We start from the raw sequence: 52,103 nt of genomic DNA, 5'->3' as shown, positions 1-52,103 counted from the left end.
GGCTGCGCCCGTTCCCCCGCCGCCTCCGGCCCCGCTGCCTCCGCCGCCACCCCCGGCTCCGGCCGAACCGATGGCCGCACCGATGCCTCCGCCGCCACCGGCCCCGCTACCTCCGGCCCCGCCGGCACCCCCCATGCAAGCGATGGCCGCAGCCGCGATCAATGGGGCCGCCCCGCCGATCGCGCCGCCGCCTCCTCCGCCCCCGCCGGCCCCTGCGCCCGTGCCGTTCGACGCGATGGCCGCACCGCTGCCTGAGGCGCCACCGGCCCCGCTGCCGCCCGCCGCGCCGCCCATCGACGCATTGGCCGCCCCGGTTCCTCCGCCACCGCCGGTGGTGCAGCCCGTGGCGAACTGGGACGTCGCACCCGGTTCAGAGGGTGTGGCCGACGAGCACCAAGCAGTTTGGGCGTTGCATACCGATGCGCCGCTCCAGCCCGCCCCGCTGCTACCGCCGGCTCCTCCGGCGCCGCCCGCACCCGCGCCTGCGCCCCTCGCGGCGCCTGCGCCCGACCCGCTGGCCCCGATCAACAACCTCGACGTCCCGCAACCGGCATTCGACGCGGCCAACCAGGCCGTGTCCGGTGAGCTCCCCGTGCCCGCCGAGGTTCCGCACCTGTCGAGCCCGGAGAATCTGAATCCGGGGACGACGACCGACCGCGTTGAGGCCGTCCCGGGCGAAAGCCCGAACGTCACGTACCTCAAGGAGATCTGGCACGCGATCCAGACCCAGGATGTGTCCGGCAAGGATGCGCTGCTGGCGTTGACCCAGCGGCCGCTCACGACACCGGATGCGCGCTCGGGTGGCCAGGTGCCGAACGTGCCGGGGCAGCTCCCGCCGGATCCGGCGCTCGCGCCTCCTCCGCCTCCGGCTCCCGCTCCTGGACTGCCCGGCGTTCCCCCGCCGCCGCCTCCGGCGCCCCTGCCGCCGGCCTGACCGAAGTCGCCTTAAGCGGACCCGACCCACTCCTCGGAGCCGTCTGAAAAGAATTGGTGCTTCCACACCGGTAACCGGGCTTTGACGGTGTCCACCAGACGCTGGCATGTTTCGAACGCCGCGCCTCGGTGGTCTGCGGCCACGGCGGCGACAAGCGCGGCGTCACCGATGTTCAGCACGCCGATGCGGTGGCTGACGGCGATGGCCCGCACTCCGTGACTATCGGCCGCGATCTCGGCGGCGACATCTGCCAATGTCTGCGCTGCCGTGGGGTGTGCCGAGTACTCGAGCCTCGTCACCGTGCGACCGCCGTCGTGGTCGCGGACGACGCCGGCGAAGCCCACCACGGCACCGGCAGCTTCGTGCGCGACGAGGGCTTCGTGCTCGGTCAGCGCGATGAGCTCCTCGGTGAGCTGTGCCCGCAGCACCACCGTCATTGCGTGTGGTCCCCGCCCGCGAGCTGATCCAGCGCATGCTCGAGCACGCGGTCGAGCACGGCGAGGCCGTCCTTCACGCCTCCGGTCGACCCGGGCAGGTTCACGATCAGCGTGCGGCCCCTCACACCGCAGACTCCACGCGAGAGCGCCGAGGTGGGCACCTTGTCCTCGCCCGCGCGACGGATGGCGTCGGCCAGTCCTGGGATCTGATAGTCGACGAAGTCCGCCGTCGCATCCGCTGTGCCGTCCGTCGGCGATATGCCCGTGCCACCCGAGGTGATCAGGACGTCGACGTTGTCGCCCGCAGCGGCGAACAGCGCCGCGACGACTCCGCGCCCGTCGGCCACGACGACCGGCGCGGCTGTGGCGATTCCCCGCGCATTGAGCCAGTCCACGATGATCGGCCCGGTGCGATCCTCGTAGACGCCGGCGGCGGCCCGCGTAGAGGCGATGACCACCCGGGCCCTGCGCGTCACGTCCGCTCCCAGAGTCCGGTCTTGCCGCCTTCTTTGCGCAGCACCCGGATGTCGTCGATTCGTGCGGCGGGGTCGACCGCCTTGATCATGTCGTAGAGCGTCAGCGCGGCGATGCTGACCGCCGTCAACGCCTCCATCTCCACGCCGGTGCGGTCAGTGCTGCGCACGGCCGCAGTGATAACCACCTGCGCCTCACCGATTTCGAAGTCGACGTCGACTCCCGTCAGAGCCAGCTGGTGGCACAGCGGAATGAGATCGCTGGTGCGCTTGGCCGCGAGAATCCCGGCCACCCGCGCGGTGGCCAGAGCGTCGCCCTTGGGTAGCCCGCCGGATGCGATCATCGCGACGACCTCGGTGGTGGTGTGGACTGCACCGGCCGCGACGGCGGTGCGCCTGGTGGCGTCCTTGGCGGTGACGTCGACCATGTGCGCCGCGCCCGTTTCGTCGAGGTGCGAGAGTTGGCGCGGTTCGGTCACTACTTGTTGACGACCGTCACCGGGTGGACGTACGGGACGTCATCGTTCGGCAACGGGAAGGTGAGGTCGCCGAACGGGGACAGCGCGCCGGTGCGGTCGGCGGCGAGCTCACTGACTGCGTGATCGTCGTCGCCGTCGGTCGCGGGCCAGCCCGGGTCGACATATTGCTTCTTCTGCCGTTTGTTGTCAGCCACGTCTGACATTGTGGCAGGCACCGTGAGCAGTGGCGACACCGACGGGCTGCCTTACCCTGGTCAGCAATGACCGAAAACGCGCCGGGCCTCCCTCTGGGCGCCTGGCTGGCCGAACTCGGCGATGAGCGGCTGATCCGGCTGCTGGAGTTGCGGCCCGATCTGACGCAGCCCCCGCCGGGCACCATCGCGGCGCTTGCGGCGCGGGCCCAGGCACGGCAATCGGTCAAGGCTGCCACCGATGACCTGGACTTTCTTCATCTCGCGGTGATCGACGCCCTGCTGGTCCTGCATGCCGACGCGAACGCAGTGCCGCTGTCCAAGCTGCTCGAGCTGATCGGTGATTCCGCCGCCGAGGCGGTCGTCACGGCGGCCGTCGACGATCTTCGTGAGCGCGTGCTGGTGTGGGGCGACGACTCCGTGCGGGTCGCCGCCGAGGCCGCGACGGGACTGCCCTGGTATGTCGGTCAGGCCACGGTCGAGGACAGCGATGCCACCGATATCGCCGAGCGCCTCGCGGGGCTCGACGAGGCGCAGTCAGACCTGCTGCAGAAGCTGTTGGAGGGTTCACCGGTGGGACGCACCCGCGACGCCGCTGCGGGTACCCCGCCGGACCGCCCGGTACAGCGGTTGCTGGCGGCCGGGCTGCTGCGACAGGTGGACCCCGAGACGGTGATCCTGCCGAGACTCATCGGCCAGGCGATGCGCGGTGAACTACCCGGACCCGTCGGGCTGACGGCACCCGACCCCGTCGTGTCGACCACGACCGCCGCCGATGTGGACGCGGTGGCTGCCGGCGCGGTGATCGACTTTCTACGCGAGGTCGAGGTCGTACTCGAAACGCTCTCTGCCACACCTGTTCCCGAGCTCCGCAGCGGAGGGCTCGGGGTGCGCGACGTCAAACGGCTGACGAAGGTGACCGGGATCGACGAAAGCCGGCTCGGGCTGATTCTCGAGGTGACGGCGGCGGCCGGGCTGATCGCGACGGGTATGCCCGAACCGGGACCGCATGACGGCGCGGGCCCGTACTGGGCCCCGACGGTGGCCGCCGACCGGTTCCTCGAATCGCCGACGGCCAACAGGTGGCACCTGCTGGCATCGACGTGGCTGGACCTGCCGGGACGACCGAGCCTGGTCGGGAGCCGCGGCCCCGACGGTAAACCCTATGCGGCACTTTCCGATTCGCTGTTCTCCACCGCCGCTCCGCTGGACCGGCGACTGCTCCTCGAGATGCTCGCCGACCTGAAACCCGGCGCAGGCGTGGATGCGACGCAAGCGTCGCGCGCCATGATCTGGCGACGGCCTCGCTGGGCGGTTCGGCTGCAGCCAGGGCCGGTGGGCGCCCTGCTGACAGAGGCGCACACCGTCGGCATGGTCGGCCGCGGGGGAATCGCCACGGCGGCCAGGGCGATGCTGGCGGGCGACCCACCTGACGACGTCGTCAAGGCGATGGACAAGGTGTTACCGCGGCCGATCGACCATTTTCTGCTGCAGGCCGACTTGACGGTGGTGGTGCCGGGCCCGCTGGAACGTGAGCTGGCCGAGCAGTTGGGAGCCGTGGCGAGCGTCGAGTCGGCGGGTGCCGCGATGGTGTACCGCATCAGCGAGGGGTCCATCCGGCGGGCTCTCGATACCGGGCGCACTGCCGTGGAACTGCACGCCTTTTTCTCGCGGCACTCGAAAACGCCTGTGCCGCAGGGACTCACCTATTTGATCGACGATGTGGCGCGGCGGCACGGGCAGTTGCGGGTCGGGATGGCCAACTCGTTCGTGCGGTGCGAGGACGCGGCACTTTTGGCGCAGGCGATCACGGCACCCGCGGCAGAACAGCTGGAGATGCGGCTGCTCGCTCCGACGGTCGCGGTGTCACAGTCACCGATCTCCGAGGTGCTCGCCGGCCTGCGCGACGCCGGATTCGCGCCCGCCGCCGAGGACTCGACCGGCGCCATCGTCGACCTCCGGGTGCGGGGCGCCAGGGTTGCGGCACCGCCGCGCCGCCGCGCCCACCGGACGCCAAGCCCCACGAGCCAGACGCTGGGCGCGATCGTCGCGGTGCTGCGCAAGGTGGCATCCGCACCATCCAGCGCCATGCGACTGGACCCGACCGTCGCGATCACGCAACTCCAGGAGGCCGCCCACCTGCAGTCATCCGTGGTGATCGGTTACGTCGATCCGGCCGGTGTGGCAACCCAGCGGGTGGTGGCACCCATCAACGTGCGCGGCGGGCAGCTGACCGCCTACGATCCCGCGTCCGGCCGGGTTCGCGAGTTCGCCATCCATCGCGTCACCTCGGTGGTGTCGGCCGACTCTGCCTGATTTCGCGGCGGGCGGTACACACTGTCATCGTGCAGATCAATGGATGCGTCGCCTTTGTCACCGGAGCCAACCGAGGCCTCGGACGTCACTTCGCCGAGCAACTGGTCGCCCGCGGCGCCTCCAAGGTGTACGCGGCGGCCCGCAGACCGGAGACCATCACGGTGCAGAACGTGGTACCGGTCCGCATCGACATCACCGATCCCGAATCGGTTTCTGCCGCGGCCGAAATCGCAGGCGACACGACCCTGCTGGTCAACAACGCGGGGATCGCGTCCTTCAACTCCCTGCTCGAAGCGCCGATGGACGATGTCCGGGCACAGATGGAGACGCACTTCTTCGGGACGCTGTCGGTCACGCGGGAGTTCGCGCCCCATCTGATCGCCAATGCGCCGGCCGCGATCCTGAACGTCCTGTCGGTACTGGCGTGGGTGCATCCGCCCAGCGCGGGTACATACAGCGCGGCGAAGGCCGCGCTGTGGGCACAGACGGACACCGTCCGCGACGAGCTCGCACCACGCGGAGTGGCCGTCACGGCGCTCCACGTCGGCTTCATGGAGACCGACATGGTTGCGGATGTCGATGCGCCCAAGAACGACCCCGCCGAGATTGCCGCCGCCGCGCTCGACGGCGTCGAGGCCGGCCTGATCGAGGTCCTCGGCGACGAGCTCACGCGCAGAGTCAAGGCTGGTCTTTCGGCCGATCGCGGCGCTGCCAACGTCCGCTGAAACAACCGGTGTCGGCCGAGTCTGGATAATGGACGGGATGACCAGCGAGCGAGAAGCCGTGGGGGCACTCCCCACGCAAGCGGTGGGCCCACCCGCGCGTAGCGCAGGGGTACGGGATCGCGCATGACCGACGGCCCCCTGATCGTGCAGTCCGACAAGACGGTGCTGCTCGAAGTCGACCATGAGCAGGCAGGCGCGGCGCGAGCCGCGATCGCCCCGTTCGCCGAACTGGAGCGTGCCCCCGAGCACATCCACACCTACCGCATCACCCCACTGGCGCTGTGGAACGCCCGCGCCGCGGGCCACGACGCCGAGCAGGTCGTCGACGCGCTGGTTTCGTTCTCGCGGTACGCGGTGCCGCAACCGCTACTCGTCGACATCGTCGACACGATGGCGCGGTACGGGCGCCTGCAGCTGGTGAAGCATCCGGCGCACGGTCTGACTCTGGTGAGCCTGGACCGCGCGGTGCTCGAGGAAGTGCTGCGCAACAAGAAGATTGCACCCATGCTCGGTGCGCGCCTCGACGACGACACCGTCGCGGTCCACAACAGCGAGCGCGGGCGCGTCAAGCAGATGCTTCTCAAGATCGGTTGGCCTGCAGAGGATCTCGCCGGTTATGTGGACGGCGAGAAGCATCCGATCAGCCTGGCGCAGCATGGCTGGCACCTCCGTGACTATCAGGAGATGGCCACCGACTCGTTCTGGCAGGGCGGATCCGGTGTCGTGGTGCTGCCGTGCGGTGCCGGTAAGACGCTCGTCGGTGCGGCGGCAATGGCCAAGGCCTCGGCGACGACGCTGATCCTGGTGACCAATACGGTCGCGGGCAGGCAGTGGAAGCGCGAGTTGATCAACCGAACGTCGTTGACTGAGGATGAGATCGGCGAGTACTCGGGCGAGAAGAAGGAGATCCGCCCGGTCACCATCGCCACCTATCAGGTCATCACCCGCCGCACCAAGGGGGAATACCGGCACCTCGAACTGTTCGACAGCCGCGACTGGGGGCTGATCATCTACGACGAGGTGCATCTGCTCCCCGCACCCGTGTTCCGGATGACCGCGGATCTACAGTCGCGGCGGCGGCTGGGCCTGACGGCGACGCTGATCCGTGAGGACGGACGCGAGGGCGACGTGTTCTCGCTCATCGGGCCGAAGCGATATGACGCGCCGTGGAAGGACATCGAGGCCCAGGGCTGGATCGCGCCCGCCGAGTGCATCGAGGTGCGGGTCACGATGACCGACAACGAGCGGATGCTCTACGCCGTCGCCGAACCCGACGAGCGGTACAAGCTGTGCTCGACGGCGCACTCCAAGATCGCGGTGGTGAAGTCGATTCTGGAGAAACACAAGGGGGACCAGACTCTGGTGATCGGCGCATACCTCGACCAGCTCGACGAGCTCGGCGTCGAACTGAACGCCCCGGTGATTCAAGGGTCGACCAAGACCGCCGAGCGTGAGGCGCTGTACGACGAGTTCCGTCGGGGCGAGATTCCGACGTTGGTGGTGTCCAAGGTTGCCAACTTCTCCATCGACCTACCGGAAGCCAATGTGGCCGTGCAGGTTTCGGGCACCTTCGGGTCGCGTCAGGAAGAGGCGCAGCGACTGGGCCGGCTGCTGCGACCCAAAGCCGACGGCGGCGGGGCGATCTTCTACTCGGTGGTCTCGCGTGACAGCCTCGACGCCGAGTACGCCGCGCACCGGCAGCGCTTCCTGGCCGAACAGGGCTACGGGTACATCATCAAGGACGCCGACGATCTGCTGGGCCCCGCGATCTAGGTATGCGGCCCAATGGGTTTCGACACGGTCAGTAGGACGACCGAGTCTTCGATCGCGCTCAGGCCATGTCGTTCACGCGGCAGGATGATGTGGTCACCGGGCGAGCCGTCCCATCCCGACGACGAATGGGTCACCCGCACCCTGCCGTGCAGAACCTGAAGCGTGGCCTCGCCGGGACTGTCGTGATCGTCGAGCTTGCTGCCGGCCTTCAACGCCATCAGGGTCTGGCGCAACGAATGTTCGTGGCCGCCGTAAACCGTGTGCGCGCTGCGACCACTGGTGGCCGATCGGGCAGTTTCCAGATGCTCACGCGCGAGTGCGGTGAGTGAGATTTTCTCCATCGTCGACGCGCCTTTCAGACGATCGGGACATGTGTACGTAGAGCGGATGGTCGTATCAATTCGGGGCTGGTGAATTCGCGATGACGACCAATGCATCCTCCACCATTGTCGTCATCAACGGCTCCGGCAAGCCCGGACCCGGATGCCCGACGTGCCAAAATCGCTCTTGACGACGCGGGCGACCCGCAAACGCGTTAGCCTCGTCGCGGGTCGGTAGCAGCCCTCACGGGCTCGAGCAGGAAGCACACATGAGCGGACACACCTCCTCATTCGGGCAGTTCGCCCGGATCGCGGTCGCCGCTGCCGTCATCGGCATGGGCGCACTGGCCGCGGCCACCCAGGCCAGCGCGCAGCCGGTGGCACCCCCGCTGCCGACGCCGGTCCCCGGCCAGCCGCCTGCCCCGGGCCAACCCGTCATGGATGTGCCCGGTGCCGAGCCGGTCGCTGCGCCCGCGCCGCCGCCGGTCGGGGCGCCGCCTGTGCCGCAGGTCGCCAACCAGCAATACGGTGCGGGCAACACGTCGGGGCCACTGGGCTTCCTGCGGGACGCCTGGCACATGGCCCAGGACCCGCAGGGCTTCACCGGCACGATGCAACCCGGCGACATCAAACCCGCCGTGCCCCCGCCGGGAGCCGGTCCGGCACCGCCGCTGCCGCCCGGATACGCGTCGCTGTCCGACCCCGCGTCGAACGGCCCGACTCCGGAGCGGAATTACTCCGGTGGGCCGCCTCTGCCGGAGGGGTACTACCCGATCGGCGGGCCACCGCCGCCCGGGTACTTCGACCTGCCTCCGGCCCCCGGTGTGCAACAGCCCATCGACCCGAATGCGCTGCCGCCGGGCGGCCCCATCGCGCCGAGGCCCTGACAACGCCGGTTACGCCAGCGCGGGGATGACCTCGCGCTCGAACAGCTCGATACCGCTCCGGTCGTAGGCGGCCTCCGGGAAGTAGAGGATCGCGTACTCGCAACCGAGGTCGCTCATGCGTTTCAGCTTCTCGATGACCTGTTCGGTTGTGCCACTGGCAGATTCAGGCGCGCTGATGGTAGTGAGCATGGCGTCGACGGCGGATTCGTCCGCCTTGGCGACCTGCCGGGCACGCAGTCGCGCAACACGTTCTCTGACATCGCTCTCCGACGTGCCGATCACGGCGTTGAAGTTGGCCGACCGGACGATCGCGTCGTAGTCGGTGCCGACGGCCCGGCAGTGATCGGCGAGTATCTGCGACTTGTGCGCGAAACCCTCGGGCTCCGAGGTGAAGTTCGTGTACTGCGCGTACTTGGCGGCGATCTTCAGCGTCACCTTCTCGCCACCGCCTGCGATCCACATCGGCGGTCCGCCGTCCTGCAACGGCTTGGGCGCGACAATCGCGCCGTCGACGTCATAGTGCTTGCCGTGGAGCGTGACCCGGCCGTCGCGCCACGCGTCGCGCATGATCTGGACGCCTTCGTCGAGCATGCCAAGGCGGACGCCTGCCGAGGGGAACCCGTAGCCGTAGGCATCCCATTCGTGCTTGTACCAGCCGCCGCCGATGCCCATCTGCACCCGGCCACCGGAGATGATGTCCGCGGTGGCGGCCACCTTGGCCAGATAGACCGGGTTGCGATAACCCATCGCCGTGCACATCTGGCCGAGCTTGATTCGCGACGTGACCGCGGCGTAGGCCGACATCAGCGACCACGCCTCGTGAGTAGCCTCGTCGGTCGGCACCGGAACGGTGTGGAAGTGGTCGTACACCCACAGCGAGTCCCAGGCTCCGCCGTCGGCGTACGCGGCGAGATCACGCATGACCTGCCATTGCTGATCGGGGGGAATGTCAACGAGATCGAGTCGCCAGCCCTGCGGGATGAACAGTCCAAAGCGCATGGCTTCTGACTCTATGCAACCAGCGGTGGGGGACGCCATCCGCCGAGCGCGGCTTCGAGCCGACCGGCCACCGCCAGCGCCGTCGCGTCCTGGAACGGCCTCGCCACGATCTGCACTCCGATGGGTAGCCCCTCCTTGGACGTACCGCACCGCACGACGGCCGCAGGCCAGCCGGTGAGATTGTGCGCCATCAAATGGGAGAAGTCCCGGACCTCGACGAGTCCGTGGTGGTGAGGTTTGGCGACGGTGGGCATCGCGGGGCCGACGATCACGTCGTAGTCGGCCATGAACTCGAGCATTTCGATGCGATAGGTGTCGATCTCGGTCAACCTGCTTCGTGCGTCAGACAGCGAGAAGTCGACCAGCCGTGCCTGCCTGAGGAACTCGGCGAGCTCCTCGGACGGATTGTCCGCGCCGATCGCCGCCAGGTCCGCTTCGAACCCCTTGCCGCGGTCGCCGCCGAGGAACACCGACTCCCACAACAACTCCATCGTGCGTCCGAGGCAGGGGGGCGCGTTGTGTTCGACGAGTCCGACCATCCCGGTCAGGGCCTGCACGGCGTCTGAAACGACGTCGGCGACATCGTCGGAGGGCGGTGAGATGCCGTCGTCGAGGTAGGTGGCGACGCGAAGCCCGGCCAAGTCGACGTCGTCGGGGTGGCCGAGCGGTGCGGGCACCGCGTACGGATCGCGCAGATCGGGGCCGTTCATGATCGACAGGCCGAGATAGAGATCCGGTACGGACCGTGCGAGCGGGCCATAGCAGTTGAACGGTCCGAAGATACCGAGCGCATCGCCGAACACGCTGCCGGTGCGCGGGATTCGGCCGTGGGTCGGCTTGATCCCGGCGATACCGGTGTTGTGGCACGGCTGTCTGATGCTGCCGCCGCCGTCGGATCCGACGCTGAGCGCGGCGCCGCCTGCGGAGACCAGGGCAGCCGAGCCGCCGCTACTGCCGCCAGGCGTCCTCGACAGGTCGAACGGATTGTTGGTGCGGCCGTAGACGTTGTTGTTGGACTCGCCGCCGCGACCCATCTCGGGGACGTTCGTCAGGCCCAGCACGATCGCGCCTTCCGCACGCAGTCTCGCTACGGCTGTCGCGTCCTCGGAGGCGGGGGCACGCAGCACCGGGCTGCCGCCGGAACATTTCAGCCCGGCCACGAGCATGACGTCCTTGACCACGATCGGCAGTCCGTGCAGCCGGCCGAGCTGGCCATTGCGAGCGATGCGCTCGTCGGCTTCGCCCGCGGCGGTCAGGCACAGCTGCGGATCGGTGGCCTCGACGAGCGCGTTCAACGCCGGGTTGACGGCGTCGATGCGGGCAAGGTGCGCCTCAACGACCTCACGGCACGAGACGGTCCCGCCCGCCATCAACCGGATCAGCTCATGGGCCGGCAGCTGGCAGAGATCGGTCATGCTCGCTCGTCTCGGTACAGGGACAAGTCCACGTCGAAGTGTCCGTCAGAAACGTGGTGGTGGGGCCGTTATCGGCCTGCAACGACGACATCTTTCAGTCTGCATCGCTGATCGCCATCCGGTGTTATATGGTGTGGCTCACATATCAAACACTCATGTGATGTAAACCACAGAGGAGCGATTGATGTTCGGACGGCGTAACTCCGATCTGGAGCTGAAGTCGCACCATATGCGTCATCCCGGGGCCATCCACGTTCGCTGGTACATGGTCCTGCTGCTCACCGTCATCGCGGTCGCCGCGATCGCGGGCATCGCCAGCACCTTGGCGATGGGGCAGCCACAGGTGGCGTTCGTCATCGGCCTCGTCGCCGTGGCGTTCTTCTCCCGAATCGGCTGCTGACGCGGTCAGGCAGGCTTGACGGGGGCCGCGGCTAGCCTGGCGGCATGGCCCTCTCCAAGGAAGAACGCGAACAGTTTCTGGCCGAGCCTCATATCGGGGCACTCTCCGTGAGCGCGGGTGACAAGCGCGGACCGCTGACGGTGCCGATCTGGTATCAGTACAGTCCCGGCGGTGAGCCGTGGGTGCACACGGGCGCCGGCTCGCGCAAGCATCGCCTGATCGAGTCGCAGGGCGAATTCACTCTCATGGCCCAGCGCCTCGAGCCGACGGTGCGCTATGTCGCGGTCGATGGCCCTGTCAGCCGCATCGAGCCGGCGACCGATGAACAACTCGTCGAGATGGTCAAGCGTTACCTCCCGGCCGATAAGGTCGACGGCTACCTCGAGTTCGCGCGCCGCGAGCACGGCGAGGGCGTTGTCATCTACATGAAGCCGCAGCACTGGCTGTCGGCGGATCTCGGAGCGGTCTAGCGCGGCGCGTAGAGCGCCGCGACCGCGGGCAGGCTGACCTTCAGTGCGGGGTTGCGCGGCAGTTCGTCGACAGCGGTGAAGGCCACCGGCACGTTGTAGACCGGTAGCTCACGGCGGACGAGTTCGGCGAGTTCGTCGTCGGACGGCGCCTGTGTTCCGGGTGCCACCTCGATCGCCGCGAACGGCACCTGCCCGAGCCGGGGATCAGGCACGCCCACGACGCATGCGTCGCGCACAGCGGGATGTGAGATCAACACGCGCCGAACAGTTTCCGGCATGATTTTGAACCCGCCGCGATTGATGGCGCCGTCGGCGCGACCGTGCAGGGTGACGAATCCGTCGGCATCCATCGCGGCGATATCGGTGGTCCGGATCCAGTCGGGACTGATCGGCCCCACCTTCGCCTCGAGCAGACCCCGTTGGTCTGCGGGCAGTTCTGCCCCGGTGTCCGGATCGACGATGCGGACCAGGGTGTCGGGCAGCGGCCTGCCGACGGTGTCACGTTTGGATTCGCCGAACTCCGCGACGAGATCCGGTGTCCACGCACAGACTGAGCCCGCGAATTCCGTTGCCCCATAGGCTAACCGGATGGGAATGTCGAAGTGCTTCTCGAATTCGTCACGGGTTTCGGGGTCCAGCGGGCCCGACGCGCTGATCAGAAACTCCAGCGATGCCAGATCTTTTTTGTCCACTCCCGCGTCGAGCAGCATGCGCACGACGGCGGGTTGCACGCCGGATCGTTTGATGCCGTGCGTCTTGACCACGTCGACGAATCTGTCGACGGAGAATCGTTCGAGCATCACGATCCGCCTGGCGTTGTAGACACCCGCGACCAGCTGGCAGACTCCGATGCCGCCGAACTGCCAGTAGGCCAGTTCCGGCGGCGCGTCCGAGGGCGCCACTTCCCCGCTGGTCACGCTGAACACCGTCCGCTCCAGAACCGGCGTCATGATCGACTGCCGCTTCGGGGGGCCGGTCGTGCCGCTGGTCAAGATCTGCAGTGCCACACCGGGTTCCACCGCTGCGTGACGACGGGCGTCGTCGCGCCGTTCCAGCCCCTCGACCGGCGCCACGGTGGGCGCGCTCAGCGAGATGGCCACGCCCGCGGAACCAGCACGCGCGCAGGCGGCGACGACTTCATCGCTCCAGTCGTCGCGATCGGCGACGATCGCCGACAGCTCCAGCGTTTCGATGTCGCGGCCGATCGCCTCGGGCGATTGGAAGGAGTAGATCATCGAGACCGGGCGACCCACAGCCAGGAAGCCGATGATCGCGGCGGCGTGCTGCAGACGGTTGCGGACCACGAGGCCGACGGGAGCACCGTCGGCCACCCCACCGTTTCGCAGCACTTCGGCGATGGCGGTGCCGTACGAGGCGATTTCGTCACCGGAGTACCACCGGTCCTCGAACTGGATGCACTGGCGGTCGCCGTAGCTCGCCAGTCCTGCGGCGAACAATTCGGTGAAGCTCTGGGGCACCCCGTCAATCTAGCGAGTCACGCGGACCGGCACCGACTTCCACCCGATCACGTTGGTCATATGAACGCGTGCGCAGCCGTCCCAGTCCACGTCGTAGCGGGGCATGAAGTCGAGCAGTTTGTCCAGCGCGATCGCGCTCTCCATTCGCGCGAGCGCCGCGCCGAGACAACTGTGGATGCCGTAGCCCAGGCCCAGGTTCTGGGCCTCGGTGCGCTCGCGGCCGATGTCGAAAGCATCTGCATCCGTCCATGCATCAGGATCACGATTGGCAGAGGCCAACATCAGGAACACGGGCTTGCCCGCGGGAATCGTCACGCCGCGCACTGTGACGTCACGCATCGAACGGCGTACGTCGTATTGGACGGGATTGTCGTAGCGCAGGAGTTCCTCGACGGCGGCCGGAATCTTGCCGCGATCCGACTGCAACTCGTTCCATTGATCGGGGTGGCGCGCGAACAAGTACACCGCGCTGGCGAGCAGCTTGGTCACCGTCTCGGCTCCCGCCCCGCCCAATTGCTGTGCGAAGCCTATGATTTCGATGTCGCTCAGATGCGACCTCGAACCGTCGTCGCGTTCGATCTCGGTGTCGATCAGCAAAGAGAACAAGTCGTCGCGGGGCTGCGCGCGATGCTGCTGGATACATTCGTAGTAGTACGCGGCGGATTCGGCGATCGCCGCCTTGCCCGCCTCGTCCGTCTGGGTCTGGCCAGGCTCGCGGCGCATTGACGCATCAGTCCAGTGCCGAGCGTGCTGGACGTGGTCCTCGGGTACCCCGAGCCAGGTGGTGATGACCTCGACGGGGAACGGTGCGGTGAACTCACGCACCACGTCGAACTCGTCGGCGTTGATCGCGCCGAGGTATTTGTCGATGATCGCCGTCACCGTTGACCGCTGAGCCTGGATGGCGCGCGGGGTGAACAGCTTGTTCAGAACGCTGCGCATGTGGCGATGTTCGGGAGGATCCATGAACTGCAGAATCCTGACGTCGGGCGGCAACCCGCCGGCCTGGACCATCGACAGGTCGACGCCGTACGCCGACGAGTACGTCGCGGGGTCCTTGAACGCCGCCGCCACATCCGGATGGCGGGTCAGCGCGTAGAAGTCGTATTTCTCGCTGTAGTAGACGGGCGCTTCGGAGCGCATCCAGCGGTAGATCTCGTACGGGTCGTCGAAGAACTCCTGGGAGAACGGGTCGAACACCATCGTCGACTGAGCCATGGCCGGACGCTACGCCCGCATGCGGGCGCACCGCGCCGAATCGGTGGAGTCAGATGGCCAGCGCCGACATGGCTCCATCCACCGTCGCTTTGCGGAGCGCCTCGTAGGGGGTGTCGGGGAACTGGACGCAGCAGTCCTGCAGTCCGCCGAACGCGATGACCGCGCGGGTGGACTGCTCGAGCGTCGGCCTGGCGCCCCACACCAGCCTGGCCAGTCGCTCGCGCCAGGCCAGCATGCGGTCGATCAGACCGAGGTCGGCCAGCGTCGTCAACTCCGACACCACGAGCATCAGGTCGGCGCGGTGCTTGAAATGGAAGTCGAAGTACCCCTCGAGCAGCTCACGCGGGGTGGCCCGCGAGGACTTGGGCCTGCTCTCGTGTGCGGCGATGAAATGCTCCGCCTCGTCCATCAGCGGTTGCAGGATGCTGCGCACAAGGTCTTCGCGGGATCTGAAGTGGTAGTAGAGGGCGGGTTTCGTGATTCCCAGCAGGTCAGCGATGTCCTGCAGGCTGGTGCGCTGGACACCCTTTTGCGCGAACAGTTCACGGGCCACGCCCTGGATGCGTTGGCGCGTCTCAGACGGGGGCCTGCTCACGTAGCCACCCTAACTTACTTAACGGTTGGTAAGCTCACGAAACACGCACTTACCGATCGTTAAGTAAGGAGGAGCCATGAGAGTACTCATTCAAGGGGCCAGCATCGCCGGACCGGTCCTCGCGTATTGGCTGACACAGTCGGGCCACGATGTCACCGTCGTCGAGCGGGCACCCGGACTGCGTAAGACAGGCGGGCACGCGATCGACCTCTTCCGTCCGGCGATGGAGATTTCGGAGCGGATGGGCGTCCTGCCGCGCATCGAGGCACGCGCGACCGGCACCACGATCCTGACGGCACATCGTCCATGGTCGTCACGTCCGGTCCGGATCGACTACCTCAAGATTGAGAAAACGATGTCGGACCGGCACGTCGAGATCATGCGGGACGATCTCAGCGAGATCTACTACGACGCGGCCCGCGACGACGTCGAGTACATCTTCGATGATCACATCGCGTCGATCTCGGGCGACGGCGATGTGACGTTCGCCCGCACCGCTGGGCGACGATTCGACATCGTCATCGGGGCGGATGGATTGCATTCGGGCGTGCGTCAGCTCGTGTTCGGCGATGTTCCGCAGCGCTTTCTCGGCGGGTATCTGTCGGTGGTATCCGTACCGAAATCACTTGCGCACAACGGCGAGATGACTGGATATTTCGAGCCCGACCGAGTGGCGATGGTGTACACCGCCAACCACCTTGACGATGCGCGGGCGGTATTCCTTTTCCGGCCCACGTCGGCGTTGGATTTCGACCACAGCGATGTGGCACGGCAGAAGAATCAACTCCGCGCCGCGTTCACAGGCACATCGGCCGAGGTCGATACCTGGCTCGGCGAGTTGGACCGCACGCCGACGTTCTACTTCGACGCCATCACCCAATTGGAGATGACCGAATGGTCGCGCGGCCGCGTGACGCTCGTCGGCGACGCCGGTTACTGTCCCGGCCCTGCGGTGGGCGGGAGCACCAGCCTCGCGGTGTACGGCGCGTACGTGCTGGCCGGTGAACTCGCCAGGGCAGGTGACGACTACACGGCAGCGTTCCAGGCGTACGAGCGCGCGATGTTGCCGTCGGTGGTGGGCAGCAGGAAGCTCGCCAGGGTCAACGCGAGAACCCTCGTGCCCGGAAGCCGTTGGGGCGTGCGAGCTCTCGTCGGTGTCGGCCGCGTCATCTCTGCGCTGCCGCTCGGCGTGACGCAGAGGCTGGCTCGGCTCAACGACAAGGGTGTGCGGCTGTACGACACGATGCCGCTACCGGAATACGGGCGGCCTACCCGCGCCTAGGTGGTCTCCGCTCGGCCGCCGAGATGCTTTGCGAGGAATCGATCGGCCCGGTGATAGAAGTCGAGACGGTTCTCGGGCTTGACGAGGCCATGGCCTTCGTTCTCGTACAACGCATACTCATGGTCGATGCCGTGCGCCTTCATGGCCGCGACTATCTGCTCCGACTCCGCCTGTTTCACCCGTGGATCGTTTTCGCCCTGAGCGATGAGGACGGGGATCCGGATGTTGTCGACCTTCGACAGCGGCGAACGCGACCACAGAAAATCTTCGTCGTCGCCGACCCGCTTGTGAAACATCGACAGCAAGGGTTTCCAGTACTCGGGAATCGACGCGATGAGCGTGTTCAGGTTCGACGGCCCGACCATCGAGATCGCGCATGTGAAGACCTCGGGGGTGAACGTCGCACCGATCAGCGCCGCGTACCCACCGTAGGAGCCACCGTAGATGGCGACGCGGCTGCGGTCGATGATGCCATGAGCGACAAGGTGATCGATGGCGTCGAGAAGGTCGTCGTGCATCTTCCCGCCCCATTCGCGGTCGCCCGCGTTGAGGAAGTCTTTGCCGTAGCCGCCGGACCCACGGAAGTTCACGTGCACGCACACGTAGCCGCGGTTGGACAGCCACTGCGCCTCGGGATTCAGTCCCCAAGCATCCCGGACCCACGGCCCGCCATGCACTGCGAGTACCGCAGGCAGATCGGCACGCTCGACGTCGGCCGGGAAAGTCAGATAGCCGTGGATCGTGAGCCCGTCGCGTGCCGTGAAGCTGAACGGCTCCATCGGCACCAACGGATAGTCGTTGAGCTGTGGCCGGTGGTCGAACAGGAACGTCGCCGTCTTCGCGCCGCGATCCCAGGTGTAGAACTTCACCGGCCCACTGTCGTCGTCGAAGGTGACGAGCCACGTCGTGTCGTCCTCGCTTCGGTCGGTGATCGACAGGTCGCCTCTACTCAGCTGTTGCAGCGCTTCGATGTCCCCACGAATCGAGTCGTCGAGTATCTGATACTCCAGACGGTCCCGGTACACCTGCACGGCCTCGACCTCGCGGGTGTCCGGGTTCAACATCACGCCCGCGATGTCATACTCCGGATCCTCGGCGATCACCTCGACAGCACCCGTCGCGATGTCCATCTTCACCAGGCGACCGGTGTTGGCATCGACGGAGGTGTGCACGTACATGCTTTGACCGTCTCTGGTGAACCCGAACGGTCCCGTCGTCTCCGCATCCTCCGGCGGCACCGCAAGCAGCGGGCGCCAGTCCGACGCCTCCTCGTCACGCACCAAGATCACTGCGCCGCCGTCGGGCAGTGGCTCCACAGCGCCGCGCACTTTCAGGTCGGCGTCGACCACCCACCCGACAAACCCGGGATTCTCGACGACCCTCTCGAGCTGCCCCGTCGTCAGATCGAGGTGGTAAACGTCGTGCAGCTGCGGGTTGTCCTTGTTCAGGCCGAGCAGCACATCGTTCGGAAATTCCTTGCGGTGGGCGATGATTTGGCATTGCACGTCGTCGAACGGAGTCAGGTCACGCTCGACGCCCGTATGCATGTCGATGTCGAAGAGGCGGAAGTTCTCGCTGCCGTCCTTATCCTGGATATACATGATGTGGCGGTTGTCGTACGCCCAGAAATACCCCTGGATCCCGCGTTCGGTGTCGTGGGTGACCGGTCGTTCGTTACCCATCCCCACCGGACTGACGAACACGTTCAGCACGCCGTCCAGCGGCGCGAGGTACGACAGCCGCTTGCCGTCCGGTGAGATCTGCGCTCCCGCCCGCTCCGGATTGCCCAGCAGGACTTCGAGCGGAACAAGCGTCACATCGGCCATCGAAGTATCGTCACCGATCTGGTGAGCGGACGCAAAGGCCCCCGAAACGCCGTTGTTCCGGGGGCTCTTGCGTCTTCGCGTCAGCTGGTCAGTGACTTCGGCGGGTTGAACCGGTCGCCGTACTTGGCGGCCAGGTCCTTGGCGCGGGCCACGAAGGCGTCCTTGCCGACACCGCCGGCACCTTCGTAGCCGACGATGAACTGCGCCGACCCACCGGTGTACGGCGGGAAGCCGATGCCCATGATCGAGCCGATGTTCGCGTCGGCCGTCGACGTGAGAACGCCCTCGTCGAGGCACTTCTGGGTTTCCAGCGCCTCGGCGAACAGCATGCGGTCGATCATGTCCTGCAGCGGGATCTCGGTGCTGCCGGACTTGAACGTCTCCGCAAGGCCCGGCCACAGACCGGTGCGCTTGCCGTCGACGTACTCATAGAAACCGGCGCCCTTCAGCCGCGAGGGCCGGTCGAGCTCGATCATCTTCTCGACGACCGCCTCGGCCGGGTGCGGCGTATACGTGCCGCCCTCGTCCTCGACACCCTTGCGGGACGCGACGGCGATCTTGTGCATCAGTTCGAGGTTGAGCTCGTCGGACAGCTGCAGCGGCGGCGCCGGGTAGCCGGCCTGTGAGCCCGCCTGCTCGATGCTGGCCGGCGCGACACCTTCGCCGAGCATCGCCAGCGCCTCGTTGACGAACGTGCCGATGACGCGGCTGGTGAAGAAGCCGCGGCTGTCGTTGACCACGATCGGGGTCTTGCCGATGGCGAGCGTGTAGTCGAACACCCGGGCCAGCGCCTCGTCAGAGGTCTTCTCGCCCTTGATGATCTCGACGAGCGGCATCTTGTCGACGGGTGAGAAGAAGTGGATGCCGATGAAGTCCTCCTGGCGCTTCACGCCGGACGCCAAACCGGTGATCGGCAGTGTGGAGGTGTTGGACCCGAGCAGTGCGTTGGGCTCGACGACGTCCTCGATCTCCTGGAACACCTTGTGCTTCAGCTCAACCGACTCGAACACCGCCTCGACGACGAAGTCGACGCCCTTGAGGTCGGCGGCGTCGGCGGTCGGCGTGATGCGGGCCAGCAGCTTGTCGGACTTCTCCTGCGTGGTCTTACCCCGCTCCAGCGCCTTGGCTTCCAGCTTCTCGGAGTAGGCCTTACCCTTCTGCGCCGCCTCGATCGAGACGTCCTTGAGCACGACGTCGAACCCGGCCTTGGCTGAGACGTAGGCGATGCCCGCGCCCATCATGCCCGCGCCGAGCACGCCGATCTTCTTGATCTCCTGCTTGGCGATGCCGTCGGGACGGCTGCCGCCACCGTTGATGTGCTGCAGATCGAGGAAGAACGCCTGGATCATGTTCTTGGCGGTCTGCCCCGTGACCAGCGACGTGAAATAGCGGCTTTCGATACGGCTGGCGGTGTCGAAGTCCACCTGCGCACCCTCGACGGCTGCATCGAGGATGGCGCGCGGTGCGGGCATCGGCGCCCCCTTGAGCTGCTTCTTCAGCAGCGCCGGGAACGACGGCAGGATGCCTGCCAGTCCCGGCGACGACGGAGTGCCGCCAGGCATCTTGTAGCCCTTGGCATCCCACGGCTGCGTGTGCGCATCGGGGTTGGCCTTGATCCACGCCTTGGCGGCGGACACCAGTTCGTCGACGGTCGGCAGGACGTCGTCGACCAGACCGACTTCTTTCGCCTTGCCGGGCTTGAAGCGCGTGCCCTGGCTGAGCACTTCCATGAACGCCTTCTGGATGCCGAACATGCGCACCGAACGGGCGACGCCACCGCCGCCGGGCAGCAGGCCCAGGGTCACCTCGGGGAAGCCGACGACCGCGCCGGGAACGTCGGCGATGATGCGGTGGTGACACGCCAGCGCGATCTCCAGACCGCCGCCCAGCGCGGCGCCGTTGATGGCTGCCACCACGGGCTTGCCGAGCGTCTCGAGCTTGCGAAGGTCGGCCTTGACGGCTTCGACCATGCTGAAGGCCTCGCCCGCGTTCTCCGGGCCCAGCTTGATCATGCCCTTGAGGTCACCACCCGCGAAGAAAGTCTTCTTCGCGCTGGCGATGACGACGCCGGTGATCGAATCCTTCTCCGCGACAAGGCGTTCGACCGCGTTGTGCATGGACTCCTGGTAGTGCTCGTTCATGACGTTGGCCGAACCGGTCGGGTCGTCAAGTGTCAGGGTGACGATGCCGTCGGCATCCTTGTCCCACTGAATAGTGTTCTCTGCCATAGCCTTACACCCTCTCGATGATGGTCGCGACACCCATGCCGCCGCCGATGCACAGCGTGACGAGCGCACGACGCGCGTTGCGGCGCTCGAGCTCGTCGACCATGGTTCCGGTGATCATGGCGCCGGTGGCGCCCAGCGGGTGGCCCATCGCGATGGCGCCGCCGTTGACGTTGAGCTTCTCGTCGGGGATGTTCAGGTCCTTCTGGAACTTCAGAACCACCGATGCGAACGCCTCGTTCAGTTCGAACAGGTCGATGTCGTCGACGGTCAGGCCCGCACGGTCGAGCACCTTCTTGGTGGCCGGGGTCGGACCGGTCAGCATGATCACCGGGTCGGCGCCGCTGGTGGCCGTGGCCACGATGCGGGCGCGCGGGGTGAGACCCTGCGACTTGCCTGCGCTTTCACTGCCGACGAGCACCAGCGCGGCGCCGTCGACGATGCCGGAGCTGTTGCCGCCGGTGTGCACGTGGTTGATCCGCTCGACGTTGTGGTACTTCTGCAGCGCGACGTCGTCGAAGCCGCCCATCGCGCCGACGCCGTCGAACGCGGTCTTCAGCTTGCCGAGACCCTCGAGTGTCGTGTCGGCGCGCATGTGCTCGTCGTGGTCGAGGATGACCAGACCGTTCTGATCGCGCACCGGGACGACCGACTTGGCGAAGTAGCCGCCCGACCATGCCGCGGCGGCCTTCTCCTGGCTGCGCAGCGCGTAGCGGTCGACGTCCTCGCGGGAGAAGCCCTCGATCGTGGCGATCAGGTCGGCGCCGATGCCCTGCGGGACGAAGCCGATGCGGTAGTTGGTCTCGGGGTCGGTGGCCCAGGCGCCGCCGTCGGAGCCCATCGGGACGCGGCTCATCGATTCGACACCGCCGGCCAGCACCAGGTCATCCCAGCCGGAACGCACCTTCTGCGCGGCGGTGTTCACGGCCTCGAGCCCCGATGCGCAGAAGCGGTTGAGCTGGAATCCGCCGGTGGTCTCGGGCAGCTTGGCCACCAGCGCCGCGGTGCGGGCGATGTCGCCGCCCTGGTCACCGACGGGCGATACGACGCCGAGGATGAGATCGCTGATCAGGTTCTCGTCCAGGTCGGGGAAACGGGTGCGCAATTCGTCGACGAGGCCGACGACCAGATTGACCGGCTTGACCTCGTTGAGGGCGCCGTTCTTGTTCTTGCCGCGAGGCGTGCGAATCGCCTCATAGATGAAGGCTTCTTCAGACATGAAGATATTTCCTGTTCAGATGGGGTTGTGGGATGCCTGCCCAACCTGGGCGGTTGTCCTCTGCGCGCCAGCCTAACAGCCCCACCCAACCGGGTGGTTGGGCGGTCTAACTACCTCGCCGAACGTGGGTTACCCGCACACCAATCGCGGGAATTGCGTGCGGGTAACCCACGTTCGCCGGTTGGTCGGTTTTTTAGGCCGTTTGCGGCTCTTCCAACTCGGTCAACGTCCGGTAGTCGATGTAACCCACTGGCCCGGGCGCATAGAAGGTCGCGATGTCCGGTTCGTTCAGCTCGGCGCCCAGATGTAGACGGTCGATCAGGTCAGGATTGGCCAGGAAGGCGCGACCGACCGTGGCCGCGCTGATCGCACCCCACTCCGCGAAACTCTCCAGCTGGCAGAAGTCGGTGTCGTTGTCCCTGCCGGTATTCAGCACGAACGGGTCGGACCACAGTGCGCGGAGCACGCCGAAGGTGGCCGCCGTCGGGTCGATCAGCACGTGCAGGTAGGCGATGCCCAGCGGCGCGATCCGATTCAGCAGCGCCTCGTACGCCGACACCTCGTCCACCTCACGCATGTCGCCCGCGGAGCCTCCCGGCGAGATACGCAGGCCGACACGTCCCGCGCCGATCTCGTCGACGACGGCTTCGACTACCTCGGCCGTCAACCGAGCACGGTTCTCGGGTGCACCGCCGTAGACGTCGTCGCGGTGGTTTGTCACGTCGGACAAGAACTCGTGCAGCAGGTAGCCGTTGGCCGAGTGAATCTCGACGCCATCCATTCCAGCGTCGACGGCGCGACGCGCGGCGGCACGGAAATCGGCGACGATGCCGGCGATTTCGTCGGTACGAAGGGCGCGCGGCACCGGAAGCCGGCTCTTGCCCGTCGGCGTGTGCGCTTCCATGTTGGCGGCGATCGCGGACGGGGCGACGGTCTCGACACCACTGATGTCGGGATGCCCCATTCGGCCGACATGCCACAGCTGGACGAACATCCGACCGCCGGCCTCATGCACGGCACCTGCGATCTCCGCCCACTGCTCCTGATGCCGGTCGGTGTACAGGCCGGGCGTATTCACATACGCGCCGTTGGCCGACTCGGACACCGCGGTGGCCTCGCTGATGATGAGACCCGCGGCCGCGCGTTGCGTGTAGTACACGGTCGCCAAGTCGGAGGGCGTGCCGTCGGCGTGAGCACGGGATCTGGTCAGGGGCGCCATGAAAATCCGGTTGGGGGCGACGATGTCGCCGATTTGCACCGATTTCAGCAGGAACGCATCAGGATCGAGTTTGAAAACCACGCCGCAGTAAGCGTTGTGGGGACGGGTTTCATTCCTGGCCTAGGCTCGGAGACCGTGACAGTCCGCCGACTGCAGCCCTATGCGGTCACTATCTTCGCCGAGACGTCGGCGCTCGCCGCGCGCATCGGCGCGGTCAACCTGGGCCAGGGCTTCCCTGACGAGGACGGACCGCCGGCAATGCTCAAGGTCGCGGAGAATGCGATCGCCGAGGGCGTCAACCAGTACCCGCCGGGTCTCGGTATCGCACCGCTGCGCGAAGCGATCGCCGCGCAGCGCAAGCGCAACTTCGGAACCGAGTACGACCCGGACACCGAGGTGCTGGTGACGGTCGGCGCCACCGAAGCCATCGCCGCCGCGGTGCTGGGGCTCGTCGAACCCGGCTCGGAGGTCTTGTTGATCGAGCCGTTCTACGACTCCTACTCCCCCGTGCTCGCGATGGCCGGTTGCGAGCGGAGGGCGGTGCCGATGATTCAGAACGGCCGCGGCTTCGCGATCGATGTCGACGGCCTGCGGCGCGCCGTGACGCCGAAGACCAGAGCGCTGATCGTCAACTCACCCCACAACCCGACGGGGATGGTCGCCACCGACGCCGAGCTGACGGCGCTGGCCGAACTGGCCGTCGAAAAGGACCTCCTGGTGATCACCGATGAGGTCTACGAGCATCTGGTGTTCTCGGATTTTCCCGACCGCCGGCACCGACCGCTGGCGAACTACCCGGGAATGGCCGAACGCACGATCACCATCTCGAGTGCGGCGAAGATGTTCAACGTCACCGGCTGGAAGATCGGATGGGCCTGCGGCTCAGCGGATCTCATCGCGGGGGTGCGCGCCGCCAAGCAGTACCTCTCCTATGTCGGCGGGGCACCGTTTCAGCCCGCGGTCGCGCAGGCACTCAACACCGAGGATGCGTGGGTGGCCGCGCTGCGCGACTCGCTGCAGGCCAAGCGCGACAAGCTGGGCTCGGCGCTGGCCGAGCTGGGCTTCGAGGTGCACGACAGCTTCGGCACGTACTTCCTGTGCGCGGACCCTCGTCCCCTCGGCTACGACGACAGCACCGCCTTCTGCGCGCAGCTGCCCGAGAAGACGGGTGTGGCGGCAATCCCGATGGCGGCGTTCTGCGATCCCCACAGCCCGCACATCGCGGAGTGGAACCACCTGGTGCGCTTCGCGTTCTGCAAGCGCGACGACACCCTCGACGAGGCGATCCGCCGACTGGGAGTGCTGCGGGGTTACTCGTCGTGATCGTCGTTGCACGACACGCCGACGTACACAGTTGAGCCCGCGGCCCTGATCGCCCGGCCGTTCGAGTCGGTGCCCGCCAGACCGGACACCCCTGTCACCGTGCACTCGGACAGCGGTGCACTCCGGTCCCCGTTGATCTGCACGCTGTATCCCTGCGCGCTCAGCTGATTGACGACATCGTCGGCCGGCGCGCCGCCCAACGGGGCGGCCACCGCAGCGCCGGACAGCCCGAGGGCAGATACCGCCAGCGCGCCGAGTGTCGCAGCGGTAAACACAATTCGCTTCATGGTCGACCTTCATCCCCTGAGATGGGTGGCCGCCGGGGCGGCAACCGACTGCATTCAGCATCCATCGACGGGCGCGAGAAATCGTCATCGCTGGCACCCACCACGAACTACCGGTTGTCCTCCATGCCGTGAGACTCGATGCGACGTATCCGTATTCATCTGTGACGATGGTCCGATGGCTACGACGGACCAGCTGCCCGACTTCACGTGGCTGCCGGACCTGGCCTTACGCCCGCTGGGCGGCGCGGTGGTCTGGGCCAATGACGAAGCATTCGCCGAGAAGGAGAACCTGATCAACCCCGGCCCGGCGGGCTACCGGCCAGCGGCGTTCGGACACAAGGGCCAGATCTACGACGGCTGGGAGACTCGCCGCCGCCGCGAGCCAGGACACGACCAGGCGATCTTGCGGCTGGGGGTCCCCGGGGTCGTCCGCGGCGTGGTGGTGGACACCGCGTGGTTCAAGGGCAACTTTCCGCCCGAGGTGTCGATCGAGGCGATCGAGGTCGAGGGTTACCCCCGCGCCGAACACCTCGCGGTTGATCCGGGTTGGGAGACACTCGTCGAACGCGCGAAGGTCTACGGCGACAGCCGCAATCCGTTCGAGGTGATATCCGAAAAGCGGTGGACTCATGTGCGTCTGACCATGTACCCCGATGGCGGCGTCGCCCGGCTGAGGGTGCACGGCGAGGGCAGGCCCGATCCGCACCTGGTTGCCGCCGGGCCGCTGGACCTGGCGGCCCTGGAGAACGGCGGTCTGGTGCTGGACTGCTCGAATCGCTTCTACAGCTCGCCGCAGAACATCATCTTTCCGGGACTGGCCCAGGTCATGGGCGACGGCTGGGAGACGGCCCGCCGACGCGATGACGGCAACGACTGGGTGCTCATCCGGTTGGCCGGCGCTGGACGGATCCGGCTCGCTGAGATCGACACGTCGTATTTCGTCGGGAACAGTCCCGGCGCGGCGGCCCTGTCGGGCGTGCGCGCCGACGGTGAATGGGTGACGCTCCTGCCGCGCACCGACCTCCTCCCCGACACTAGACATCGTTTCGCGATCGAGTCGCAAGACGTCGTCGAACAAGCGCGACTGGACATCTATCCAGACGGCGGGCTTGCCCGACTTCGCCTATTCGGCGAGCTGGCATGAGCGACTACCCACGCGACATGGTCGGCTACGGCGCACACCCACCCGATCCGCAGTGGCCCGGGCGTGCCGCCATCGCCGTCCAGTTCGTGCTCAATTACGAAGAGGGAGCAGAGAACTGCGTACTGGACGGTGACCCGGCTTCGGAGACCTTCCTGTCCGACATCACCCCTGCGGAGGCCTACGGCAATCGGCACATGAGCATGGAGTCGCTCTACGAGTACGGCTCGCGGGCCGGATTGTGGAGGGTACTGCGGATTTTCGGGGACCGGGGACTGCCGCTGACGATCTTCGCGGTCGCCCGCGCGATGCAACGCAACCCTGAAGCCGTCGCCGCCTTCGCCGAACTCGGCCACGAGATCGCCTGCCACGGGCTGCGGTGGAAGTCCTACCAGCTGATCGGCGAGGACACCGAACGCGCGCACATGGCCGAAGCGGTCGCCATCCTCACCGAGCTCACCGGCGCCCCTCCGCTCGGCTGGTACACCGGTCGCGACTCGCCGCACACCCGCGACCTGGTCGTCGAGCACGGCGGCTTCGTCTATGACTCCGACTCCTACGCCGACGACCTGCCCTACTGGGTGCGGGTACGCGATAGGGATCACCTCGTCGTGCCCTACTCGTTGGACACCAATGACATGCGCTTCGCTTCGGCCGCGGGATTCGCCAACGGTGACGAGTTCTTCGCACACCTGCGCGACGCATTCGACGTGCTCTACGCCGAGGGTGTTGCGGGACAACCGAAGATGCTGTCGGTTGGCCTGCACTGCCGCATCGTCGGGCGCCCTGCGCGCGCCGCTTCGCTGCAGCGATTCCTCGACCATGTCGCGGCCCATGACCGGGTATGGATTGCGCGACGCATCGAGATCGCGCAACACTGGCGCAGCATTCACCCGCCGAACGTGTAGTCCTTGGGTAGCGGTGCGGCGAACTCGCCGCGTTTCGACGTCCCGAGGCCCATGGTGACCAGCGACTGCACCGTCAGCGTCGCGGCCGTGACACCGTCGACTACGGGAACGCCCAATTCGGCAGAGATCGACGCGCACATGTCGGCCATTCCCGCACATCCCAGCACCACGACGTCGGACCCGTCGGATTCGACCGCATCCCGGCACGCCTCAGTGACGATCTTGCGGGCATCGGGATCGGTGTCGAGATCGAGTACGGCAATCTCGCACGCGTGGATGCCCCTGCAGAACCGTTGCATCCCATAGTGTTCGGCGAGATCGGCGGCACGACCCATGGTGCGGGCGAGTGTGGTCACCACGCTGAACCCGCGGCCCAGGTGGCTTGCGGTGTGCATCGCCGCCTCAGCGATACCGACAACCGGGCCTCGCGCGATTTCCCGGGCGGCATCCAGACCAGGATCACCGAAGCAGGCGATCACATAGCCGTCGACAGCCTGACTCTCACCGCGCTCGATCGCCCGCAAGAGCCCGGGCACACTCATAGCCTCGTCGTAATGACTCTCGATCGACGGCGGGCCGAATTCGGAGGTGACACCGGTGACCGAGGTGCCGGGTGCGACGACCTCGCGCGCACACTGCTCGATCGTGGCCGTCATCGCCTCGGTGGTATTCGGGTTGATGACCCAGATCCGCGTCACGACACTGATTCTGCAACCAATGCGTCCCGCCGTGCCACCAGGTAGTAGAGGACGAACGCCACCCCGCAGCCGATGAACCAGCTGTACTGCGCCGTGGTGTGCATACCCACCACCGAGCCGCCCAGCAGAACCGGGATCACGGCCAGCACCGCGCCGACGACGGTGGCGAGCACTGCGACCCTGTTGAAGCCCTTGGTGTACCAGTACTTTCCGCCCTCATCCATGGTGAAGAGGTCATCGACGACCACCTTCTGCTTGCGCACCAGGTAATAGTCGGCTATCAGCACGCCGAACAACGGGCCGATGAACGCGCCTAGAGTTTCCAGCGTGTAGTGGATGACCTCGGGATTGTTGTACAGGTTCCACGGTGTGATCAGCACCGAACCGACGGCGGCGATCATGCCGCCTGCGCGCCAACTGATCCGTTGCGGGCTCACGTTGGAGAAGTCGAATGCCGGGCTGATGAAGTTGGCGACGATGTTGATGCCGATGGTGGCAATTGTGAAGGTCAAGGCGCCCAACACGATTGCGAATGTGCTGTCGATACGAGCAACCGTCTGAACCGGGTCGGTGATCAGTTCGCCGAACACCGGCAGGGTCAGCGACGCGGTGACGACGACGAGCACCGAGAACACCAGGAAGTTGACCGGCAGACCGAGGAAGTTGCCCCGTTTGACCGCTGCGAATGACTTACCGTACCGGGAGAAGTCACCGAAGTTGAGCATCGGTCCGGAGAAGTAGGACACCACAAGCGCGATGGCGCCGAGCATCACCGGCAGCGAGGACCACCCGGTGTAGGTGACCTCGCCGAGGTTGAGATCGATTGCACCCCAGCCTGCTTTGAAAATCAGATATCCACACAGGATGAACATCACGACGTAGACAGCGGGCCCGCAGAAGTCGATGAACTTACGGATCGACTCCATGCCGCGCCAGAACACGCAGGCCTGCAGCACCCACAGCAGCAGGAAGCTGGACCAGCCCAGCAACGAGAGGCCGGCGAACCCGTAGTTCTCGACCTCCGCATAGGGCATGAGGCCGGGAAACAGCTTGAGCAGCACGATATCCAGCGCCGCCGAGGCCAGGTAGGTCTGGATGCCGTACCACGCCACCGCGATCAGACCGCGAATGATCGCCGGGATATTGGCGCCAAGGACGCCGAACACCGACCGGCAGATCACCGGATAGGGCACGCCCGAAGCCTGGCTGGGTTTGGCGACCAGATTGCAGAAGAAGTAGACGATCGTGATGCCGACCAGCAGCGCCACCAGCACCTGCCAACTGGCAAGACCAAGCGCGAACAGGCTGCCCGCCGTCACGTAGCCGCCGACGCTGTGCACGTCGGACATCCAGAACGCGAAGATGTTGTAGGAGGTCCACGTCTGCTTGCCGAGTGGGGCGAGATCCTCGTTCGTCAGGCGTGGGTCGTAGCCCGGTTTGATGACGCCGCCACCGACCGGGTGGCCGGACGCTTCGACGAGGTCACCAGCGCCGACTATCGCGCCCGGCGGCAGATCCTTCGAAGTCTGAGGTGTGTCGAGGTCGGTCATGCGCGGACGCTATCCACGACGTATTGCACACGTATTTCCTGCGAACTACCTCGCTATTGCGCAGAAGATATATTCGGCGCGACGAGCAGCCCGGTATCGGTCGGCAGGGTCGCGATCACGGAGTTGAGTCGCTGCGCGTGCAGTTCAGCAGTGGTGAGCAGTTGCTCGACGTCGCCGGCGAGGAACAACTCGACCATGCGGCGGTGGTCGGCGTGCAGCACCGCCCTGTCATCCGGCGTGACGTGCACCATCGACTGCACGGGTTCGGTGACGTTCCATGCCGATTCCAGCATGTGCAGCAGCCTGTGCATGCGCGATGGGCGAGTCAGCGCGAGGTGGAACTCGCGGCTCTGCCGGTGGTATGTGACAGGATCGTCGTTACGAATGGCCTGCTGTAGAACATCCTGGACGGCGACGATGGCGGCGCGGTCCTCGTCGGTGGCGTTGGCCACCGCCGCGGTCAGCGCCGCCGCCTCCAAAGTCTCACGCACGATGTACATCTCGCGCAGCTCCTGCGGAGTGAGCTGGGCGACCGCGTAGCCGAAGTTGCTGCGGTGCGCGACGAGTCCTTCACCGATCAGCGTCTTCAATGCCTCACGCACCGGGATCTGACTCACGCCGAACAGATCGGCGACCTCAGCCAGTGGAATCGGCGTGCCGGGCAGGACGGCGCCGTCGAGGATCACGCGGCGCAACTCGTCGAGGATCCCCTGTTGTGACGTGCCGACGGAATCGACGGTCAGCCGGTCGATCAGGATCGATTGGCGACGCATCCGGTCACGGTAGGCACGCTATGTTGCGTCGATGTTGCGCGCGACGGCCCAAAGCGCTTCGAGGTCAGCCTGTTCCGCGCGCAGCGGGCTCAGCACGACATCGGTGGCGCCTGCGGCCAGATACGCGTGCAACCGTTCGGCGACCCGTTCGGCCGATCCGATACCCGCGAGGTCGACCACGCTGTCTACGCGTTCCCTCGCGATCACCTTCTGATAGGAGGGGATCGACTCGTAACAGCTCAACCGCTCGGCGGCCACGCGTTGTGCGACATCGACATCGTCGGACACCAGCACCGGCACGGCGGCGATGATCCGCGGTTCCGGCCTGCCCGCGTCCGCGGCGGCCTTGCCGATTACCGGCTTGATGAACTCCGCGATCGTTGTGGGACCCGCAAGGAAAGGCAGTGTGCCATCGGCGAGTTCGCCGGTGACCTGCAGGGCTTTGGGTCCCATCGCCGCCACGTAGATCGGCACTCGACCACCACCCGCGACCGTAACCGGCCATCCGGGTTCGGCAGTCAATTCATCACCGTGGAATGCGACCGAGCCGGTGTCGAAGATCGACCGCAGGACGGTCAGATGGTCTCGTAGCCGAGCAATCGTGTTGGGGAATGACGTCCCGAACGCCTGCCGCTCGGGCTCGTGCGCCCCCAGCCCGCCCAGGCTGAAGTTGCCGTGCGAGGCCGCCTGCGCGGTCTGCGCCAGCGACGCCACGATCAGCGGATGGCGTGGGTTGATCGGCACCACCGAGGTACCCACGCCGAGGCCGGGCACCGCCGCGCCGACTAGGCCGGCCAGCGCGATCGCGTCGTGGTCGAACTGCTGTGCAAGCCAGACCTGGTGCACTCCGGCTTGATGGGCGCGGCGGGCCTGCTCGATCACATCGTCGACGACGTTGGCGGCGTTCGGTTGGGCGGAGAGTACGAGTCCGGTGGGCATACCGCGACCAACCGGTGGTGGGTCGTGAGGTATTCCGACGGAACCCGATTGAGCGAAAGCCTTGCGCTACGCGGTGCTGCGCGCCATCACGCGCTTTCGCAGACTCTCGGTCGCGATGTCGAGCACCATCTCCTTGCCCCGCCGCATGAGGAAACGGGGGACCGGCGTCGTCAGATCGAGGATGATGTCGAACCGCACCCGCGTCCTGCCGTCTGCCTCCGGGGTGAGGTTGTACTCGGCGTGCTGACCCCGCTGTTGGCCGGTTTCCGTCGCGTCCCAGACCATCCAGTCGTCACCCCAGTGGTACTCGAGGAGCTCCTTGTCGGTGATCCCCATGATCCGGAACGTCGCCTTCACGTGGTGCGGTCTGCCGTCCGGATAACGGTCCAGGACCTCGGTGTGCTTGTGCAACGGCGACCACGATGGCACGTCTTCGATATCGGCGAGCGCATCCAGGATCGCCTCAGGCGAGGCGTCGAAGACTACCTCCCTGGAAGCTCGAACAGCCATAGTGGCAAATCATACAGATCTCTGTGCCTCATGTAATGGATTTCGCAGCTAACTTTGACTACCAGCCGATCCCGTCGATGGGCGTGGCGGCCTGAGGCGGAGTCGCGACGGGCCCGGCCGGTGTGCGCGAGAACCGCGGTGCCGGAGCGGCCTGCTCGACGCCGTGGGCCGTCGTCACCGTCGAGCGCGCGAGGAGGTGCTCGTTCTGCGCGGCTTCGGTCCAGGTGAGCACGGGTGTGACGCACGCGTCGGTGCCCGCGAAAACGGCGGTCCATTCATCGCGGGACCTGCTGGCGAACCGGTCGGTGAAGATTCTGCGCATCTCGGGATACGCCCCGTTGTCGAACTGGTTGGGCACCTCGTCGGGCGACAGACCGAGACCGTCGAGCAGCTGCGCGAAGAACTGCGGCTCGATCGAACCGACTGCCATGTAGCCGCCGTCGGCTGTCTCGTAGGTGCGGTAGAACGGTGCGCCGCCGTCGAGCATGAACGACTCGCGCTCGTCCTTCAGGGTGCCGCCCGCCTTGATCGTCCACATCATCTGCGCCAGAATGCTGACGCCGTCGACCATCGCGGCATCGATCACCTGCCCCTTGCCCGAGCGCTCGCGTTCGTAGAGCGCGGTCACGATGCCCACCAGCACGAGCATCGACCCACCACCGAAGTCCGCCACCAGATTCAGTGGTGCGACGGGCGGCCGGTCGCGGTACCCGATGGACGACAGCGCGCCCGTCTGCGACAGGTAGTTGATGTCGTGGCCCGCGGTCATCGCGAGTGGCCCTTCCTGCCCCCACCCGGTTATCCGCGCGAAGATCAGTCGCGGGTTGATGGCGGCACAGTCGTCCGGCCCGATGCCGAGGCGCTCACAGGTGCCCGGACGGAAACAGTCGATCAGCACGTCTGCCTTGGCGACGAGATCGAGCAGAACCTGCGGCTGCTTCTTGACGTCCAGGTCGACCGTTCGCTTTCCGCGATGCATCAGATCACGGTTCTCCGGAGGCATCTGGATCCCGCCGGGCCGACGCACGCGGACGACGTCGGCGCCCAGATCGGCAAGCATCATTCCGGCGTGCGGTCCCGGCCCGATGCCGCCGAGTTCGATGACCTTCACCCCGGCAAGGGGCCCGCTGTTTCCCACGGGTGGACGCTAACTCAGTCCGTTTGCGGCTGGACGCAGACTAGAGGGATGTCCGAAACAAACAGTCCCGCGGCGGACGCCTCCGGCGAGAGCACGCTCACCGTCCTCATCGCGTTCGGAGCCAACCTGGCCGTTGCCCTCGCCAAGACTGTCGCCGCGATGCTGACCGGCTCAGCCTCGATGGCTGCGGAGGCCACACATTCGTGGGCCGACGCAGGCAATCAAGGGCTGCTGGCCATCGCCAACCGCAGGAGCAAGCGTCCGCCGGATGCAGACCGACCGTTCGGGTACGGCCGCGAAGCGTACGTCTGGTCGCTGCTGGCCGCAGTGGGCCTGTTCGTCGTCGGCGGTTCACTGTCGGTGTGGCACGGAGTGACCGAACTGCTTCACGGGGAGTCCTCGAGTCAGGACTACCTTGTCGCGTACGTCGTGCTGGCCGTCGCGTTCGCCCTGGAATCGGTGTCACTACTGCAGGCGGTTCGACAGTTGCGGAGCGAAGCGCACCAGTTCGACCGCGATCTGCTCGATCACGTGCTCGAGACGTCGGATCCGACGACGCGTGCGGTGTTCGCCGAAGACGCTGCAGCTCTCATAGGAATTGTTCTGGCCACGTTGGGAATTGGTTTGCACCAGTTGACGGGAGATGCCGCGTGGGACGCTGTCGGTTCGATTCTGGTGGGACTACTTCTCGGTGGAATCGCCGTGATTCTCATCGACCGTAACCGCCGCTTCATCGTCGGGGAGCTCGCCAGCCCGCGGTTACGGGAGGCCGCCGAGGCCCGCATCCTGCAGCTGCCGGAAGTGGCGGCCGTGCGGTTCATCCGGCTGATGTTCGTCGGACCGAAACAACTGTTCCTCGTCGCCAGTGTCGATCTCGAGGGCGATGCCGTGGAGTCACAAGTCGCCATCACGCTGCGGCGCCTGGAGAACGAGTTGCAGTCCGACGCTTACATCGTCGACGCCGTGCTCACCATCGCCGAACCCGATGAGTTGGACCGGCAGCTCTAGCCGCCCTTTTTCACCTTCAGCACCTGCTTGCGGAGGCCGTCGGTGGCGGTCTCCATCGCGCCCTTCATCGCCCTCTTCAGCACGAAGCCGGGCAGCGGCACCGACAGGTCGACCTTGATGTCGAACCGGACCTTGGTCTTGTCCCCGTCGGGCGTCAATGTGTAGGACGCATCTTGCGCTTTCAGCGCACTGGCGCTGATGAGCGTCCAGCTCGCCTTGTCTTCGGTCCAGGTGTATTCGATGACTTGTTCGTCGGTGATGCCCGCGGATTTCACCTTCATCTTGACCCGGCGCGGCCGTCCGTCGTCATAGGACTCCAGGACCTCGGCGCTCTGATACTGCGACGACCAATCGGGCGTCGACTCGACGTCGGCGATGACGTCGAGGATCTCCTCGGGACTTGCCTCGATCACGACCTCGCGGGAATCGCTGGTAGCCATGGCGCGACCATAGCCCGATACGGTTGACCGCATGGAACTTTGGGAGCTTTCGGCGCGCGAGCGCATCAGGGACACTCTGGCCCGTTACAACTGGTCAGGCGACGCGATGCGGCTTCCGGAGCTCGCCGATTCGTTCTGCGAGGACGGCGAGCTCGAGCTTCGCGGCGGCGTGCCGGTGCAGGGCCGTGACGCCATCGTCGAGTTCCTCGGCGGTGCAGTGGCATCGCCGAACGCGGCGGCCCGGGATTCGGGAGTGCGGCGCATCGTCCGCCACAACGTGACGAACATCCGGTTCACCGAGATGACGCCGGAGCAGGCCGGGGTCGCGTGCTACTTCACCGTGCTCACCGAGATCGGCCTGGACCACTACGGCCGCTATCGCGACGTGTTCGTCCCGGTCGGCGACCAGTGGCTGATCCGGCACCGTTTCGTGTCGACCGACTGGCATGCCCCGAACTCGACCATGGCCGGTTGACGCGTCCCGGTCAGGCCGGCGGGACCAGCATGGACTGCCAGGTCCGGTTACCCGGATGCGCGAGGTTCGCCTGCGTGTACGGCTTGCCGTCGGGGCCGATGTAGTCGCCGGTCGCGGGGTCGTAGGGAACGGCGACGACCGGGGGCGGTGCAGGGGGCGCCGCGGCGCCCGGCGGGATCGCGGTACCTGTACCCGATGGCGGCGACAGTCGCGGATCGAGGCCCGGCGCATACTGCGGCACCCCTTGGCCCGACAGTGTCGCGTTGGGGTCGCCCTTCCAGTTGTAGCCGTCGTTGAGCGGGACATACTGCTCGTTGCTTTCGCACATCTCGGCCGTCGGGGCCCGCTTACCCGGCACTGTCTCGCACGGAATGTTGCGTACGCCACGGACATTGAGGTCCGACTCCTGCGGCACCCGGCAGTACAGCTCACCGGCGGGACGCTCGGGTGCGTCCTGCTCCGACGGCGAACGCTGCTGGCGCACAGGCAGGAATCCGGTGTTGCATGGCGGCGGAAGGTTGAGGTTGAGGTTGAAGTCGAGATAGACACCCTTGTAGTCCTGCTTGGTGCCCGAGTTCGGCAGGATGATCGACGACATGACCGCGGTGCCCTGCGGGAACAGCACCAGCAGCTGCTCGATGTCGTTGCGATAGGCCACCGCGATGTCGCCGAGGCTGGCCATGTTGGCCAGCAGGACCGGCAGCGCGGGCGCCACCCGGTCGAAGAATGCGCGGCCCTCCTCCAGAGCTGGGCCACCCTCCGTCAGCAGCCCCGCGAACGCGGTGTCCTGTGCCTTCAGCTGGCCCGTGATCGAGGCCATGCGGTTGGCCCAGGTCTCGATCGAATCCGCCGTCCGCACTTGAGAATCCAGCACGGGCGGCGACTGATCGATCAATGTGGTGATCGGGTCGACAGTCTTGCCCGCGTCGATCGCCAGTGCCGTCGACCCGTCGACGATGCGGGACAGCTCTGGGCCGAGGCCGCCCACCGCGGTGTAGGCCTCGTCGACGACGGTGCGCAGATTGTCCTGCGGGATCGCCTGCAGCGCCCTGTTGGTCGCATCGAGCAGGCTGCCGATCTCCGGGGGCACCTGGACTTTGTTCACCGGGATCACATCGCCGGCGCGCAACGTCGCCGCATCCGATGCCCCGGCCTTCTCGGCCGCCGGAATCAACTGGACGAACTGCTCACCGACGGCCGAGCGGCTGTGCACCTCCGCGGTGACATCGGACGGAATCTTGGTCGACGAGTCGAGCTTGAGCACAGCCTGCACACCGTCGCGCGTGACGTCGACCGACGTCACGCTGCCGACCTCGGACCCGCGGTAGGTCACCACGGACGACGGGTACAGCCCACCGGACGAGGGCAACTCGAGTGTCACGTTGTAGCGGCCGATACCCACCAGCGCCGGAACGTTCACGAAACCGAAAGCCATGATGCCGCCCGCGATCACCGTGACGGCCGCGAGGATCGCGAGCTGAATCCAGACCGTGCGGGGCAGACGCAGCATGTCAGTAGGCCCCCCATCGGTACGGCGCGATCAACGGGTTGCCGGCCGTGTACGGGCTGGGCTTCTGGCCGATCGTGCGGCCCCACTGCAGTTCGAGTTCCGTGAGATCGCCTTCCCACCTCGTCCCGGTGAACAGCCCCGCGTCCAGCCGGCTGAGCGTGAGGTCGATGACGAGCGTGATGTTCGCGAAGTCGCCCCGGAACCAGTTGGGGACGGTGCTTTTCACCCACGGATACGTCGACAGGAAGTCCAGGCCTTTGGTGAGTGCGGGTCCGGCGTTGGCGAGTTCGCGGAAGACGGGCGCGATGTTGCGCAGGTTGGCGATCAGCGCCTCCTTTGTCTGGTTGACCGTCGAGGTCGCGATGGCGCTGAACTTGCCGAGCGCGTCGATGGCGTCCGCCAGCTTCTCGCGCGAATCCGCGAGCACCGAGATGGCCTGCGGAATGGTCCGCAGAGCCTTGTCGACAGTGTCGTCCTTGGCCGCGACCTGACCGGCCAGAGCGTTGAGATTCTCTGTGGCAGAGATGATGTCGTCGGTCTGCTCATTGAGCTTCTTGATGAAGATGTCCAGCTGGATCAGCAGGCTGCGCATGTCGTTCTCGCGGCCCGCCAGCGCCTTGGCGAACGTCTGGTTGATCTCCTGCAGCTGGCCCAGCCCGCCGCCGTTGAGCAGGATCGACACCGACGCCAGCGTCTGCTCGGTGGTCGGATAGGTACTGGCGGCCGACAGCGGGATCACCGAGCCGTTCTTCAGTTCACCCTCCGGCGGCACATCGGTGGGCGGGGCCAGTTCGATGTGCATCGAGCCCAGCAGGCTGGTTGTACCCACCTTGGCGGTGGCGTTGGCGGGCAGATGCACATCGTTGTTGATGCGCATGGTCACCAAGGCGTGCCAGTCCTGCACCTCGATCTTTGTGACGTTGCCGACGTTGACGTCGGCGACACGTACCCGGGTGTTCTGTTGGATGACAACCACATCGGGCAGTTGCGCCTGGCTCGTGTACGAGCCGTCCTCGTCACCTTCGGTGCCGGGCAGGCTCAGCGAATTGAGGCCCCGCCAATCACCGCATCCCGACAGCACGAGTGCGCACGCGAGGGCGAGCACCGCGGCCAGCACGCGCCTCACGGTGGACTCCCGGGCACCATCAGCCCTTCGAGACCCTGGTTGGGATCGGTGGGTGTCGCGTTCGGCAGCGGCGCGAGAGGCAGCGCGGCTTCTGCGGGCAGTGGCGTGCCCGGCGGCGGTACGTTCGCGAGCGACGGAGGCGGCAGGTTGGGATTCAGCCGGTTCTCGCTGTAGGTGATCTCGTTGGGCCGCGCCGACGCGCCCGCGAACGGGTTGACCCCCAGCGGGAAGTAGTTGTACTGGCGGTTCTTGATGATCGGCGCCAGGTACTGCATGCACAGCTTCGACGACTTCTCGAAGCCCTGTCGTGATGCCGCCTCGATTGCGCTGCAGATGAATTGGACGGTGTTCGCGAAGTTCACCGGCGCCAGGATGCCCGTCACCGAACTCTGCGCAGGCTGGTAGATGTTCATGAAGTTCTGGAACACGGTCGGCGTGATGTGCAGGACCTGCTTGATGTCTCCGCGACTGTCGTTCAGCGCCGTGGTGATCGAGGCGAGCTTGTCGACGGTCACCCCGACGCCTTCCCGGTTCTCGGCGACGAACCCGCGCAGATCGGTCACCGCCCCGTCCAGACCCTGCGTCGCGTCGGCCACCTCGTTGGGGGTGTTCGACAACACGGTGGAGATGTCGGCCAGATTGGTGTTGAACGCGGCAAGCAGATCACTACTGGATGTCAGGGCGGACACCAGCAACTGCAGATTCCGCACGGTGGTGAAGATGTCGGTGCTGTGGTCGCCCAGCGCTGAAACCGCCTGCGAGAGTTTGATTATGGTGTCGCGGGCGGTCTCACCGTTGCCGCGCAGGTTGGCCGCGCCGGTGTTGATGAACTCGCCCACGGGACTGACACCGCCCGGCGTGGTCGGTTGCAACGATTCGGTGAGCTTCTCCAACTGCTGCCGGAAGTCGTCCCACTCGACCGGAACCGCCGTTCGGTCCTGCGGAATCGCGTCCCCCGAAGCGAGTTTCGGGCCGCCGGAGTACGCGGGGACGAGCTGGATCGCCCGCGCACTGACCAGCGACGGCGACAGGATCGCGGCCTTCGCATCCGCGGGCACCGGCACATTCCGGTCGACCGAGAAGGTGACCTTCGTGCGGTTCGGCTGCGGATCGATCGCGTCGACGGTGCCGACCGCGACTCCGAGGACGCGCACCTCGTCTCCGGTGTACAGACCGTTGGCGTTGGCGAAATACGCCACGAAGGTGTCCTTGGTGGCGCGTTGCCCCCAGGGCGTGGCCACCAGGGTGATGGCCGCGGCCAGGATGACGACAAGGGTTGTCGCCAGCGCGATCCGCACGTTACATGTCGACATGCTCACTGCCCTCCGTCTGCAGGCGCAGGCACCGGCGGCCCGACCGTGGGTGGCGGAAGTTCACCCGGAGCGGGTCCGAGGGCGGGCGGCCCCGGCGGGGGCCCACCCGGCGGCGGCGCAGGTAGTGGTGCACGGTACGGATAGCAACCGGTGGGGCCGGGCAACGGGACTCCGGGCGGCCCGCATCCGGGGTCTCCGGGATTACCGGTGATCGCGTCGGGCAGATTCAGGTGCGGGTCGCCGCCCTGACCGGTGCGCGGGTAGGGCATCGGAAGCGCGGGGGTGCCGGGTTGACCGACGCCGGGGTCGACAAGCTGCGACGGCAGTAGCACATTGGGGTCCAGACCCAGATCGGAGAACGCGGCGTCGATGAACGGCTGGGCGAACTGGCCGGGCAACAGGTTGACCAAGGAGGCCTTGAAGAAGGGCCCCGCCCCAAGCACTTCACCGAACGACATGGCGTACCGTCGCAGCAGGTACAGCGTGCGCTGAAGTTCCTGTTTGCGGTTGTCCAGGATGCTCAGCACGCCATTGACCTTGTCGAGCGCAGGCTTGAGGGTTGTGCGGTTGTCGGCCACCAGTCCCGAGATCTGCGCGGACACCGCCGTCAGGTTGTTCATCAGCGCGTCGACGGAATCACGTTGCGACAGAATCTCACTCAGCAGCGCGTTCGTGTTGACGACCAGGCTCGCGATCTGATCGCTGCGCTTGCCGAGCACCGCGGTCACCTTATTGGCGTCGGACAGCAGATTGCGCAGCTGGGCATCCCGGGCGTTGAGCGTGTCGGAGAACCGCGCCACGCCCTCGAGGGCGATCCGCAGATCGGGCGGCGTGTCCTTGAAGGTGTCCGCCAGGGTCGTCAGCGCCGACGACAGTTGCGAGGTGTCCAGCGCGCTGATGGTGGTGGTCAGGTCGCCGAGTGCGGCGGGAAGGTCGTAGGGCGACTTGGTGCGCTCGAGCGGAATGGTGCCGTCGAGTCGGCCATCGCCGCGCGGGGTGATCTCGAGCATCTTGTTGCCGAGTACGGTTTCGGTCTTGATCGCGGCCTCGGTGCGGTCGCCGAGCTCGATGCCGTCGCGAACGGTGAAGTCCACCAACACCTTCGTGCCGTCGAGTTTCACGCCGGACACCCGCCCGACGGACATCCCCGACACCCGCACGTCACTGCCCGGCTTGATGCCACCGGCCTCGGCGAAGTACGCAGAGTAGTCGGTGGTGCCCTTGATGAACGGAAGCTTGTCGTAGGAGAAGGTCGCGATGACCGCTAGCACGACGACGAGGATGCCGACGATGCCGACCGCCAGCCGATTGCGCTCGGCCAGAGGTTTGATGTGTGGCCGCTTCAGTGTGAATCGCGTCATTTCGCTGCGCACCGTCCCGTGTCCTGGCCGACGAGTTTGACGAAGACCGGCTGACCGCCCTTGCCATTGAGTTTCAATACGGCGTCACAGAGATAGAAGCCGAAGTAGTCGCCGTAGAGGCCCTGTCGCGCAAGGACCTGGTACGCGTCGGGAAGCGTCTTGAGCAGGTCGTCGACGTACTCGTGGTCGGACATGATCTGACCCGAGACGCGGTCGGCCTGAGTCACTGCTTCCTTGATGGGTTGGCGTGCGTCGGTCAACAGGTCGGCGACCGTCCCCGCCGCCGCGTTGATGTGAGCCGTTGCCGTCGCGATGTCACCCTTGCGGTCGGACAGCCCCTGCGCGAGCTGCGAAAGTTTTTCCAGCCCTTCGGAGAATTGGTCATCGCGGGCGGCGAACGTCGCCAGCACGGTGTTGAGATTCTTGATCACCTCACCGATGAGTTCATCGCGACCGGCCAACGTCGACGTCAGCGCCGACGTCTGGGACAGCACCGACGATATGGTGCCGCCCTGGCCCTGGAAGACCCGAAGCAGTTCACCCGACAGCGCATTGACCTGATCCGGATCGAGTGCGCGGAACAGCGGACGGAACCCACCGAGGAGTGCGTCGATGTCGAGCGCGGGTGAGGTTCTTTCCAGTGGAATCGTCTGGCCCGGTTGAAGTTTGTGCACGGAGCCCGCGCCCTCTTCGAGGGACAGGTACCGGTCACCGATCAGGTTCTCGTAGCGCACCGCCGCCTTGGTGCCCTGCGTCAACGTCAGGTTCTGATTGATGGCGAATTCCACCGTGACCGTTCCGTCCTTGTGCAGGGTCATGTTCCTGACCTTGCCGACCTCGACCCCGGCGATGCGGACGAAGTTGCCGCCCTTCAGACCCGACACATTCGAAAAGACCGCGCTGTAGGTCGAACTCGCGTCAAACCGGAACTGTCCGAACACGGTGACGAGCACGAACATGAAGGCGAGGCACATTGCGGTGAACAACGCCACCCGCGTGAGGGTGCGCCCGGTACCTCTCATGGTTGTCCCCCCGGTATCGGCGTCCCCGGCATCACCTGCGGCGGTACGCCGGGTGGCGGCGGCGGGTAGAGCGGAGTTCCGTCCGGCGCGTACAGCGCGGCGCCGTACGGGGGTGCGCCGGCGTAGGTGGGCAGCGGACCCGGCGCCGGACCCCCGGGGTAACGGATTCTCGGCGGCTCGGGATTGGCCTTGGTGACCGGGAAGTAGTTGGCGATTCCGGGGAATCCGATGCCGGGGTTGGGTCGCACGTCGAGCCCCGTGCCGAAGCCGGTATCGGTGACGAGGTATTTCACCGGATAGTTCTTGCTGATGTCGGGCAGCGAACCGCAGCTGGGCTTGCCGCCGGGACCGCCGGTCGCGTTGACCCTCGGCAGATGGTCGGGATAACGGTACGGGTCGTCGCCCATCAGCAACGCGGCATCCATGATGACGGATTTTCCGTTGCCGCCCAACGCGTCTCGCCCACCGTTCTCCAAGAACCATTGCGCACCGAGGAACAGGCAGGTGTACGTCGGCGAGTACTTGTAGAGCAGGTCGGTCGTGGGCACCACCGTGTTGACCGCGCGCACCAGATTGGGCTGGTTGCCGCCGATCGTGTTGATACCCGACTGGGAGAAGCCGACCGCCGAGAGCAACAGCGAGTCGAGTGCCTGTGCGTTGCCGGAGATCGTGGTGCTGGTGCTCGAGAAGTTGTCCAGTATCGACAGGATGTCCTGCGCGGCATCCGAATACGCCGCCGTAGTCTGACCGAACAGCTGCCAGTCCTTGCGGACGGTATCCATGCGCGGGTTGACGGCGAGCAGCACGTTGTTGCCGCCGGTGATCGCCTCCCCGATGACATCGCCCTTGCCGCGCAGCGATTCGGCCACGGCCGTCAGCACCGAGTTCAGCTTCGCCGGGTCGATCGCAGCCACCACGCCCTCCAGATTCTGGAACACCGTGTTGACCTCGACGGTCACATTGCGCGAGCGCAGCACCGAACCCGGTTTGAGCGGCTCGGCACTCGCGCCGTCCGAGGGCACGATGAGGTCGACGTATTTGGCGCCGAATGCGGTGCTGGACTTGATCTCCGCCTCGACGTTGCTCGGCAGGTACTGGAACGGCCCCGGGTCCATCTTGAGCGTGAGCTTGGAGAGATCGCCACCGGCGCCGGATTGGGTGCCGATGGTTCGGACCTCGCCGATCTGCACGCCGCGCAGTTTCACCTTGGCGCCGTTCTCCATGACGAGTCCCGCCCTGTCAGAGACCAGCGTCAGCGGAACCTTCCTGGACAACGTTCCGGAGAACAGCATTGCGGTCAGCGCGATGAGCGCGGCGGCGAGCAGGAACAGCACCGGGGCCCACCAGATGGGATCGATGCCCCCGCGGCGGGGTGAATTCAGCGGGCTGGTCATGCCGTCACCCCGACAGGTGGAAGTTGCCGGACTGACCGTAGACGGACAGCGTGATGGTCAGCAGGATGAAGACGCCCGCGGTGATGGACATGCGCACCGCGCGGCCGACCGCCTCACCGACACCCGCGGGGCCGCCGGTCACGGTGTAGCCGTAGTAGGTGTGGACCGCCATGACGGCCGCGGCCATCGCCAGCGCTTCGATGAAGGACCACAGCAGATCCGTCGGATGCAGGAACGACGAGAAGTAGTGGTCGTAGACACCCTCCGACTGCCCGTAGACGACCGTCGTGCCGAATCGGGTGGCCAGGAAGGACATCAGCACCGCGACGGTGTAGATCGGGATGACCGCCACCACCCCCGCGACGATCCGGGTCGACGCCAGGTAGGTGATGGGCCGGATGCCCATCACCTCGAGCGCGTCGATCTCCTCGTTGATCCGCATCGCGCCGATCTGCGCGGTCGCGCCGGCGCCGATGGTGGCCGCCAGCGCGACGCCTGCGGTGGCGGGCGCGATGAACCGGACGTTGAGGAAGGCGCCGAGGAATCCGGTGAGCGCTTCGATGCCGACGTTGGACAGGGTGTTGTAGCCCTGTACGGCGATCAACGCTCCGGTGGACAGGGTGAGGAACCCTATGATGACCACCGTGCCGCCGATGACGGCCAGTGCCCCGGTTCCGATTCCCATACCGGCGATCTGGCGCAGCACCATGGTCGGATAGCGCCGGATCGCGTCGGGAGTGGAGATCAGAGCTTGTCCGTAGAAGGCGGTCTGCTCGCCCAGCTTGCGGGTGCGATCGATGACCGTCCACGTCGATGGTTCGCTCGCACGCTCGCTCACGGCGCGACCTTCACACCGAACGCCGTCGCCAGGATGTTGATCAGGAACAGTGCCATGAACGCGAAGACGACGGTTTCGTTGACCGCGGTACCGACCGCGGTGGGACCCCCGCCGACGTGCAGACCCTTGTAGCAGGCGATCAGGCCGGCGGACAGTCCGAACAGCAGCGCCTTGACCAAGGACACGATCACTTGGGGCAGCCCCGTCAACAGCGTCAGCCCCGCGACGAAGGCGCCCGGTGTGACGTTCTGGACGTACACCACGAAGAAGTAGCTGCCCAAGAGCCCGACCACCGCGACGACCGAATAGAGCATCAGCGCAACGAAAGTCGCGGCGATCACCCGCGGCACCACCAGAGCCTGAACGGGGTTGACGCCGATGACCTTCATCGCGTCTATCTCCTCGCGGATGGTCCTTGCGCCCAGGTCGGCGCACATCGCGGTCGCGCCCGCACCCGAGACGACGATCGCGGTCACCACCGGGCCCACCTGGGTGACCGACGCCAGCGCCGCGCCCGCACCGGACAAGTCACCGGCACCGACCTCGATCAGCACGATGTTCAGCGTGAACACGATCAGGACGGTGTACGGAATCGACAACACGAGAGTCGGGACGATGGACACCCTCGCGACGAACCAGATCTGCTCGATCAGCTCACGCCAGGCGAACGGCCTGCGGACCATCGCGGCGAAGGTCTCGCCGGAGAGTACGACGAAATCGCCCACCGCGAGGGCGGGCTTTGACCAGGCTGCCTCCGTCATGGTCGGCAACCGAGGGATTGCGGCACCGGCTTACTCTTTTCGCCGAGCGGCACACACGCACCACGACGCCAGCGGCATCATCGCCGCGGTGCGCGAGCACTCCTCTGCGAACAGCACCTGAATTCCCATCGTCGTCAGCTTTGGGCGAACGCTAGGAGAGCGGGGATTAGCTGTCAACGCGTGATATTCGGCGAACAATGCCGTCAATTACGGTAATTCGCAGGCTGCCTCAACACATTTGGTTTCGCTCATCAAGATCGAATCGTCGTGAGTTTAAGGCTTGTCTGCGGTGGGCGCCGAAATCGGTAGGCTCATCGACTATGAGCGATGCCGTCGATCCGACCGTTCCGCCGAGCGGGACCGGCTGTGTGGAGTGCGATGCCGTCAATGGGTGGTGGGTGCACCTTCGCCGGTGCGCCGCGTGCGGCCACATCGGTTGTTGCGACGACTCTCTGGCTCGCCACGCGACGGCGCACTGGCGTGAGACCGGACACCCCATCATCCGGTCGTTCGAACCGGGCGAGGACTGGTTCTGGAACTACGACACCAACTCCTACTACGACGGGCCGGAACTCGCGGCGCCCGAGAGCCATCCAGAAGATCAGCCCGCTCCGGGACCGGCGGACCGTGTGCCCGGCGACTGGATGGCCCAGCTTCGGCGTCGAGGCGACTGAACTTGGGTATATCACCGAAATGACTACGAACAACCCCGACAAGCCCGACACCACAGAGACCGACGTGGGCCCCAAAGGTGCGGACGACGACGTCGAGAGCGATCCGGCGAAGGGTGCTGACGACGGCGCCGACTGGTCGGACGAGGGTGGCGCGACGCCCAGCGGACCCGCCTCCTAGACGCTTTCCGCGAGCGCTGACAACGTCTCGGCTGCAGTGTGTCTCGGCGACCAGCCCAGTTGCGTCTTGGCCTTGGTCGTGTCCATCACCACCGAGGTCCGGCCGACGTGCAGCCATTCCAGCGCCGACGGGACGAACGGCAGTCGGGCGACCATCGCCGAAGCGGCCGTCGCCGCGACTCTGGGCACCCGCACGGGGCGGGCACCGAGCTCCGTGGCCACGGTCGACATCGACACCACGCCGTCACCGGCAAGGTTGTATGCGCCCGGTGGCGCTGAAGTCGTGGCGGCCAAAGCTATTGCTGTGGCGACGTCGTCGTGATGAACCAACTGCAGAGGCGTACCAGGGTCGGGGAACGGCGGCTTCAGCACCGGCAGCGCCTGCGTGAGACGTTTGACGGCGCCCGGCAGCTTGTTCCAGGGCATCACGTCGGCCATCGCCGTCGCTTTGGGCCCCGCGACGATGCATGGCCGCAGCACGTAAACCTCGAGCGGCGAGCCGCCGGCGATGTCGACCAGCGCGGCTTCGCAGGCGGCCTTCTGCTCCGAGTAGTAGTGCTCGGGTGAACCGCGCGGCGGTACATCCTCTGTGATCGGGACGGGGTTGTCGGAGTGATAGCCGTAGGCCGCCACAGACGACGTGTAAACGAGTCGGCGCGGACGTTGAGCTGCCACTGTCGCCTCGAACACATTGCGGGTGCCGGCGAGGTTCACACGGGCGCTCTCTTCGCGCGAGCCCATGATTGATGAACGCAAGGTGGATGACGACGTCCGCATCCAAGACCAGGCGGTCGACCTCAGCACGCTCCGTGATGTCCCCCTGCCGGTATTCGGTTTTGGTCCACCCCTGCTGCGCTGGGTCGAACGGCCTGCGGGCCATCCCGATGATTCGGTCGACGCCGGGATCGCGTTCCAACTCTGTGACTGCCGAGATGCCGATCTCGCCCGTTGGACCGGTGACCGCGACGGTGAGTCCCATGCCGGTGGATGCCCGAGTACGGGGAATCGGAAACAACGCCCGCTGCGCGGCGTCACCGCCCGTGAGTATGCGGTTTTCTCCGCCTGCGTGGCGTGTTGCGCGCCAAACCGCACAGTCGCCAGACGAGTGCGCTATTTCGCGTCGGCGAGCGCCTGCTTGGCCGCGTTGTAGCCAGGTACGAACGTGATGCCGGGTCCGCCGTGGCATCCGGCACTGGCCAGGTAAAGGCCGTCGATCGGGATCGGTTGGTCGACATAGCCTTTGGGCCCCGGCCGGTTGGGCCCGATCTGGTCCGGGTGGATCAGCCCGTGGCAGTAGTCGCCGCCGGGAGCGCCGAACATCGTGCCCATGTGCTTGGGGGTGAATGTGGTGTGCTTCAGAATCAGGCTCTCGAAATTCGGGGCGAGTCGGGTGAGCTTGTCGATAACCCGCTGGCCCATCTCCGCTTTCATCTCCCCGTAGCTCGAACCTGACTCCTCGATCGGGAACCACAGCGAGAACGCCGACGCCGCGTGCTTGCCCGGAGGTGCCAGGCCCGGGTCGTTCACCGACGGAATCTGCAACGCGATGGACGGGTCGGCGGGCACGATGCCGCGTCGGCAATCCTCCCACTGCTTCTGCAATTCCTCTGGGGTGGAGAAGATTCCGATGTTCGACTGCATGGCGGGGTCGTTGAGCATTTCGTACGGCGCCGCGAACTCCGGAATGCCGTCGAGCGCGAAATGCATCTGCAGGTAGCTGCCGTGATGGTCGATGCGGGAGAACCGTTCGCGGATATCGTCGGGCACCGCGCCCGCCGCGACCAGTTGGTTCATGGTGAGGTCGGGCGCCAGTCCGGAGATGACGATCGGTGCCGTGACGTTCGAGCCGTCCTCGAGGCGCACACCGCTCACGCGACCGCCGGCGACCAGGATCTCCTCAACCTTGGCGCGCAGTCGCAGTTCGCCGCCCGCCGAGGTAAACACGTCGCACAGGTGCGAGGTCAGCGCGCCGATGCCACCCCGCAGCTTTTTGACGAGCAGCGCGTTCTCGTCGGGAACGGCGAAGCCGTACGCCAGCGCCGCAGCGGTGCCCGGGGTCGCGGGTCCGCGATAGGTGGTGTTGCACGCGAGCAGCGAAAGCATGCCCCGCAGCGCGCCGTGCTTCTCGGTGTCCGGCAGGTAGCGGTCGATCACATCGGTGACCGAGCCGAAGAGTAGATCGGTGATGGTCGAGCGTTCGAATTCGTTTGTCGCGCAGGCATACATCTCGTCGAGCGTCTTCGGGGGCTGACCGGCGTCGAATCGTCCCAGCGCGCGGGTCGGCGCCTGACACCACGCCATCAGACCGGCCATCCCGTTGACGGCTTCCGCCCCGTGCACCTCGTTGATGTGCGTCATCAGCTTCATCGGGTCGGTGTAGTAGACGAGCGGTTCGTCGCCGACGCCGCGAAGGGACACCGACATCACGTCGAGGTCGACGGTGGGCAGCGCGTCGAGTCCGAGTTCACGACTGACCACCGCTGCGGTCGGAATCTGCACCGACCCGGCGATCTCGAACTTGAAGCCGTCGAACAACTCGACGGTGGAGGCCATACCACCGGCATACAGCTTGGAGTCGAGGCAGAGCGTGCGCAGCCCGGCCTTCTGAAGCAGTGCGGCGGCGGTCAATCCGTTGTGTCCCGCACCGACGACGATCGCGTCAAAGTCAGCCATGGGCTGAGGCTGGCACGCGGTCAACGTTTTGTCAATATTGACAAAACTTTCAGCTGATCCCGTCGGCGAGCGTGTCCAGTGCCGCCCGGGTCAGCCGCGACAATTCGGGCAGCGAGCGCTCCTGACCGAGCATCCACACCTCCATCGCCCCGAAGACCGCCGCCGCGATGCACCGCGCGGTGACGGCGATCTTCATGCGTTCGTCGGTGCCCGGCGCCGGCGGATCCTCCTCGGTGAGGTGCTGTTCGATGGCTTCGGCGAAGTCGGCCTCGACCTGTCGGATGTGGCGCACGATCCGGTCGGGTTCGATCTCCTCGGCGCGAAGCGCGGCGGTCTGTGCGACGGCCCAATCGTCGTACGGCCGCGCCATCATCGCCGAGTGCACCGAGTCGATGATCGACTCGTCGGGACTGCGCGCTGCCAACGCCGCCCGAAACCACTGCAGACCGGCATAGTCGGCGAAGAGCAGATCGTGCTTGGACGCGAAGTGGCGATAGAACGTCCGCAGCGATACGCCGGCGTCGGCCGCGATCTGATCGGCCGACGTGTCCTCGACGCCCTGGGCAAGGAAGCGCACCACAGCCGCCTGTCGCAATGCTTCGCGCGTGCGCTCACTTCGTGCCGTCTGGGCGGGCCGGACCATGGGGAGAAAATACCGTACGAAGTTATGTCAATATTGACAAAACTTGGGATGCTGGCGAGACTCGCTGCCTATGGCCTCGCTGATCGTCCACCTCGTGCTCGCATTTGCGACATTGGCCTTCGTCGTCAGAACGAATCCGGGCATATTCGCGCGGGTTTCGTCGGGGCCGTCGGTGTCCGCGCTCGAGCTGTTCTATTACGTCGTCGGGATCGCGTCGGTTGTGCTCGGCTACTACTTCAACCACCAGTACGTGGCGGACTACGCCCCCGCGGGCGGGATGCACAACTTCATCTGGGGTCCCGGGAGCTGGTCGGAGTTCATCATGCTCGGCTACGACAACCCCGCCGCCAGTTCGGCCAGCCAGGACTACACGATCATGAGCCTGTTGATCTTCCCCGTGTGGTCCATCATCGACGGGCGCCGGCGCGGGATCAGACACGCATGGCTGTTCAGCTTGTTCCTGCTGTTCGCCAGCTCGGCGTTCGCGTGGGCCTTCTACCTCGCCGCGATCGAGCGTCAGCGCCGGCACCAGCAGACGGAGTCGACGCTGCAAACGGCGGTCTGACCCACGGGCGGCGGCCTACAGTTCACGCATGCTCTCCGACGATCTGCGCGACCGCCGCCTCGCGGTGATCCGCGAACACATGGACACCGAGGTGACCAAGGAGTTCGACCGCACCCTGGCCACCTTTAACGGGCACCCGCACTACGAGATCATGGCCACCGGCCAGGTTTTCGACGGTGACGACGAGGTCATGGGGTACTACCGGACCACCAGGACCGCCTTCCCGGACCAGCGACATGACAATTCCCGCTTCCATGTCGCCGATGATGCCGTCATCGTCGAATTCGACCTGCTGGGAACCAATCTCGGCGAGTTCTACGGTCTGCCGCCGACGGGCAAGTCGTTCCGGGTGCCGATCATCGCGGTGTTCTACTTCGAGGACGACCGCGTGATCAACGAACGCATCTACTTCGACTCCGCCAGCCTGGTCACCCAGATCGGGCGCGGCGAGCTGCTGGCACTGGCCGGAACAGGAGAGCTGTGAAGGTCCACCATCTCAACTGCGGGACGATGACCCCGTACCTGACACCGCCGATGGTCTGCCATGTCCTGCTCGTCGAAACCGACAACGGTCTGGTTCTCGTCGATACGGGATACGGCTCGAAGGACTGCGACGACCACGCCCGGATCGGACCCACCCGTCATGTGTTCAAGCCGGCGTTCGACCGCGACGAAACGGCGTTGCGTCAGGTGGAGCGACTCGGGTACACCCGGGCCGACGTCCGCCACATCGTCATCACGCATTTCGACATGGACCACATCGGCGGCATCTCCGACTTCCCCGATGCACAGGTCCACGTGACCACCGCCGAAGTGCAGGGCGCGGTACGTGATCCGTCGTTCAAGGAGAAGACGCGCTTCCGCGCTGTCCAATGGGCGCACGGTCCCAAGCTCGTCGAGCACGACCCCACCGGCGAGAAGTGGCGGGGATTCGCCGCCGCCAAGGAGCTCGACGAGATCGCACCGGGAATCGTGCTGGTGTCGCTGCCCGGCCACACCCGCGGGCACGCGTGCATCGCCGTTGACGCGGGGCACCGCTGGGTGCTGCACTGCGGGGACGCCTATTACCACCCCGGCACCGTGGACGGACATTCGAAGGTTCCGCGCCCACTCGAGATCATCGAGCCGCTGCTCGCATTCGATCGAAAGAAGGTGGCGGACAACCACGCCCGCCTGACCGAGCTGTACCGGCGTCAGGAGCCCGACCTGTTGATGGTCTGCGCGCACGACGCGACCGTGTTCGAGCAGGCGAAGGCGACGGCGTAGGTATGCGCGCCGTCGTCATCACCAAGCACGGCGACCTTTCGGTGCTCAAGGTCCAGGAGCGGCCCGATCCGCCACCGCCTGCGGCCGGCGAGGTGCGCATCGCGGTGCGCGCCGCGGGAGTGAACTTCGCCGACCACATGGCCCGTGTCGGCCTCTACCCCGAAGCCCCCAAACCGCCGTGCGTGGTCGGCTACGAGGTATCGGGCACGATCGAGGCGGTCGGCGACGGTGTCGACGCCGCACGTGTCGGCGAACGGGTATTGGCCGGAACGCGTTTCGGCGGCTATGCCGAGATCGTGAATGTCAAGGAGATCGACACGGTGGCACTACCGGACGCGCTGACCTTCGAGCAGGGCGCCGCCGTACCGGTCAACTACGCCACGGCATGGGCTGCGCTGTACGGGTACGGATCGCTCCGGGCGGGTGAACGAGTGCTCATCCACGCGGCGGCGGGCGGCGTCGGGATCGCTGCCATCCAGCTCGCCAAACCCGCAGGAGTCGAGATCCACGGCACCGCGTCACCCGGCAAGCATCAGGCCCTCACCGAAATGGGTGTGGATCGCACCATCGACTACCGGCGCGACGGCTGGTGGAAGGATCTGCCGCCCTACGACATCATTCTCGACGCCATCGGAGGCGCGTCACTGCGCCGCTCGTACAGCCTGCTGCGGCCCGGTGGCAGGTTGGTGGCGTACGGCATCTCAGCGTTGCAGCAGGGTGAGAAGCGCTCCCTGCGCACCGTTGTGCCGCAGCTGCTGCCGATGCTGCGCGGATTCAACCTGACCACGCAGCTCTCGGAATCCAAGGCCGTCATCGGACTCAACATGCTGGCGCTGTGGGATGACAGGGGCACGCTCGAGCCGTGGATAGGGCCACTATCGGAGGCACTCCGAGCCGGAGTCGTGAACCCGGTCGTGCATGCGGCTGTGCCGTTCGACAACGCGCGGGAGGCCCACCGCATCCTGGCCGCGCGCGAGAACGTCGGCAAGGTGGTGCTGGTCCCCTAAGCCGGTGTAGCCGGATCCACCGCCGGCTGCCGCTTGATGCGCGCCGACAACTGTCCGAGCGCGTTGCCAAACGTGCTGATCACCCCGTAGCCATGCGTGGGCGCGACCCTCGCGACGGCGTCCAACAGGTATGCGTCGGGTCCGATGAGAATTCGGCCCTTGCCCTTCTCAACACCGCGGTGAATCTTCGCGGCGGCCTTGTCAGGCTCCGTCATCGCGACCGCCGCGAAGTCCTTCGCCATCTTCTCCCGGTCCACACCATCGGGTCCTTCGTGGAATCGAGCGTTGTGGACGATGTTGGTGTTGATCCCGCCGGGATGCACCGTGATGGCCGTGACGCCTGTGCCGCGCAGTTCATGCCTCAACGAATCGGTGAATCCGCGGACCGCGAATTTGGCTGCGGAGTAGGCGCTTTGGTTCGGTACGGCGAGCAGCCCGTACACGCTGGAGGTGTTCACGATGGCGCCTTCGTCCTGCTCGACAAGGATTGGCAGGAATGCTCGGGTGCCGTTGACGACGCCGTGGAAGTTGATATCCCACAGCCAGTCGTCGTCCTCGACGACCGCCTCACTGACGGTGCGGGCGACCGCCACGCCCGCGTTGTTGAACACCGCACCGATCGGGTGGGGCGCCCACTCGCGGACTTCTGCGGCGAAGGCGCGCTGATCCTCAGCATCGCGAACGTCCAGCACGCGCACGAGGGACGGCCCGTCCAGCAGGGCGTCGGTCTCCTTGAGACCCTCCTCGTTCACGTCGGCGATGACCACCGCGCAGCTGTGCGCCGAAAGCCGTTGCGCCAGCGCGCGGCCGATACCGGATGCGGCGCCGGTGATGACGACGGTGCGGCCGCTAAGCGTGCGCTTGGACTTGCCCATGGATTCTCCTCGTCGACCGTGCGCCGCCAACCCCCCGCTCCAAGGCCTCAAGTCGCGATGCAATACCGGCAGCATATCGGCCGGCTGTAGGAGGTGCAGCACCTGCCCTCGCGGGGCAACGTCGTCGATGGTACGCCAGGGTACCGATTAGCTGTCGGCTGCTCATTCCGGTGGCCAGGGCCGGGATCGAACCGGCGACCTTCCGCTTTTCAGGCGGACGCTCGTACCAACTGAGCTACCTGGCCGGAAGGCACCGGTCTTGTCGAGAACCGAAGTGCCTCGGCAATAACTGGCGACCCTGACGGGACTCGAACCCGCGACCTCCGCCGTGACAGGGCGGCGCGCTAACCAACTGCGCCACAGGGCCTTACTGTTGCGACCCATCGCAATGCGCCGCGCGTACCCCCAACGGGATTCGAACCCGTGCTACCGCCGTGAAAGGGCGGCGTCCTAGGCCACTAGACGATGGGGGCCCATCCGAATCACTCCGGGGTACTCGCAACGAAATGACGCTGGGAGCCTCGATAGCTTAGGTTACCGACACCCCAATCCTCAAACGAACCCCTCCGGACCCACCCAGTATCCTGATCCCTCGCGCCCCTATAGCTCAGTTGGTAGAGCTACGGACTTTTAATCCGCAGGTCCCAGGTTCGAGCCCTGGTGGGGGCACCACGGTGTGTGTATGACGTCGGTTGATGCTTGACGTTTCTATGTCGGGTGATGCCTGACGGTGTTTCGGCTGATGCTTGACAGTGGTTTCGGCTGATCCTTGACACTCTCTTGATGAGGGAGTTGAGCGTGGCCGAGCAGAGGTATCAGGCCGTGTT

At 66.2% G+C, this 52,103-nt stretch carries 51 protein-coding genes, 4 tRNA genes and 2 pseudogenes; 20 read left to right on the top strand and 37 right to left on the bottom strand.

Translation table 11 applies throughout. The annotated features are described in order from the left end of the window. Positions 1-934: pseudogene (locus tag AB4Z42_RS27820) on the top strand (transglycosylase family protein); the annotation flags it as partial. A gap of 11 nt (positions 935-945) precedes the next feature. Here the strand turns inward: AB4Z42_RS27820 and AB4Z42_RS27815 are convergent. Genes AB4Z42_RS27815 through AB4Z42_RS27800 form a run of 4 tightly spaced genes read right to left on the bottom strand, consistent with a single transcriptional unit; the run spans position 946 to position 2,526 of the window. Then, the gene (locus AB4Z42_RS27815; protein WP_442012476.1) at positions 946-1,371 is read right to left on the bottom strand and encodes a molybdenum cofactor biosynthesis protein MoaE; all 426 of its coding nucleotides are present in this window, start codon (positions 1,369-1,371) and stop codon (positions 946-948) included. After that, complete coding sequence (locus AB4Z42_RS27810; RefSeq protein WP_442012475.1) at positions 1,368-1,847, bottom strand: MogA/MoaB family molybdenum cofactor biosynthesis protein; 480 nt, start codon at positions 1,845-1,847, stop codon at positions 1,368-1,370. Before AB4Z42_RS27810 ends, AB4Z42_RS27815 begins: the two co-directional genes overlap by 4 nt. Next, a complete protein-coding gene (gene moaC, locus AB4Z42_RS27805) occupies positions 1,844-2,323 on the bottom strand; it encodes a cyclic pyranopterin monophosphate synthase MoaC (RefSeq protein WP_442012474.1) in 480 nt (159 codons plus the stop codon). Before moaC ends, AB4Z42_RS27810 begins: the two co-directional genes overlap by 4 nt. Then, on the bottom strand, positions 2,323-2,526 hold the full coding sequence (locus AB4Z42_RS27800; RefSeq protein ID WP_442012473.1) for a hypothetical protein: 204 nt from the start codon (positions 2,524-2,526) through the stop codon (positions 2,323-2,325). Before AB4Z42_RS27800 ends, moaC begins: the two co-directional genes overlap by 1 nt. Positions 2,527-2,583: 57 nt before the next feature. Between AB4Z42_RS27800 and AB4Z42_RS27795 the strand changes: the two genes are divergently transcribed. The 3 genes from AB4Z42_RS27795 (at position 2,584) to AB4Z42_RS27785 (ending at position 7,328) form a co-directional block, all read left to right on the top strand. Then, positions 2,584-4,830, top strand: a complete 2,247-nt coding sequence (locus AB4Z42_RS27795) for a helicase-associated domain-containing protein (protein WP_442012472.1) — start codon at positions 2,584-2,586, stop codon at positions 4,828-4,830. A 29-nt stretch (positions 4,831-4,859) separates the two neighbouring features. Continuing rightward, entirely contained in the window at positions 4,860-5,555 is a 696-nt protein-coding gene (locus AB4Z42_RS27790) for an SDR family oxidoreductase (protein WP_442012471.1), read from the top strand. A 123-nt stretch (positions 5,556-5,678) separates the two neighbouring features. Then, a complete protein-coding gene (locus tag AB4Z42_RS27785) occupies positions 5,679-7,328 on the top strand; it encodes a DNA repair helicase XPB (protein ID WP_442012470.1) in 1,650 nt (549 codons plus the stop codon). On the opposite strand, the gene AB4Z42_RS27780 is transcribed toward AB4Z42_RS27785, so the two are convergent. After that, complete coding sequence (locus tag AB4Z42_RS27780) at positions 7,325-7,669, bottom strand: cupin domain-containing protein (protein WP_442012469.1); 345 nt, start codon at positions 7,667-7,669, stop codon at positions 7,325-7,327. The genes AB4Z42_RS27785 and AB4Z42_RS27780 overlap by 4 nt on opposite strands. Before the next feature lie 248 nt (positions 7,670-7,917). On the opposite strand from AB4Z42_RS27780, the gene AB4Z42_RS27775 reads away from it, so the two are divergent. Further along, complete coding sequence (locus AB4Z42_RS27775) at positions 7,918-8,535, top strand: hypothetical protein (protein ID WP_442012468.1); 618 nt, start codon at positions 7,918-7,920, stop codon at positions 8,533-8,535. A gap of 9 nt (positions 8,536-8,544) precedes the next feature. Here AB4Z42_RS27775 and AB4Z42_RS27770 read toward each other — a convergent pair whose 3' ends face one another. Both AB4Z42_RS27770 and AB4Z42_RS27765 read right to left on the bottom strand, forming a co-directional pair. After that, positions 8,545-9,534 carry an LLM class F420-dependent oxidoreductase gene (locus AB4Z42_RS27770; protein ID WP_442012467.1) on the bottom strand — a complete coding sequence of 330 codons (990 nt, stop codon included), beginning with the start codon at positions 9,532-9,534 and terminating at the stop codon, positions 8,545-8,547. An 11-nt stretch (positions 9,535-9,545) separates the two neighbouring features. Beyond that, the gene (locus tag AB4Z42_RS27765; protein WP_442012466.1) at positions 9,546-10,949 is read right to left on the bottom strand and encodes an amidase; all 1,404 of its coding nucleotides are present in this window, start codon (positions 10,947-10,949) and stop codon (positions 9,546-9,548) included. Between the two features lie 184 nt (positions 10,950-11,133). On the opposite strand from AB4Z42_RS27765, the gene AB4Z42_RS27760 reads away from it, so the two are divergent. Both AB4Z42_RS27760 and AB4Z42_RS27755 read left to right on the top strand, forming a co-directional pair. Beyond that, positions 11,134-11,349 carry a hypothetical protein gene (locus AB4Z42_RS27760; protein WP_442012465.1) on the top strand — a complete coding sequence of 72 codons (216 nt, stop codon included), beginning with the start codon at positions 11,134-11,136 and terminating at the stop codon, positions 11,347-11,349. 44 nt (positions 11,350-11,393) lie between these two features. Continuing rightward, positions 11,394-11,819, top strand: a complete 426-nt coding sequence (locus tag AB4Z42_RS27755; RefSeq protein ID WP_442012464.1) for a pyridoxamine 5'-phosphate oxidase family protein — start codon at positions 11,394-11,396, stop codon at positions 11,817-11,819. Here the strand turns inward: AB4Z42_RS27755 and AB4Z42_RS27750 are convergent. Genes AB4Z42_RS27750 through AB4Z42_RS27740 form a run of 3 tightly spaced genes read right to left on the bottom strand, consistent with a single transcriptional unit; the run spans position 11,816 to position 15,110 of the window. Continuing rightward, positions 11,816-13,297 (bottom strand): class I adenylate-forming enzyme family protein, encoded by a 1,482-nt coding sequence (locus tag AB4Z42_RS27750; protein WP_442012463.1) that lies wholly within the window; start codon positions 13,295-13,297, stop codon positions 11,816-11,818. The two genes, AB4Z42_RS27755 and AB4Z42_RS27750, sit on opposite strands and share 4 nt — an antisense overlap. A gap of 9 nt (positions 13,298-13,306) precedes the next feature. Continuing rightward, a complete protein-coding gene (locus tag AB4Z42_RS27745) occupies positions 13,307-14,515 on the bottom strand; it encodes a cytochrome P450 (protein ID WP_442012462.1) in 1,209 nt (402 codons plus the stop codon). Between the two features lie 49 nt (positions 14,516-14,564). Beyond that, positions 14,565-15,110: a TetR/AcrR family transcriptional regulator gene (locus AB4Z42_RS27740; RefSeq protein ID WP_442012461.1), complete on the bottom strand. Its 546-nt coding sequence runs from the start codon at positions 15,108-15,110 to the stop codon at positions 14,565-14,567. 76 nt (positions 15,111-15,186) lie between these two features. Between AB4Z42_RS27740 and AB4Z42_RS27735 the strand changes: the two genes are divergently transcribed. After that, positions 15,187-16,392 carry an FAD-dependent monooxygenase gene (locus AB4Z42_RS27735; RefSeq protein ID WP_442012460.1) on the top strand — a complete coding sequence of 402 codons (1,206 nt, stop codon included), beginning with the start codon at positions 15,187-15,189 and terminating at the stop codon, positions 16,390-16,392. Here the strand turns inward: AB4Z42_RS27735 and AB4Z42_RS27730 are convergent. The 4 genes from AB4Z42_RS27730 to AB4Z42_RS27715 form a co-directional block, all read right to left on the bottom strand. Further along, positions 16,389-18,218, bottom strand: coding sequence for a S9 family peptidase (locus AB4Z42_RS27730; protein ID WP_442012459.1), 1,830 nt, complete (start codon positions 18,216-18,218; stop codon positions 16,389-16,391). The genes AB4Z42_RS27735 and AB4Z42_RS27730 overlap by 4 nt on opposite strands. An 80-nt stretch (positions 18,219-18,298) precedes the next feature. Then, a complete protein-coding gene (locus tag AB4Z42_RS27725; RefSeq protein ID WP_442012458.1) occupies positions 18,299-20,446 on the bottom strand; it encodes a 3-hydroxyacyl-CoA dehydrogenase NAD-binding domain-containing protein in 2,148 nt (715 codons plus the stop codon). A 4-nt stretch (positions 20,447-20,450) separates the two neighbouring features. Further along, positions 20,451-21,662, bottom strand: a complete 1,212-nt coding sequence (locus tag AB4Z42_RS27720; protein WP_442012457.1) for an acetyl-CoA C-acetyltransferase — start codon at positions 21,660-21,662, stop codon at positions 20,451-20,453. Between the two features lie 193 nt (positions 21,663-21,855). Next, the gene (locus tag AB4Z42_RS27715; protein ID WP_442012456.1) at positions 21,856-22,962 is read right to left on the bottom strand and encodes an alkene reductase; all 1,107 of its coding nucleotides are present in this window, start codon (positions 22,960-22,962) and stop codon (positions 21,856-21,858) included. Between the two features lie 54 nt (positions 22,963-23,016). On the opposite strand from AB4Z42_RS27715, the gene AB4Z42_RS27710 reads away from it, so the two are divergent. Then, complete coding sequence (locus tag AB4Z42_RS27710) at positions 23,017-24,204, top strand: pyridoxal phosphate-dependent aminotransferase (RefSeq protein WP_442012455.1); 1,188 nt, start codon at positions 23,017-23,019, stop codon at positions 24,202-24,204. On the opposite strand, the gene AB4Z42_RS27705 is transcribed toward AB4Z42_RS27710, so the two are convergent. Next, positions 24,192-24,491 carry a hypothetical protein gene (locus tag AB4Z42_RS27705; protein WP_442012454.1) on the bottom strand — a complete coding sequence of 100 codons (300 nt, stop codon included), beginning with the start codon at positions 24,489-24,491 and terminating at the stop codon, positions 24,192-24,194. The genes AB4Z42_RS27710 and AB4Z42_RS27705 overlap by 13 nt on opposite strands. A gap of 175 nt (positions 24,492-24,666) precedes the next feature. Here AB4Z42_RS27705 and alc point away from each other — a divergent pair, with 175 nt between their 5' ends. Beyond that, on the top strand, positions 24,667-25,635 hold the full coding sequence (gene alc / locus AB4Z42_RS27700; protein ID WP_442012453.1) for an allantoicase: 969 nt from the start codon (positions 24,667-24,669) through the stop codon (positions 25,633-25,635). After that, complete coding sequence (gene puuE, locus AB4Z42_RS27695; RefSeq protein ID WP_442012452.1) at positions 25,632-26,540, top strand: allantoinase PuuE; 909 nt, start codon at positions 25,632-25,634, stop codon at positions 26,538-26,540. The genes alc and puuE overlap by 4 nt, the downstream gene beginning before the upstream one ends. On the opposite strand, the gene AB4Z42_RS27690 is transcribed toward puuE, so the two are convergent. From AB4Z42_RS27690 to AB4Z42_RS27665, 6 genes are all read right to left on the bottom strand, one after another. Continuing rightward, the gene (locus AB4Z42_RS27690; protein ID WP_442012451.1) at positions 26,522-27,238 is read right to left on the bottom strand and encodes an aspartate/glutamate racemase family protein; all 717 of its coding nucleotides are present in this window, start codon (positions 27,236-27,238) and stop codon (positions 26,522-26,524) included. The genes puuE and AB4Z42_RS27690 overlap by 19 nt on opposite strands. Then, positions 27,235-28,788, bottom strand: coding sequence for an NCS1 family nucleobase:cation symporter-1 (locus AB4Z42_RS27685; protein ID WP_442012450.1), 1,554 nt, complete (start codon positions 28,786-28,788; stop codon positions 27,235-27,237). Before AB4Z42_RS27685 ends, AB4Z42_RS27690 begins: the two co-directional genes overlap by 4 nt. 53 nt (positions 28,789-28,841) lie before the next feature. Further along, positions 28,842-29,561, bottom strand: a complete 720-nt coding sequence (locus tag AB4Z42_RS27680; RefSeq protein WP_442012449.1) for a GntR family transcriptional regulator — start codon at positions 29,559-29,561, stop codon at positions 28,842-28,844. A gap of 18 nt (positions 29,562-29,579) precedes the next feature. After that, on the bottom strand, positions 29,580-30,500 hold the full coding sequence (locus tag AB4Z42_RS27675; protein WP_442012448.1) for an LLM class F420-dependent oxidoreductase: 921 nt from the start codon (positions 30,498-30,500) through the stop codon (positions 29,580-29,582). Positions 30,501-30,566: 66 nt separating this feature from the next. After that, positions 30,567-31,010, bottom strand: coding sequence for an SRPBCC family protein (locus tag AB4Z42_RS27670; RefSeq protein ID WP_442012447.1), 444 nt, complete (start codon positions 31,008-31,010; stop codon positions 30,567-30,569). A gap of 58 nt (positions 31,011-31,068) precedes the next feature. Continuing rightward, positions 31,069-32,148 (bottom strand): CaiB/BaiF CoA transferase family protein, encoded by a 1,080-nt coding sequence (locus AB4Z42_RS27665; protein ID WP_442012446.1) that lies wholly within the window; start codon positions 32,146-32,148, stop codon positions 31,069-31,071. A gap of 48 nt (positions 32,149-32,196) precedes the next feature. Between AB4Z42_RS27665 and AB4Z42_RS27660 the strand changes: the two genes are divergently transcribed. Continuing rightward, entirely contained in the window at positions 32,197-33,156 is a 960-nt protein-coding gene (locus AB4Z42_RS27660; protein ID WP_442012445.1) for a cation diffusion facilitator family transporter, read from the top strand. On the opposite strand, the gene AB4Z42_RS27655 is transcribed toward AB4Z42_RS27660, so the two are convergent. Then, the gene (locus tag AB4Z42_RS27655) at positions 33,153-33,596 is read right to left on the bottom strand and encodes an SRPBCC family protein (protein WP_442012444.1); all 444 of its coding nucleotides are present in this window, start codon (positions 33,594-33,596) and stop codon (positions 33,153-33,155) included. The genes AB4Z42_RS27660 and AB4Z42_RS27655 overlap by 4 nt on opposite strands. A gap of 31 nt (positions 33,597-33,627) precedes the next feature. Between AB4Z42_RS27655 and AB4Z42_RS27650 the strand changes: the two genes are divergently transcribed. Further along, on the top strand, positions 33,628-34,071 hold the full coding sequence (locus AB4Z42_RS27650) for a nuclear transport factor 2 family protein (RefSeq protein ID WP_442012443.1): 444 nt from the start codon (positions 33,628-33,630) through the stop codon (positions 34,069-34,071). Positions 34,072-34,081: 10 nt separating this feature from the next. On the opposite strand, the gene AB4Z42_RS27645 is transcribed toward AB4Z42_RS27650, so the two are convergent. Genes AB4Z42_RS27645 through AB4Z42_RS27610 form a run of 8 tightly spaced genes read right to left on the bottom strand, consistent with a single transcriptional unit; the run spans position 34,082 to position 43,396 of the window. Continuing rightward, positions 34,082-35,581, bottom strand: a complete 1,500-nt coding sequence (locus AB4Z42_RS27645) for an MCE family protein (protein WP_442012442.1) — start codon at positions 35,579-35,581, stop codon at positions 34,082-34,084. Position 35,582: 1 nt separating this feature from the next. Beyond that, complete coding sequence (locus AB4Z42_RS27640) at positions 35,583-36,707, bottom strand: MCE family protein (RefSeq protein WP_442012441.1); 1,125 nt, start codon at positions 36,705-36,707, stop codon at positions 35,583-35,585. After that, positions 36,704-38,026 carry an MCE family protein gene (locus tag AB4Z42_RS27635; RefSeq protein ID WP_442012440.1) on the bottom strand — a complete coding sequence of 441 codons (1,323 nt, stop codon included), beginning with the start codon at positions 38,024-38,026 and terminating at the stop codon, positions 36,704-36,706. Before AB4Z42_RS27635 ends, AB4Z42_RS27640 begins: the two co-directional genes overlap by 4 nt. Next, on the bottom strand, positions 38,023-39,381 hold the full coding sequence (locus AB4Z42_RS27630) for an MCE family protein (protein ID WP_442012439.1): 1,359 nt from the start codon (positions 39,379-39,381) through the stop codon (positions 38,023-38,025). Before AB4Z42_RS27630 ends, AB4Z42_RS27635 begins: the two co-directional genes overlap by 4 nt. Next, a complete protein-coding gene (locus AB4Z42_RS27625) occupies positions 39,378-40,403 on the bottom strand; it encodes an MCE family protein (protein ID WP_442012438.1) in 1,026 nt (341 codons plus the stop codon). The genes AB4Z42_RS27630 and AB4Z42_RS27625 overlap by 4 nt, the downstream gene beginning before the upstream one ends. Then, positions 40,400-41,797 (bottom strand): MCE family protein, encoded by a 1,398-nt coding sequence (locus tag AB4Z42_RS27620; protein ID WP_442012437.1) that lies wholly within the window; start codon positions 41,795-41,797, stop codon positions 40,400-40,402. The genes AB4Z42_RS27625 and AB4Z42_RS27620 overlap by 4 nt, the downstream gene beginning before the upstream one ends. 4 nt (positions 41,798-41,801) lie before the next feature. Beyond that, on the bottom strand, positions 41,802-42,635 hold the full coding sequence (locus tag AB4Z42_RS27615) for an ABC transporter permease (RefSeq protein WP_442012436.1): 834 nt from the start codon (positions 42,633-42,635) through the stop codon (positions 41,802-41,804). Next, positions 42,632-43,396 (bottom strand): MlaE family ABC transporter permease, encoded by a 765-nt coding sequence (locus AB4Z42_RS27610; RefSeq protein ID WP_442012435.1) that lies wholly within the window; start codon positions 43,394-43,396, stop codon positions 42,632-42,634. The genes AB4Z42_RS27615 and AB4Z42_RS27610 overlap by 4 nt, the downstream gene beginning before the upstream one ends. Before the next feature lie 320 nt (positions 43,397-43,716). On the opposite strand from AB4Z42_RS27610, the gene AB4Z42_RS27605 reads away from it, so the two are divergent. Together AB4Z42_RS27605 and AB4Z42_RS27600 are read left to right on the top strand one after the other, a co-directional pair. Next, the gene (locus tag AB4Z42_RS27605) at positions 43,717-44,070 is read left to right on the top strand and encodes a UBP-type zinc finger domain-containing protein (RefSeq protein ID WP_442012434.1); all 354 of its coding nucleotides are present in this window, start codon (positions 43,717-43,719) and stop codon (positions 44,068-44,070) included. A gap of 19 nt (positions 44,071-44,089) precedes the next feature. Then, positions 44,090-44,248 carry a hypothetical protein gene (locus AB4Z42_RS27600; protein WP_442012433.1) on the top strand — a complete coding sequence of 53 codons (159 nt, stop codon included), beginning with the start codon at positions 44,090-44,092 and terminating at the stop codon, positions 44,246-44,248. Here AB4Z42_RS27600 and AB4Z42_RS27595 read toward each other — a convergent pair. The 3 genes and pseudogenes from AB4Z42_RS27595 to AB4Z42_RS27585 all read right to left on the bottom strand — a co-directional run bounded on the left by AB4Z42_RS27595 (position 44,245) and on the right by AB4Z42_RS27585 (position 47,563). Beyond that, positions 44,245-45,226: pseudogene (locus tag AB4Z42_RS27595) on the bottom strand (NAD-dependent epimerase/dehydratase family protein). The gene AB4Z42_RS27600 and the pseudogene AB4Z42_RS27595 sit on opposite strands and share 4 nt — an antisense overlap. A 131-nt stretch (positions 45,227-45,357) precedes the next feature. After that, positions 45,358-46,920 carry a phytoene desaturase family protein gene (locus AB4Z42_RS27590; protein WP_442012432.1) on the bottom strand — a complete coding sequence of 521 codons (1,563 nt, stop codon included), beginning with the start codon at positions 46,918-46,920 and terminating at the stop codon, positions 45,358-45,360. Positions 46,921-46,969: 49 nt separating this feature from the next. Continuing rightward, positions 46,970-47,563, bottom strand: a complete 594-nt coding sequence (locus AB4Z42_RS27585; RefSeq protein ID WP_442012431.1) for a TetR/AcrR family transcriptional regulator — start codon at positions 47,561-47,563, stop codon at positions 46,970-46,972. A 70-nt stretch (positions 47,564-47,633) separates the two neighbouring features. Between AB4Z42_RS27585 and AB4Z42_RS27580 the strand changes: the two genes are divergently transcribed. Genes AB4Z42_RS27580 through AB4Z42_RS27565 form a run of 4 tightly spaced genes read left to right on the top strand, consistent with a single transcriptional unit; the run spans position 47,634 to position 50,401 of the window. Next, complete coding sequence (locus AB4Z42_RS27580) at positions 47,634-48,128, top strand: DUF2834 domain-containing protein (protein WP_442012430.1); 495 nt, start codon at positions 47,634-47,636, stop codon at positions 48,126-48,128. A gap of 28 nt (positions 48,129-48,156) precedes the next feature. Beyond that, positions 48,157-48,612 carry an ester cyclase gene (locus AB4Z42_RS27575; protein ID WP_442012429.1) on the top strand — a complete coding sequence of 152 codons (456 nt, stop codon included), beginning with the start codon at positions 48,157-48,159 and terminating at the stop codon, positions 48,610-48,612. After that, positions 48,609-49,394, top strand: coding sequence for an MBL fold metallo-hydrolase (locus AB4Z42_RS27570; RefSeq protein ID WP_442012428.1), 786 nt, complete (start codon positions 48,609-48,611; stop codon positions 49,392-49,394). The genes AB4Z42_RS27575 and AB4Z42_RS27570 overlap by 4 nt, the downstream gene beginning before the upstream one ends. A gap of 2 nt (positions 49,395-49,396) precedes the next feature. Then, the gene (locus AB4Z42_RS27565) at positions 49,397-50,401 is read left to right on the top strand and encodes a synaptic vesicle VAT-1 family membrane protein (RefSeq protein WP_442012427.1); all 1,005 of its coding nucleotides are present in this window, start codon (positions 49,397-49,399) and stop codon (positions 50,399-50,401) included. Here AB4Z42_RS27565 and AB4Z42_RS27560 read toward each other — a convergent pair. The 4 genes from AB4Z42_RS27560 to AB4Z42_RS27545 all read right to left on the bottom strand — a co-directional run bounded on the left by AB4Z42_RS27560 (position 50,398) and on the right by AB4Z42_RS27545 (position 51,749). Further along, positions 50,398-51,276, bottom strand: coding sequence for an SDR family NAD(P)-dependent oxidoreductase (locus AB4Z42_RS27560; RefSeq protein WP_442012426.1), 879 nt, complete (start codon positions 51,274-51,276; stop codon positions 50,398-50,400). The genes AB4Z42_RS27565 and AB4Z42_RS27560 overlap by 4 nt on opposite strands. A 171-nt stretch (positions 51,277-51,447) precedes the next feature. Next, a tRNA-Phe gene (locus tag AB4Z42_RS27555) sits at positions 51,448-51,521 on the bottom strand. Between the two features lie 45 nt (positions 51,522-51,566). Then, positions 51,567-51,643, bottom strand: a tRNA-Asp gene (locus AB4Z42_RS27550). A 33-nt stretch (positions 51,644-51,676) separates the two neighbouring features. After that, a tRNA-Glu gene (locus tag AB4Z42_RS27545) sits at positions 51,677-51,749 on the bottom strand. 123 nt (positions 51,750-51,872) lie between these two features. Here AB4Z42_RS27545 and AB4Z42_RS27540 point away from each other — a divergent pair. Further along, positions 51,873-51,948, top strand: a tRNA-Lys gene (locus tag AB4Z42_RS27540). Positions 51,949-52,103: the final 155 nt, after the last annotated feature.

This window comes from Mycobacterium sp. 2YAF39, from assembly GCF_052114565.1.
Taxonomy (GTDB): Bacteria; Actinomycetota; Actinomycetes; order Mycobacteriales; family Mycobacteriaceae; genus Mycobacterium.
This window is presented reverse-complemented; position numbering and strand designations above follow the sequence as displayed.

Coding starts and splice junctions, on each gene's coding strand:
- AB4Z42_RS27815 (WP_442012476.1), bottom strand. CDS start 1,371: ATGACGGTGGTGCTGCGGGCACAGCTCACCGAGGAGCTCATCGCGCTG.
- AB4Z42_RS27800 (WP_442012473.1), bottom strand. CDS start 2,526: ATGTCAGACGTGGCTGACAACAAACGGCAGAAGAAGCAATATGTCGAC.
- AB4Z42_RS27795 (WP_442012472.1), top strand. CDS start 2,584: ATGACCGAAAACGCGCCGGGCCTCCCTCTGGGCGCCTGGCTGGCCGAA.
- AB4Z42_RS27785 (WP_442012470.1), top strand. CDS start 5,679: ATGACCGACGGCCCCCTGATCGTGCAGTCCGACAAGACGGTGCTGCTC.
- AB4Z42_RS27780 (WP_442012469.1), bottom strand. CDS start 7,669: ATGGAGAAAATCTCACTCACCGCACTCGCGCGTGAGCATCTGGAAACT.
- AB4Z42_RS27775 (WP_442012468.1), top strand. CDS start 7,918: ATGAGCGGACACACCTCCTCATTCGGGCAGTTCGCCCGGATCGCGGTC.
- AB4Z42_RS27770 (WP_442012467.1), bottom strand. CDS start 9,534: ATGCGCTTTGGACTGTTCATCCCGCAGGGCTGGCGACTCGATCTCGTT.
- AB4Z42_RS27765 (WP_442012466.1), bottom strand. CDS start 10,949: ATGACCGATCTCTGCCAGCTGCCGGCCCATGAGCTGATCCGGTTGATG.
- AB4Z42_RS27760 (WP_442012465.1), top strand. CDS start 11,134: ATGTTCGGACGGCGTAACTCCGATCTGGAGCTGAAGTCGCACCATATG.
- AB4Z42_RS27755 (WP_442012464.1), top strand. CDS start 11,394: ATGGCCCTCTCCAAGGAAGAACGCGAACAGTTTCTGGCCGAGCCTCAT.
- AB4Z42_RS27745 (WP_442012462.1), bottom strand. CDS start 14,515: ATGGCTCAGTCGACGATGGTGTTCGACCCGTTCTCCCAGGAGTTCTTC.
- AB4Z42_RS27735 (WP_442012460.1), top strand. CDS start 15,187: ATGAGAGTACTCATTCAAGGGGCCAGCATCGCCGGACCGGTCCTCGCG.
- AB4Z42_RS27730 (WP_442012459.1), bottom strand. CDS start 18,218: ATGGCCGATGTGACGCTTGTTCCGCTCGAAGTCCTGCTGGGCAATCCG.
- AB4Z42_RS27725 (WP_442012458.1), bottom strand. CDS start 20,446: ATGGCAGAGAACACTATTCAGTGGGACAAGGATGCCGACGGCATCGTC.
- AB4Z42_RS27720 (WP_442012457.1), bottom strand. CDS start 21,662: ATGTCTGAAGAAGCCTTCATCTATGAGGCGATTCGCACGCCTCGCGGC.
- AB4Z42_RS27705 (WP_442012454.1), bottom strand. CDS start 24,491: ATGAAGCGAATTGTGTTTACCGCTGCGACACTCGGCGCGCTGGCGGTA.
- alc (WP_442012453.1), top strand. CDS start 24,667: ATGGCTACGACGGACCAGCTGCCCGACTTCACGTGGCTGCCGGACCTG.
- puuE (WP_442012452.1), top strand. CDS start 25,632: ATGAGCGACTACCCACGCGACATGGTCGGCTACGGCGCACACCCACCC.
- AB4Z42_RS27685 (WP_442012450.1), bottom strand. CDS start 28,788: ATGACCGACCTCGACACACCTCAGACTTCGAAGGATCTGCCGCCGGGC.
- AB4Z42_RS27680 (WP_442012449.1), bottom strand. CDS start 29,561: ATGCGTCGCCAATCGATCCTGATCGACCGGCTGACCGTCGATTCCGTC.
- AB4Z42_RS27675 (WP_442012448.1), bottom strand. CDS start 30,500: ATGCCCACCGGACTCGTACTCTCCGCCCAACCGAACGCCGCCAACGTC.
- AB4Z42_RS27670 (WP_442012447.1), bottom strand. CDS start 31,010: ATGGCTGTTCGAGCTTCCAGGGAGGTAGTCTTCGACGCCTCGCCTGAG.
- AB4Z42_RS27660 (WP_442012445.1), top strand. CDS start 32,197: ATGTCCGAAACAAACAGTCCCGCGGCGGACGCCTCCGGCGAGAGCACG.
- AB4Z42_RS27655 (WP_442012444.1), bottom strand. CDS start 33,596: ATGGCTACCAGCGATTCCCGCGAGGTCGTGATCGAGGCAAGTCCCGAG.
- AB4Z42_RS27650 (WP_442012443.1), top strand. CDS start 33,628: ATGGAACTTTGGGAGCTTTCGGCGCGCGAGCGCATCAGGGACACTCTG.
- AB4Z42_RS27645 (WP_442012442.1), bottom strand. CDS start 35,581: ATGCTGCGTCTGCCCCGCACGGTCTGGATTCAGCTCGCGATCCTCGCG.
- AB4Z42_RS27630 (WP_442012439.1), bottom strand. CDS start 39,381: ATGACGCGATTCACACTGAAGCGGCCACACATCAAACCTCTGGCCGAG.
- AB4Z42_RS27625 (WP_442012438.1), bottom strand. CDS start 40,403: ATGAGAGGTACCGGGCGCACCCTCACGCGGGTGGCGTTGTTCACCGCA.
- AB4Z42_RS27620 (WP_442012437.1), bottom strand. CDS start 41,797: ATGACCAGCCCGCTGAATTCACCCCGCCGCGGGGGCATCGATCCCATC.
- AB4Z42_RS27610 (WP_442012435.1), bottom strand. CDS start 43,396: ATGACGGAGGCAGCCTGGTCAAAGCCCGCCCTCGCGGTGGGCGATTTC.
- AB4Z42_RS27605 (WP_442012434.1), top strand. CDS start 43,717: ATGAGCGATGCCGTCGATCCGACCGTTCCGCCGAGCGGGACCGGCTGT.
- AB4Z42_RS27600 (WP_442012433.1), top strand. CDS start 44,090: ATGACTACGAACAACCCCGACAAGCCCGACACCACAGAGACCGACGTG.
- AB4Z42_RS27590 (WP_442012432.1), bottom strand. CDS start 46,920: ATGGCTGACTTTGACGCGATCGTCGTCGGTGCGGGACACAACGGATTG.
- AB4Z42_RS27585 (WP_442012431.1), bottom strand. CDS start 47,563: ATGGTCCGGCCCGCCCAGACGGCACGAAGTGAGCGCACGCGCGAAGCA.
- AB4Z42_RS27580 (WP_442012430.1), top strand. CDS start 47,634: ATGGCCTCGCTGATCGTCCACCTCGTGCTCGCATTTGCGACATTGGCC.
- AB4Z42_RS27575 (WP_442012429.1), top strand. CDS start 48,157: ATGCTCTCCGACGATCTGCGCGACCGCCGCCTCGCGGTGATCCGCGAA.
- AB4Z42_RS27565 (WP_442012427.1), top strand. CDS start 49,397: ATGCGCGCCGTCGTCATCACCAAGCACGGCGACCTTTCGGTGCTCAAG.
- AB4Z42_RS27560 (WP_442012426.1), bottom strand. CDS start 51,276: ATGGGCAAGTCCAAGCGCACGCTTAGCGGCCGCACCGTCGTCATCACC.